This is a genomic window from Polaromonas sp. LjRoot131 (assembly GCF_964252805.1).
Classification (GTDB): Bacteria; Pseudomonadota; Gammaproteobacteria; order Burkholderiales; family Burkholderiaceae_C; genus Polaromonas.
The window spans coordinates 171,003-227,395 of record NZ_CAXUPF020000003.1 but is presented as its reverse complement, the minus strand read 5'-3'; the positions used below and the strand labels follow the sequence as shown (position 1 = coordinate 227,395).

52 protein-coding genes and 1 other RNA gene (2 of these 53 cut by a window edge) are annotated in these 56,393 nt (G+C 65.7%); 16 read left to right on the top strand and 37 right to left on the bottom strand.

Annotated elements, in window-relative coordinates:
• On the bottom strand, positions 1–437 hold the 5' portion of the coding sequence (locus tag ACSQ27_RS15730; protein ID WP_436156442.1) for a hypothetical protein. It extends 175 nt beyond the left edge of the window; 437 of the gene's 612 nt are visible here — the first part of the coding sequence; the start codon lies at positions 435–437; its stop codon lies beyond the left edge, outside the window.
• Between the two features lie 155 nt (positions 438–592).
• On the opposite strand from ACSQ27_RS15730, the gene mpl reads away from it, so the two are divergent.
• The gene (mpl, locus tag ACSQ27_RS15725; RefSeq protein WP_436156441.1) at positions 593–2,020 is read left to right on the top strand and encodes a UDP-N-acetylmuramate:L-alanyl-gamma-D-glutamyl-meso-diaminopimelate ligase; all 1,428 of its coding nucleotides are present in this window, start codon (positions 593–595) and stop codon (positions 2,018–2,020) included.
• Positions 2,021–2,053: 33 nt separating this feature from the next.
• Here mpl and ACSQ27_RS15720 read toward each other — a convergent pair whose 3' ends face one another.
• The 6 genes from ACSQ27_RS15720 to rodA all read right to left on the bottom strand — a co-directional run bounded on the left by ACSQ27_RS15720 (position 2,054) and on the right by rodA (position 7,961).
• The gene (locus tag ACSQ27_RS15720; protein ID WP_436156440.1) at positions 2,054–2,365 is read right to left on the bottom strand and encodes a hypothetical protein; all 312 of its coding nucleotides are present in this window, start codon (positions 2,363–2,365) and stop codon (positions 2,054–2,056) included.
• Between the two features lie 79 nt (positions 2,366–2,444).
• Positions 2,445–3,569 carry a 3-deoxy-7-phosphoheptulonate synthase gene (locus ACSQ27_RS15715; protein WP_436156439.1) on the bottom strand — a complete coding sequence of 375 codons (1,125 nt, stop codon included), beginning with the start codon at positions 3,567–3,569 and terminating at the stop codon, positions 2,445–2,447.
• Positions 3,570–3,832: 263 nt separating this feature from the next.
• Complete coding sequence (gene tldD / locus ACSQ27_RS15710) at positions 3,833–5,356, bottom strand: metalloprotease TldD (RefSeq protein ID WP_436156438.1); 1,524 nt, start codon at positions 5,354–5,356, stop codon at positions 3,833–3,835.
• Between the two features lie 91 nt (positions 5,357–5,447).
• A complete protein-coding gene (locus ACSQ27_RS15705; RefSeq protein WP_436156437.1) occupies positions 5,448–5,780 on the bottom strand; it encodes a YegP family protein in 333 nt (110 codons plus the stop codon).
• A gap of 134 nt (positions 5,781–5,914) precedes the next feature.
• Positions 5,915–6,793: an NAD(P)-dependent oxidoreductase gene (locus ACSQ27_RS15700; RefSeq protein WP_436156436.1), complete on the bottom strand. Its 879-nt coding sequence runs from the start codon at positions 6,791–6,793 to the stop codon at positions 5,915–5,917.
• 13 nt (positions 6,794–6,806) lie between these two features.
• Positions 6,807–7,961: a rod shape-determining protein RodA gene (gene rodA / locus ACSQ27_RS15695; RefSeq protein ID WP_436156435.1), complete on the bottom strand. Its 1,155-nt coding sequence runs from the start codon at positions 7,959–7,961 to the stop codon at positions 6,807–6,809.
• Positions 7,962–8,029: 68 nt separating this feature from the next.
• Here rodA and ACSQ27_RS15690 point away from each other — a divergent pair, with 68 nt between their 5' ends.
• From ACSQ27_RS15690 to ruvC, 8 genes are all read left to right on the top strand, one after another.
• On the top strand, positions 8,030–8,626 hold the full coding sequence (locus ACSQ27_RS15690) for a YqiA/YcfP family alpha/beta fold hydrolase (protein ID WP_436156434.1): 597 nt from the start codon (positions 8,030–8,032) through the stop codon (positions 8,624–8,626).
• Between the two features lie 67 nt (positions 8,627–8,693).
• Positions 8,694–10,754, top strand: a complete 2,061-nt coding sequence (locus tag ACSQ27_RS15685) for a ribonuclease catalytic domain-containing protein (protein WP_436156433.1) — start codon at positions 8,694–8,696, stop codon at positions 10,752–10,754.
• A 38-nt stretch (positions 10,755–10,792) separates the two neighbouring features.
• Positions 10,793–11,641 (top strand): TonB family protein, encoded by an 849-nt coding sequence (locus ACSQ27_RS15680; RefSeq protein ID WP_436156432.1) that lies wholly within the window; start codon positions 10,793–10,795, stop codon positions 11,639–11,641.
• A 7-nt stretch (positions 11,642–11,648) separates the two neighbouring features.
• Positions 11,649–12,488: a shikimate dehydrogenase gene (gene aroE, locus ACSQ27_RS15675; RefSeq protein WP_436156431.1), complete on the top strand. Its 840-nt coding sequence runs from the start codon at positions 11,649–11,651 to the stop codon at positions 12,486–12,488.
• A complete protein-coding gene (mtgA, locus tag ACSQ27_RS15670; protein WP_436156430.1) occupies positions 12,485–13,225 on the top strand; it encodes a monofunctional biosynthetic peptidoglycan transglycosylase in 741 nt (246 codons plus the stop codon). Before aroE ends, mtgA begins: the two co-directional genes overlap by 4 nt.
• Positions 13,226–13,247: 22 nt before the next feature.
• Positions 13,248–13,880, top strand: a complete 633-nt coding sequence (locus tag ACSQ27_RS15665; protein WP_436156429.1) for a lysophospholipid acyltransferase family protein — start codon at positions 13,248–13,250, stop codon at positions 13,878–13,880.
• Positions 13,880–14,860, top strand: a complete 981-nt coding sequence (locus ACSQ27_RS15660; RefSeq protein WP_436156428.1) for a phosphatidate cytidylyltransferase — start codon at positions 13,880–13,882, stop codon at positions 14,858–14,860. The genes ACSQ27_RS15665 and ACSQ27_RS15660 overlap by 1 nt, the downstream gene beginning before the upstream one ends.
• Positions 14,861–14,875: 15 nt before the next feature.
• Positions 14,876–15,424, top strand: a complete 549-nt coding sequence (ruvC, locus tag ACSQ27_RS15655) for a crossover junction endodeoxyribonuclease RuvC (protein ID WP_436156427.1) — start codon at positions 14,876–14,878, stop codon at positions 15,422–15,424.
• On the opposite strand, the gene ACSQ27_RS15650 is transcribed toward ruvC, so the two are convergent.
• From ACSQ27_RS15650 to ACSQ27_RS15550, 21 genes are all read right to left on the bottom strand, one after another.
• A complete protein-coding gene (locus tag ACSQ27_RS15650) occupies positions 15,421–15,597 on the bottom strand; it encodes a hypothetical protein (RefSeq protein ID WP_436156426.1) in 177 nt (58 codons plus the stop codon). The genes ruvC and ACSQ27_RS15650 overlap by 4 nt on opposite strands.
• Before the next feature lie 20 nt (positions 15,598–15,617).
• Entirely contained in the window at positions 15,618–16,541 is a 924-nt protein-coding gene (gene lpxC / locus ACSQ27_RS15645; protein WP_436156425.1) for a UDP-3-O-acyl-N-acetylglucosamine deacetylase, read from the bottom strand.
• A gap of 292 nt (positions 16,542–16,833) precedes the next feature.
• Positions 16,834–18,063 (bottom strand): cell division protein FtsZ, encoded by a 1,230-nt coding sequence (gene ftsZ, locus ACSQ27_RS15640; RefSeq protein ID WP_436156424.1) that lies wholly within the window; start codon positions 18,061–18,063, stop codon positions 16,834–16,836.
• A 149-nt stretch (positions 18,064–18,212) separates the two neighbouring features.
• Positions 18,213–19,442, bottom strand: coding sequence for a cell division protein FtsA (gene ftsA / locus ACSQ27_RS15635; protein ID WP_436156423.1), 1,230 nt, complete (start codon positions 19,440–19,442; stop codon positions 18,213–18,215).
• Positions 19,443–19,446: 4 nt separating this feature from the next.
• Positions 19,447–20,232, bottom strand: coding sequence for a cell division protein FtsQ/DivIB (locus ACSQ27_RS15630; protein WP_436156422.1), 786 nt, complete (start codon positions 20,230–20,232; stop codon positions 19,447–19,449).
• A 19-nt stretch (positions 20,233–20,251) separates the two neighbouring features.
• A complete protein-coding gene (locus tag ACSQ27_RS15625; RefSeq protein WP_436156421.1) occupies positions 20,252–21,229 on the bottom strand; it encodes a D-alanine--D-alanine ligase in 978 nt (325 codons plus the stop codon).
• Positions 21,226–22,659 carry a UDP-N-acetylmuramate--L-alanine ligase gene (gene murC, locus ACSQ27_RS15620; RefSeq protein WP_436156420.1) on the bottom strand — a complete coding sequence of 478 codons (1,434 nt, stop codon included), beginning with the start codon at positions 22,657–22,659 and terminating at the stop codon, positions 21,226–21,228. The genes ACSQ27_RS15625 and murC overlap by 4 nt, the downstream gene beginning before the upstream one ends.
• A complete protein-coding gene (gene murG, locus ACSQ27_RS15615; protein ID WP_436156419.1) occupies positions 22,656–23,738 on the bottom strand; it encodes an undecaprenyldiphospho-muramoylpentapeptide beta-N-acetylglucosaminyltransferase in 1,083 nt (360 codons plus the stop codon). The genes murC and murG overlap by 4 nt, the downstream gene beginning before the upstream one ends.
• On the bottom strand, positions 23,735–24,991 hold the full coding sequence (gene ftsW / locus ACSQ27_RS15610) for a putative lipid II flippase FtsW (RefSeq protein ID WP_436156418.1): 1,257 nt from the start codon (positions 24,989–24,991) through the stop codon (positions 23,735–23,737). Before ftsW ends, murG begins: the two co-directional genes overlap by 4 nt.
• Complete coding sequence (gene murD / locus ACSQ27_RS15605; protein ID WP_436156417.1) at positions 24,988–26,808, bottom strand: UDP-N-acetylmuramoyl-L-alanine--D-glutamate ligase; 1,821 nt, start codon at positions 26,806–26,808, stop codon at positions 24,988–24,990. Before murD ends, ftsW begins: the two co-directional genes overlap by 4 nt.
• A 6-nt stretch (positions 26,809–26,814) precedes the next feature.
• A complete protein-coding gene (gene mraY, locus ACSQ27_RS15600; protein WP_436156416.1) occupies positions 26,815–27,993 on the bottom strand; it encodes a phospho-N-acetylmuramoyl-pentapeptide-transferase in 1,179 nt (392 codons plus the stop codon).
• Complete coding sequence (locus ACSQ27_RS15595) at positions 27,983–29,392, bottom strand: UDP-N-acetylmuramoyl-tripeptide--D-alanyl-D-alanine ligase (protein ID WP_436156415.1); 1,410 nt, start codon at positions 29,390–29,392, stop codon at positions 27,983–27,985. Before ACSQ27_RS15595 ends, mraY begins: the two co-directional genes overlap by 11 nt.
• Entirely contained in the window at positions 29,389–30,882 is a 1,494-nt protein-coding gene (locus ACSQ27_RS15590; RefSeq protein WP_436156414.1) for a UDP-N-acetylmuramoyl-L-alanyl-D-glutamate--2,6-diaminopimelate ligase, read from the bottom strand. Before ACSQ27_RS15590 ends, ACSQ27_RS15595 begins: the two co-directional genes overlap by 4 nt.
• Entirely contained in the window at positions 30,879–32,612 is a 1,734-nt protein-coding gene (locus ACSQ27_RS15585; protein ID WP_436156413.1) for a peptidoglycan D,D-transpeptidase FtsI family protein, read from the bottom strand. The genes ACSQ27_RS15590 and ACSQ27_RS15585 overlap by 4 nt, the downstream gene beginning before the upstream one ends.
• Entirely contained in the window at positions 32,609–32,926 is a 318-nt protein-coding gene (gene ftsL / locus ACSQ27_RS15580) for a cell division protein FtsL (RefSeq protein ID WP_436156412.1), read from the bottom strand. Before ftsL ends, ACSQ27_RS15585 begins: the two co-directional genes overlap by 4 nt.
• 16 nt (positions 32,927–32,942) lie before the next feature.
• Complete coding sequence (gene rsmH / locus ACSQ27_RS15575) at positions 32,943–33,860, bottom strand: 16S rRNA (cytosine(1402)-N(4))-methyltransferase RsmH (protein WP_436156411.1); 918 nt, start codon at positions 33,858–33,860, stop codon at positions 32,943–32,945.
• A 9-nt stretch (positions 33,861–33,869) separates the two neighbouring features.
• Positions 33,870–34,298, bottom strand: a complete 429-nt coding sequence (mraZ, locus tag ACSQ27_RS15570; protein WP_411877957.1) for a division/cell wall cluster transcriptional repressor MraZ — start codon at positions 34,296–34,298, stop codon at positions 33,870–33,872.
• 471 nt (positions 34,299–34,769) lie between these two features.
• Positions 34,770–36,623 carry an STAS domain-containing protein gene (locus ACSQ27_RS15565; protein WP_436156410.1) on the bottom strand — a complete coding sequence of 618 codons (1,854 nt, stop codon included), beginning with the start codon at positions 36,621–36,623 and terminating at the stop codon, positions 34,770–34,772.
• Between the two features lie 39 nt (positions 36,624–36,662).
• Positions 36,663–37,724 (bottom strand): RNA polymerase-binding protein DksA, encoded by a 1,062-nt coding sequence (gene dksA, locus ACSQ27_RS15560; protein WP_436156409.1) that lies wholly within the window; start codon positions 37,722–37,724, stop codon positions 36,663–36,665.
• Positions 37,725–38,068: 344 nt separating this feature from the next.
• A complete protein-coding gene (locus tag ACSQ27_RS15555; protein WP_436156408.1) occupies positions 38,069–39,139 on the bottom strand; it encodes a CobW family GTP-binding protein in 1,071 nt (356 codons plus the stop codon).
• 171 nt (positions 39,140–39,310) lie between these two features.
• Complete coding sequence (locus tag ACSQ27_RS15550) at positions 39,311–40,501, bottom strand: class I SAM-dependent rRNA methyltransferase (protein WP_436156407.1); 1,191 nt, start codon at positions 40,499–40,501, stop codon at positions 39,311–39,313.
• Positions 40,502–40,686: 185 nt separating this feature from the next.
• Between ACSQ27_RS15550 and ACSQ27_RS15545 the strand changes: the two genes are divergently transcribed.
• Positions 40,687–42,465: a sensor domain-containing diguanylate cyclase gene (locus tag ACSQ27_RS15545; protein ID WP_436156406.1), complete on the top strand. Its 1,779-nt coding sequence runs from the start codon at positions 40,687–40,689 to the stop codon at positions 42,463–42,465.
• Positions 42,466–42,483: 18 nt separating this feature from the next.
• Here the strand turns inward: ACSQ27_RS15545 and ACSQ27_RS15540 are convergent, their stop codons facing one another.
• The 3 genes from ACSQ27_RS15540 to dapF all read right to left on the bottom strand — a co-directional run bounded on the left by ACSQ27_RS15540 (position 42,484) and on the right by dapF (position 45,215).
• Positions 42,484–43,551 (bottom strand): tyrosine recombinase XerC, encoded by a 1,068-nt coding sequence (locus tag ACSQ27_RS15540; RefSeq protein WP_436156405.1) that lies wholly within the window; start codon positions 43,549–43,551, stop codon positions 42,484–42,486.
• Positions 43,552–43,562: 11 nt separating this feature from the next.
• Positions 43,563–44,258 carry a DUF484 family protein gene (locus ACSQ27_RS15535; RefSeq protein ID WP_436156404.1) on the bottom strand — a complete coding sequence of 232 codons (696 nt, stop codon included), beginning with the start codon at positions 44,256–44,258 and terminating at the stop codon, positions 43,563–43,565.
• Positions 44,259–44,336: 78 nt separating this feature from the next.
• Positions 44,337–45,215: a diaminopimelate epimerase gene (gene dapF / locus ACSQ27_RS15530; RefSeq protein ID WP_436156403.1), complete on the bottom strand. Its 879-nt coding sequence runs from the start codon at positions 45,213–45,215 to the stop codon at positions 44,337–44,339.
• A gap of 730 nt (positions 45,216–45,945) precedes the next feature.
• On the opposite strand from dapF, the gene ACSQ27_RS15525 reads away from it, so the two are divergent.
• The 3 genes from ACSQ27_RS15525 (at position 45,946) to ACSQ27_RS15515 (ending at position 49,265) form a co-directional block, all read left to right on the top strand.
• A complete protein-coding gene (locus ACSQ27_RS15525; RefSeq protein WP_436156402.1) occupies positions 45,946–47,595 on the top strand; it encodes an MBL fold metallo-hydrolase in 1,650 nt (549 codons plus the stop codon).
• Positions 47,596–47,826: 231 nt separating this feature from the next.
• Complete coding sequence (locus tag ACSQ27_RS15520) at positions 47,827–48,684, top strand: basic amino acid ABC transporter substrate-binding protein (RefSeq protein WP_436156401.1); 858 nt, start codon at positions 47,827–47,829, stop codon at positions 48,682–48,684.
• Between the two features lie 50 nt (positions 48,685–48,734).
• Complete coding sequence (locus ACSQ27_RS15515) at positions 48,735–49,265, top strand: DUF2127 domain-containing protein (RefSeq protein WP_436156400.1); 531 nt, start codon at positions 48,735–48,737, stop codon at positions 49,263–49,265.
• Here ACSQ27_RS15515 and rnpB read toward each other — a convergent pair.
• Positions 49,260–49,600, bottom strand: an RNA gene (rnpB, locus tag ACSQ27_RS15510) — RNase P RNA component class A. The two genes, ACSQ27_RS15515 and rnpB, sit on opposite strands and share 6 nt — an antisense overlap.
• Before the next feature lie 65 nt (positions 49,601–49,665).
• On the opposite strand from rnpB, the gene ACSQ27_RS15505 reads away from it, so the two are divergent.
• The 3 genes from ACSQ27_RS15505 to ACSQ27_RS15495 are packed head-to-tail and all read left to right on the top strand — an operon-like array spanning position 49,666 to position 52,718.
• On the top strand, positions 49,666–51,336 hold the full coding sequence (locus tag ACSQ27_RS15505) for an NAD(P)/FAD-dependent oxidoreductase (protein WP_436156399.1): 1,671 nt from the start codon (positions 49,666–49,668) through the stop codon (positions 51,334–51,336).
• On the top strand, positions 51,333–51,977 hold the full coding sequence (locus ACSQ27_RS15500) for a flavin reductase family protein (RefSeq protein WP_436156398.1): 645 nt from the start codon (positions 51,333–51,335) through the stop codon (positions 51,975–51,977). The genes ACSQ27_RS15505 and ACSQ27_RS15500 overlap by 4 nt, the downstream gene beginning before the upstream one ends.
• Positions 51,978–52,019: 42 nt before the next feature.
• Complete coding sequence (locus ACSQ27_RS15495; protein ID WP_436156397.1) at positions 52,020–52,718, top strand: ProQ/FINO family protein; 699 nt, start codon at positions 52,020–52,022, stop codon at positions 52,716–52,718.
• Between the two features lie 7 nt (positions 52,719–52,725).
• On the opposite strand, the gene lepB is transcribed toward ACSQ27_RS15495, so the two are convergent.
• From lepB to pyrC, 5 genes are all read right to left on the bottom strand, one after another.
• The gene (gene lepB, locus ACSQ27_RS15490) at positions 52,726–53,394 is read right to left on the bottom strand and encodes a signal peptidase I (protein WP_436156396.1); all 669 of its coding nucleotides are present in this window, start codon (positions 53,392–53,394) and stop codon (positions 52,726–52,728) included.
• Between the two features lie 60 nt (positions 53,395–53,454).
• Positions 53,455–54,330, bottom strand: a complete 876-nt coding sequence (gene htpX / locus ACSQ27_RS15485; protein WP_436156395.1) for a protease HtpX — start codon at positions 54,328–54,330, stop codon at positions 53,455–53,457.
• Positions 54,331–54,427: 97 nt separating this feature from the next.
• Complete coding sequence (locus tag ACSQ27_RS15480; protein WP_436156394.1) at positions 54,428–55,183, bottom strand: DUF3025 domain-containing protein; 756 nt, start codon at positions 55,181–55,183, stop codon at positions 54,428–54,430.
• A gap of 5 nt (positions 55,184–55,188) precedes the next feature.
• The gene (locus tag ACSQ27_RS15475) at positions 55,189–55,971 is read right to left on the bottom strand and encodes an NYN domain-containing protein (RefSeq protein WP_436156393.1); all 783 of its coding nucleotides are present in this window, start codon (positions 55,969–55,971) and stop codon (positions 55,189–55,191) included.
• Positions 55,971–56,393, bottom strand: the end of a protein-coding gene (pyrC, locus tag ACSQ27_RS15470; RefSeq protein WP_436156392.1) for a dihydroorotase. It continues 645 nt past the right edge of the window; 423 of the gene's 1,068 nt are visible here — the last part of the coding sequence; its start codon lies off the right edge, out of view; the stop codon is at positions 55,971–55,973. Before pyrC ends, ACSQ27_RS15475 begins: the two co-directional genes overlap by 1 nt.

The window sequence follows — 56,393 nt, the reverse complement described above, 5'->3', positions numbered from 1 at the left end:
CTGAGCGCTTCCACGCTATCGCCGGTGAAGCCTGTCACGGTGCGCGGTTCGTAGTCCACATTGTGCTCAATCAGCGCGATTTCAGCCGATTTGGGGTCATCGCAGAAAAGCTGGATGTAGATGTCGGACAGCCGTGTCGCCGTACCGTGCCAGACCGCGCCGCCCAGATAGGGCCGGAACTGCGCCAGGCGCTCCATCCAGACCAGGGCCAGCTCACGCAAGGCGGCCAGCTCGGCCGGCTGGGTGTCGGCGCAGAAAAGCGCGATGTATTCGCGCACCGCGTCTTCGAGCTCGTCGTTGCCGGGCAGTTCGGTGCGGGCCGGCAGCGCCATCTGTTTGACGGCGCGGCGCTTGGCGGGGCCGTATTCCAGGCCTTCTTCGACCACCAGCGCGGCGGCCGTGGCGGCGATTTCGGATTTAAGGGTGTGTGGGATCACGGTCGGCAGGCCCAGGAGGCCAGAAGAGATACGAAGACGGCAAAGCAATTGTGCCCCGGTTAGGGGCCTGCCTGGCCCTAAAGTTCAGCGCCCGCCGCGGCCCGCTGTCCCGGCGGCACCCGGCCGGCAAAAAGCCCTGCCTAGAATACAGGCCCATGCACATACATATATTGGGAATTTGCGGCACCTTCATGGGCGGCCTGGCCGCCCTGGCGCGGGAGGCGGGGCACAAAGTCACGGGTTGCGACACCGGCGTCTACCCGCCCATGAGCGACCAGCTGCGCGGCCTGGGGATTGAGCTGATCGAGGGCTACGGCGCCGACCAGATGGCTTTCGAGCCCGACGTCTTCGTGGTCGGCAACGTGATCTCGCGCGCCCGACTGGCCGACGGAACGCCCAAATACCCGCTGATGGAAGCCATCTTGAACAGCGGCAAGCCCTACACCAGCGGCCCGCAGTGGCTGTCGGGCCACGTGCTTCACCACCCTACCCACCACGCAACCGGCCCGCGCCACGTGCTGGCCGTGGCCGGCACGCACGGCAAGACCACCACCACGGCCATGCTGGCCTGGATCCTCGAGCATGCCGGGCTGAAGCCGGGCTTCCTGGTCGGCGGCGTGCCGCTCAATTTCGGCGTCTCGGCCCGCCTCGGCGAGGGCAACACCTTTGTGATCGAGGCCGACGAATACGACACCGCGTTTTTCGACAAACGCAGCAAGTTCGTGCACTACCGGCCGCGCACCGCCGTGCTGAACAACCTCGAGTTCGACCACGCCGACATCTTTGACGACCTGGCGGCCATAGAGCGGCAGTTCCACCACCTGGTGCGCACCGTGCCCTCGCAGGGCCGCGTGGTCGTGAATGCCGCCGAAGCCAGCCTGCAGCGCGTGCTGGCCCAGGGTTGCTGGAGTGAGCAGCTACTCTTTGGCAACGGCCTGCTGAACAAAGCCGGCTTCACGGCCCATGGCGAGCCGCATGATTTCCACGTGCTCAAGGCCGGCGAGGCCGTGGCCCATGTGAAGTGGGGCATCAGCGGTGTGCACAACCAGCTCAATGCCCTGGCCGCCATCGCGGCGGCCGAGCACGTGGGCGTGGCGCCCGAAGCCGCGGCACTGGCGCTGGCGGAATTCCAGAACGTCAAGCGCCGCATGGAAGTGCGCGGCGTGATTCCGCGCAAAGGCGGCGACATCACCGTCTATGACGACTTCGCCCACCACCCCACCGCCATCCACACCACGGTGGACGGCCTGCGCCGCCAGCTGCAAAGCGCCGGCCGGGGCAGCGAACGCATACTCGCCATCTTCGAGCCGCGCAGCAACACCATGAAGCTGGGCGCCATGACGGCCCAGCTGCCCTGGAGCCTGGAGCAGGCCGACCTGGCCTTCTGCCACGCCGGCGGGCTGGACTGGGACGCGCGCGCCGCGCTGGCGCCCATGGGCGAACGCGCCCAGGTCGCCGGCACCATTGACCAGCTGCTGGACCAGGTCAAAGCCGCGGCCCGGCCCGGCGACCATTTGCTGTGCATGAGCAATGGGGGTTTTGGCGGGATTCACGCCAAATTGCTGGAAGCGCTCAAGGCCTGAGCTTTTGCCTGGAGTTCCTGGGGGCTCTACTAATTAGTAAGTGATGCTGAGCGTTGCCACGTCGATGTGCACGACGGGCTTGGCCAGCGCCGCACTGGTCGCGCGGGCAAACTCCTGCGCCCATTTGGCTTCGGCGAACTTCGCCGGCCCGGCGGCCTGGGCCACCACCACGACCTTGTCGGCGGTCAGCAGCTTGCCGGTGGGTCGCAGCGGCTCACAGCCCATCTGCGTGAACTGGTCGTCCAGCCACCATCGTGCCACGTCGTGCGGCATGGGCTGCACTTCGTTGAGGTCCAGCCGCACGGGCGGGCTGTCCTTGAAGCTCACACTGACTTCGCTGCGCATGATGATGTGCTCCTGATCGGGTGCCCATGGTCGGTGACTTGCGGGTGTGGCGGCTATTCGCACAAACCCGCAAGCGGCCTTACTTCGCCGCGCGGCGCTTGAGCACCGAGGCCGAGAGGATTTCCAGCACGTCCAGCGAATCATTCCAGCCCAGGCAGGCGTCGGTGATGCTTTTGCCGTATTCCAGCGCTTTCGCATCGTCCTTGCCCGGGGTGAATTTCTGCGCGCCGGCGTTCAGGTGGCTTTCCACCATCAGGCCGAACACGTGGCGCGAGCCGCCGGCCACCTGGCCCGCGATGTCGCGCGCCACCTCGACCTGCTTTTCGTGCTGCTTGGAGCTGTTGGCGTGGCTGCAGTCCACCATCAGCGTGGCCGGCAGCTTGGAGGCTTCCAGCTCCTTGCAGGCCGCCGCGACGCTGGCCGCGTCGTAATTGGGCGTCTTGCCGCCGCGCAGGATCACGTGGCAGTCCTTGTTGCCGTTGGTCTGCACGATGGCGACCTGGCCGTTTTTGTGCACCGACAGGAAGTGGTGGCCGCGCGCCGCCGCCTGGATGGCGTCGGTGGCGATGCGGATGTTGCCGTCCGTGCCGTTCTTGAAGCCTATGGGCGCCGACAGGCCCGAGGCCAGTTCGCGGTGCACCTGGCTTTCAGTGGTGCGCGCGCCGATGGCGCCCCAGGAGATCAGGTCGCCGATGTACTGCGGCGAGATCACGTCCAGGAACTCGCTGCCGGCCGGCAGGCCCAGGCGGTTGATGTCGATCAGCAGCTGGCGCGCGATGCGCAGGCCTTCGTCGATGCGGAAGGTCTCATCGAGGTAGGGGTCGTTGATCAGCCCCTTCCAGCCGACCGTGGTGCGCGGCTTTTCGAAGTAAACGCGCATCACGATTTCCAGCGTGCCTTCGTACTTCTTGCGCTGCTCGACCAGCTTGCGGGCGTAGTCCAGCGCCGCCATGGGATCGTGGATGGAACAGGGGCCGACGACAACCAGCAGGCGGTCGTCCTTGCCCTGGATGATGTTGTGGATGCTTTTGCGGGTCTTGCTGATCAGCGTCTCGACGGCGGTGCCGCGGATGGGGAAGAAGCGGATGAGATGCTCGGGAGGGGGTAGCACGGTGATGTCCTTGATGCGTTCGTCGTCGGTCTGGCTGGTTTTTTCGACGGTCGCATACCAGTTGTCGCTGGCGGAGGTGGCTTTGGCATTCATCGCAGTCTTCCTTTTCTAGGGTGTCAGTCAGGCAATTCAGGTTTCAGTACAAACATTCGGCAAACAAAACGGGCAAAAAAAAACCGCCGGGGAGCCGGCGGTTTTTTGGAGATTCGGTGCGTTTTATCGGGTCACGCCATGATCTCTCTACCGCCGAAAGCGCTCGAGAACCAAAAGTAACCAAAATAAAACTTGGCGGAATTCATAAGCTGGAATGTAGCACAGGTCTCAAAAAGCCCGAAAAAAGCCCGAACCGGCCCGTTTCAGGCCGTTCCGCCGACGGTCAGTCCGTCAATGCGCAGGGTCGGCTGGCCGACGCCTACCGGCACGCTCTGGCCTTCCTTGCCGCAGGTGCCCACGCCGCTGTCGAGCGCCATGTCGTTGCCCATCATGGTGACGCGGGTCAGCGCGTCGGGGCCGTTGCCGACAATCGTCGCGCCCTTGACCGGGTAGAGGATTTTGCCGTTTTCAACCCAGAAGGCTTCGCTGGCCGAAAACACGAACTTGCCCGAAGTGATGTCGACCTGGCCGCCGCCGAAGTTGGTGGCGTACAGGCCTTTCTTGATGCTGGCCACGATTTCCTCGGGCTGCTTGTCGCCGCCCAGCATGTAGGTGTTGGTCATGCGCGGCATGGGCACGTGGGCGTAGCTCTCGCGCCGGCCGTTGCCGGTGGGCTTGACCTTCATCAGGCGGGCATTCAGCGAATCCTGGATATAGCCCTTCAAAATGCCGTCTTCGATCAGCACGTTGCGCTGGCTGGCGTTGCCTTCGTCGTCGACGTTGAGCGAGCCGCGGCGGTCGGCGATGGTGCCGTCGTCCAGCACCGTGACGCCCTTGGCCGCCACGCGCTGGCCGATCTTGCCGGAAAACGCGCTGGAACCCTTGCGGTTGAAGTCGCCCTCCAGGCCATGGCCTATGGCTTCGTGCAGCAGGATGCCGGGCCAGCCCGAGCCCAGCACCACCGTCATCTCGCCGGCCGGCGCGGGACGCGCGTCGAGGTTGGTCAGGGCGGCCTTCACCGCGTCGTTCACGTATTCGGCGATCTGCGCGTCGTCGAAATAGGCCAGGCCGAAACGGCCGCCGCCGCCGCCCGAGCCGACTTCGCGCCGGCCCTTCTGTTCGGCGATCACCGTGACGCTCAGGCGCACCAGCGGGCGCACGTCGGCAGCCAGCGTGCCGTCGGCGCGCGCGACCATCACCACGTCGTATTCGCTGGCCAGGCCGGCCATGACCTGCACGATGCGCGGGTCCTTGGCTTTGGCGAGTTTTTCCACTTTTTCGAGCAGCTGGACCTTGGCGGTGCTGTCCAGCGTGGCGATGGGGTCCAGCCCCTGGTACAGCGAGCGGCTGCCCGCGATGCGGCCAGCCGGCGTCTTGACGCGGGCGCTCTTGCCGCCGGCGGAAATGCTGCGCACCGTGCGCGCCGCGTCGAGCAGCGAGGCCTCGGAAATGTCGTCGGAATAGGCAAAAGCGGTTTTTTCGCCGCTGACGGCGCGCACGCCCACGCCCTGGTCGATGCTGAAGGAGCCGGTCTTCACGATGCCCTCTTCGAGGCTCCAACCCTCGCTGCGGGTGTACTGGAAATAGAGGTCGGCGTCGTCGGCACCGTGCGAGGTGATTTCACCGAGTGCGCGGCTCAAATGCGCCTGCGTGAGGCCGAAAGGCGCCAGCAGCAGTTTTTGCGCGATCTCCAGGCGCCCCGAGGTCGACTCCACCGTCGGCCGGGCTGAGGATGAAGCCGTGGACTTGTTGGGGGCGGAGGCGGTGGTGGAGCGAAGTGAGGTCATAGGGCCATTGTAGGCAGTCTGCCCCCGTGACGCCCATGTCCGGCAGCGCCCCCGGCACGGCCTGTGGGCTTTGCCGGCCGGCCAGGACAACTCAGGCCGTGTCGACGGTGGCGGCGCCCGGGGCATTGGCCTTGCAGGATGCGATGCCGTTGTCGCGCGCCGAGGCGCTGGAATACATCTCGCTGACTCCTATCACCTGCCCGTTGCCGGCCTTGAGGGTGAAATAGGGGGAGCCGTCCTTACCCTCCAGACGGTCATAGCGGCTGTCGTCTGGCGCATTCTTTTTCACCGATTCAATGCCGTTCACCGCGCTGGCCTTGGTTTCGTACATCTCGCTGGCCAGTATCTTCTGCCCGTTACCCGCCAGCAGGGAGAAAAAATACTTGTCGTTCTTGGACTTCTTGAGCTCAAACTTTCCAGCCATGGCGGTACTCCTTCGAAATGGACATTGTTGTTGCCGGGAACGGCAACCAAAGTTGTACCGCGCCGAGCGGCGGAGCGTGGGGGAAAACCGTAACAAATATCGCAAACGCCCGGAATGCAGGCGAATCGGGTAACTCAGGACTTACCGCCCAGGTGCTTGAACAGCGCCGCATCGTCCTCGCCGGCCAGGCCGGCCTGATGGGCTTCGACGAAAACCCGGCTGGCGCGCTCGCCCAGCGGGCCTTCAAACCCGGCCGTGCGCGCCGCCGCCACGGCCAGCCGCGTGTCTTTTTCAAGCAGCGTCACATGGGCGCGCGGCGCGTAATCGCCGGCAATCGCCCGGCGCATGCGGTCCGAACCTATCCAGCTCTGCCCGCTGGACTGTTCGATCACGTCCAGGGTCTTGCCCAGATCCAGCCCCAGGCGCCCGGCCAGCGCCAGCGCCTCGGCCGCGCCCACGAGGTTGATGCCCGCCAGCAGGTTGTTGACCAGCTTGGTGCGGGCGCCGTCGCCGGGCTTTTCGCTGATGTGGAAGACCTTGGCCGACAAGTCCCGCAGCAAGCCGGCGTGCCGTTCATACACGGCCTGCTCGCAAGCCAGCATCAGGCTCATCGAGCCGTCGCGCGCCCGGGCCGGCCCGCCCGACATGGGCGCATCCAGCGTGTGCACGCCGCGCTCGGCCAGTCGGGCGGCGAAGGATTCGACGTCCTGCGGCGCGATGGTCGGGCACAGCATCACGGCATGGCCGGGCCGCAGCATGCGGGCCAGGCCTTGCTCGCCAAACAGCACTTCCTCGGTTTGCGCCGCATCGACCACGCAGACGATAAAAGCCTGGGATTCCGCCGCAGCATCGGCGGGACGGGCCATGGCCGTGGCACTCAGCTGCGCCAGGGCCGCGACCTTGGCCGCATCGATGTCGCAGACTTGAACATTCCAGCCTTTGCCGAGCAGGTTGGCCGCCATGCCGCCGCCCATATTGCCCACCCCGATCACGGTCACGATGCGGGTGTTCACGGCAGCCGGGCTTTCAGGTCTGCACCAGACGCTTGGCCTTGGCGATCGACATCAGCATGCCTATGGCCAGGCCCAAGGTGACCATGGCGGTGCCGCCGTAGCTGATGAAGGGCAGCGGCACGCCCACCACCGGCAGGATGCCGCTGACCATGCCCATGTTGACGAAGGCATAGGTGAAGAAAATCATGGTCAGCGCCCCCGCCAGCAGGCGCGCGAACAGGGTGGAGGCCTCCAGCGCGATGGCCAGCCCGCGCAGGATCAGGAAGATGAAGCCGGCGATCAGCAGCAGGTTGCCCAGCAGTCCGAACTCTTCGGAATAGGCGGCGAAGATGAAGTCGGTGGTGCGCTCGGGAATGAACTCCAGGTGCGTCTGCGTGCCGGCCATGAAGCCTTTGCCGGTGATGCCGCCCGAGCCGATGGCGATCATGCCCTGGATGATGTGAAAGCCCTTGCCCAGCGGGTCGCGCGACGGGTCCAGCAAGGTGCAGATGCGCTGCTGCTGGTAGTCGTGCAGGATGGGCCAGCGCACGCCGTCGGCGCAGATCTGCGGCTCGAACCACACCACCAGGAACACGCCGACCAGGCCCAGCAGCACCGGCGGCAGGATCAGCTTCCAGCTCAGGCCCGCGAAAAAGATCACCGCCAGGCCGGCGGCCAGCACCAGCAGCGAGGTGCCCAGGTCGGGCTGTTTCATGATCAGGCCCACCGGCATGGCCAGCAGCAACACGGCGGCCACGAAGTCCAGCGGGCGCAGCTGGCCCTCTCGCTTCTGGAACCACCAGGCCAACATCAGCGGCATGGCGATCTTGAGGATCTCGCTGGGCTGGATCACCACGCCCACGTTGAGCCAGCGTTTGGCGCCCTTTTTGGTCACGCCGAAAATCGCGACGGCCACCAGCAGGCTCACGCCCACAATGTACAGCGGCACGGCAAAGGCCATCAGGCGCTGCGGCGGCACCTGCGCCACCACAAACATGATGGCCCCGGCGATCAGCATGTTGCGGCCGTGGTCCACAAAGCGGCTGCCGTGGTCGTAGCCCGAGGAATACATGATCAGCAGGCCCGCGCAGGCCAGCAGGAAGACGGCAAATGCCAGCAGGCCGTCAAAACCCTGCAACAGGGGCAAAGTTCGCTGGTAAAGAGAGGGTTTGTCGAAAACGGCGGCCATGGCGGGATTATCCGCCAGGGCCCGCGGGCCGGGTCCAAAGACCGTGGACTCCCGTCTACCATGGCGGCATGCGCACCACCCACCTGCTCTACCTGCACGGCTTTCGTTCCTCGCCGCAGTCCATGAAAGCCCAGAAGATGGCGGCCCTCGTGCGGCAGCGCCACCCGGCCGTGCACTGGTGGTGCCCGCAATTGCCGCCCTCGCCCGAGGCCGCGTTGCGCGGGGTAATGAATGAAATCGCCGGCTGGCCGCTGCAAGCCGGCTACCAGAGCCTGGCCGTGGTCGGATCCTCGCTGGGCGGCTTTTATGCCACTGCCGTGGCCGAACGCACCGGCTGCAAAGCCGTGCTGCTCAACCCCGCCGTGGAACCGGCGCGCGACCTGGCCCGCTACATCGGCGAGCAGACCGCCTGGCACAACCCGGACGAGCATTTCTTCTTCGAGCCGCGTTTTGTCGACGAACTCAAGGCCCAGCACGCCGGGCCGCTCAAGGCACCTGAAAACTACCTGGCCTTCATCGCCAAGGGCGACGAGGTGCTGGACTGGCGCGAAATGGCGGGACGCTATGCGGGCGCGCACCTGCGCATCCTCGAAGGCGGCGACCATGCGCTGAGCGACTTTGATACGCACGTGCCGGAAATCCTCGATTTCCTGGCGCTGGCCTGAAAACGTCCCCCAACAGGGCCTGATTACACTAGCCCCACGTCATCAAAGACACCAAAGGGATCCTGTTTTGTTTGTATTGTTTGAAGAAGCCGGCAAGTTTCTGGCCGGCCGCATTTTGTCCGAGAGCGATGCCTCGCTGCAGGTGGAGCTCGACTCGGGCAAGCGCGTCAAGGTCAAGGGCGTCAACGCCCTGCTGAAATTCGAGAAGCCCGCGCCCGCCGAGCTGATGGCCGCCGGGCAAAAACTCAGCACCGACATCGAGCTCGACCTGGCCTGGGAATTCGCCGGCGAAGGCGAATTTGGCTTTGCCGACCTGGCCCGCGACTATTTCAGCGCCGACGGCAAACCCGCCACGCTGGAACAACAGGCCGCCGCGCTGTTCCGCCTCTACGACGCGCCGCACTACTTCCGCCGCGCCGGCAAGGGCCGCTTCAAGAAGGCGCCCGCCGAGATCCTGCAGCAGGCGCTGGCCGCCATCGAGAAGAAAAAGCAGGTGGCGGCGCAGATCACCACCTGGGCCGAGGAACTGGGCCGCGGCGAATGCCCGGCGCCGGTGCGCGAACAGCTCTACAAGATATTGTTCAAGCCCGACAAGAACAGCCCCGAATACAAGGCCGTGGTCGAGGCCTCGCGCGCCACGCACACCGCGCCGCTGGATTTGCTGCAGAAGGCCGGCGCCATCGCCTCACCCTACCAGTTCCACTGGAAGCGCTTCCTGTTCGAGAACTTCCCCAAGGGCACGGGCTTCCCGGCGCTGCAGGCACCCGAGGTCAAGGACGAGCTGCCGCTGGCCGACGTGAAGGCGTTTTCCATCGACGACTCGGCCACCACCGAAATCGACGACGCGCTGTCGGTGCAGGGCCTGGGCAGCGGCACCGTCACGCTGGGCATCCACATCGCCGCGCCCGGCCTTGCCGTGCTGCCGGGCAGCCCGATTGACGCCGTGGGCCGCGCACGGCTGTCCACCGTCTACATGCCGGGCTACAAGCTGACCATGCTGCCCGACGAGATCGTCAAAAGCTACACGCTGCAAGAAGGCCGCAATTGCCCGTCCCTGTCGCTGTACCTCACGATTGACGAGGCCACGCTGGAAATCAAGGAAAGCGTCACCCGTCTCGAGCAGGTGCCCATCGTGAGCAACCTGCGCCACGACGTGCTGGACAGCACTTTCACCGAGGCTTTTTTTGAAGCCGCGCAAAGCAGCCCACCCACCGGCGTAGCGTGGGGCGTGGAACTGAGCTTTCTGCACCGGCTGGCCAGGCACCTGAAGGCGCAGCGCGAAATCGCGCGCGGCAAGCCCGAGAACTTCAACCGGCCCGACTACAACTTCCGCCTCGACAACCCCACGGGCGGCGAACCCCGGGGCGACGAGGCCGTCAGCATCAGCACGCGCCAGCGCGGCGCGCCGCTGGACCTGATCGTGGCCGAAGCGATGATTTTGGCCAACAGCACCTGGGGCCAGTGGCTGGCCGAGCACGGCGTGCCCGGCATCTACCGCAGCCAGGCCAGCCTGGCGCCCGGCGTGAAGGTGCGCATGGGCACCAAGGCCTTGCCGCACGCGGGTCTGGGCGTCAAAAGTTATGCCTGGAGCACCTCGCCGCTGCGCCGCTACACCGACCTGGTCAACCAGTGGCAGATCATCGCCTGCGCGCGCCACGGCCGCACGGCCGCGCTGGCCGCGCCCTTCAAGCCCAAGGATGCCGAGCTGTTTTCCATCATCTCGGGTTTTGATGCCGCCTACAGCGCCTACAACGGCTTCCAGGCCGGCATAGAGCGTTACTGGACCCTCAAATACCTGCAGCAAAACGGCATCACCGAACTGACGGCCACCGCCTTCAAGGACAACCTGGTGCGCGCCGACGAGCTGCCGCTGGTGCTGCCGGCGGTGGGCGCGCAGGGCCTGCCGCGCGGCGCGAAAGTGCGCGTGCGGCTGGGCGAGATCGACGAAATCACGCTCGACGTGTCGGGCACGGTGACCGAACGGCTGGACGCGGAACTTGACGAGTCGCCCGACCCGCTCAGCGAGGACGACGGCGAGGCCGAGATGGCCGCCGGCCCGATCTCGATCGCGGTCGATGTCAACGAACCACAAACCGATGCCGCCGCAGCGGCTCCGGTGGCCGGTTGATGCCGGATTTCGTGCATAAACACCGATAATCACGTTCTGTGAAGACCCCCAGCACACTGCAAATCGCCCTCGGCGTGTCCATCGCCGTCCACGCGGTATTGCTGACGGCGCGTTTTGTCGACCCCGAGCGCTTCAACCGTGTGTTCCAGGACACCCCGCTCGAGGTGATCCTGGTCAACGCCAAGTCCAATGAGAAGCCCGACTTCGCCAAGGCGATCGCACAGGCCTCGCTGGCCGGTGGCGGCGAGGCCGAAAAAGGCCGGGCCACTTCTCCCCTGCCGCCTTCGGCCCTGATGGAACTCGGCGACGCGACGGAAGACGCGCAGCGCAAGGTCGAATCGCTGCAGGAGCAGCAGACCCAGCTGCTGGCGCAGATCAAAAAACAGCTGGCCTCCATGCCGCCGCCCGACCTGACCCAGCCCGCCAACAGCCCGGCCCAGGCCGAGCGCGAGGAAAAGCGCAAGCAACTGGTCAAGATCCTGGCCGAGATCGAGCGCCGCATCAACGAAGAAAACGCCCGGCCCAAAAAACGCTACATCAGCCCGGCCACGCGCGAAGAGGTCTACGCCGTCTACTACGACGAACTGCGCCGCAGGATTGAAGACCGGGGCACCGTGAACTTCCCCGAGCAGGCCGGCAAAAAACTCTACGGCGAACTCACCATGATCGTCACCGTGAACTTCGACGGCACCGTGCTGGACACGGAAGTGGTGCAGACCTCGGGCAACCTGACGCTGGACCGGCGTGCCCAGAGCATCGTGCGCGGCACCGGTCCCTTCGGCAAATTCAGCGACGCGATGCGCCGCAAGGCCGACCAGATCGTCGTGGTGTCGCGCTTCAAGTTCACGCGCGACGACACGCTGGAAACCAAGCTCACGAGCCGCTAAGGTCCCCATGGATCAGTATTACGTCCTGGGCAATCCGATCGCGCACAGCAAGTCGCCGCTGATCCATGCGCGCTTTGCTGAACTCACCGGGCAAGTCCTGCGCTACGAGCGCCTGCTGGTGCCGCTGGAATCCTTCGCCGCCACGCTGGTCCAGCTGCAGCGCGATGGCGTAAAGGGCTGCAACGTCACCGTTCCTTTCAAGCTCGATGCTTTCGGCGCCGCCACCACGCGCAGCGACCGGGCACAGCTGGCGCAGGCCGCCAACACCCTGGTGCTGCAAGGCGGTGCCGTACATGCCGACAACACCGACGGCGTGGGCCTGGTGAACGACATCCAGAACAACGCCGGCGTCTCGCTGGCCGGGCGCGACGTGCTGCTGATAGGCGCGGGCGGCGCGGGCGCGGGTGCGCTGGCGCCGCTGCTGGCCGCCGGGCCGCGCCGGCTGGTGCTGGTCAATCGCACGCGGGCCAAAGCCGACGCGCTGGTTGCGCAGCACAAGGCGCACGCCTCGCTGCAAAGCCTGCTCCAGAAAACCGAATTGCTGGCCGAAGACCTGCAGGGGCTGCGAGGCGCTTTCGACGTGGTCATCAACGCCAGCGCGAGCAGCCTGGCGGGCAGCGGTGTGCCGGTCGCCGCCAGCGTGCTCAAACCCGGTGCGCTGGCCTGCGACATGATGTACGGCCCGGCCGCGGCCGGCTTCATGGCCTGGGCCCGGGACAAGGGCGCCACGCCGCGCGACGGCCTGGGCATGCTGGTAGAGCAGGCCGCCGAGGCCTTCGAGCTGTGGCGCAAGGTGCGCCCGCCCTCCGCGCAGGTACTGCGGGAAATGCGGGCGCTGCTGGCATGAAAGCGCTGTTCAGGTTGATCGGCCTGGGCCTGCTGGCCGGCCTGGCCTTGCAGCTCTTTTTTGTGGCGCGCATCGCCGTGATGGCCGTGGTGGACCCGGAGTCCACCGCCTTCCAGCGCTCGGAGGCCTACCTGGTCGCGCGCAACACCGGCGCCCTCAAATGGCGCCAGCAATGGGTGCCCTACGACGAGCTGCCCGATACCCTCAAGCGCGCGGTTATCGCCTCCGAGGATGCCAGCTTTGCCGAACACGACGGCGTGGACATGGAGGCCCTCGAAAAAGCCTGGGACAAAAATGCCAAGGCCGAGCAGCGCGCCGCGCAGTCGGCCAGCCGGTTGGCCCCCGCCAAGGCGGCGGTCAGGCCCGTGAAGATCGTGGGCGGCTCCACCATCACGCAGCAGCTGGCCAAAAACCTGTTCCTGTCGGGCGAGCGCACGCTGCTGCGCAAGGGCCAGGAACTGGTGCTGACGCTGCTGCTGGAGGCGCTGCTGAACAAGGAGCGCATCCTGGAGATCTACCTGAACAACGTGGAATGGGGCGAAGGGGTGTTCGGCGCCGAGGCGGCGGCCCAGCATTACTACCGCAAGCCCGCGGCCAGGCTGGGCGCCTACGAGGCCGCGCGCCTGGCCGTGATGCTGCCGCGGCCCAAGTATTTTGAAACCCGGCCCGGCTCAGGCTACCTCGCCTCGCGCGCCGGCACCATCGTCGCCCGCATGGGCGGCGTCGAACTGCCTTGAGGCATACAAAGGCAAGCGGCCCATGAACGACAAACTTTCTCCCGTGCTGGCCAAGCTCATGGGCCTGTTCCTGCTGGGCCTGATCCGCACGCTGACAGGCGCCCAGGCACGCTGGCTGGGCTGCCCGCCCAAGGCCGAGCAGCGGATTTACTTCGCCAACCACCAGAGCCATGCCGACCTGGTGCTGATGTGGGCGGCCCTGCCCGAAGAACTGCGCAGCATCACGCGGCCCATCGCCGCCAAGGATTACTGGACCAAGACGCCGTTCAAGCAATGGATCACCACGGCGGTGTTCAACGCGATTTACGTGGACCGCGCCAAGACCGGCGACCAGGACCCGCTGGAGCCGCTGATCGAGGCGCTGACCAACGGCGACTCCATCATCCTGTTCCCGGAAGGCACGCGCGGCAACCACGAGGAGCCGCAAAAATTCAAGGCCGGCCTCTACAACCTGGCGCTCAAATTCCCCGGCGTGGTGCTGGTGCCCGCCTGGATCAACAACGTGCAGCGCGTCATGCCCAAGGGCGAGGTCGTGCCGGTGCCCATCCTGTGCTCGGTCACCTTCGGCGCGCCCATTGCCCTGGGCGTCGGTGAAGACCGCGGCGAATTCCTGGCCCGCGCGCGCCAGGCCGTGATGGATCTGCGGGAATCCTGATGAACACGTTCTTGCGCAATCTTTCCCCCTCGCACCAGGTCGGCCTGCTGTTCGTGCTGGTCTTCGGCATCCTGGCGGCCATCAGTGTGGCCGCCTTCGTGATGTCGCTCAAGGACACGCACGAGGACGACCTGCACTCCCAGAAGCTCAAGGAATTCAACGGCGTCCTGCGCACCTCCTGGCTGATGTCCACCGTGTTCTGGATAGGCTGGACGCTGGGCGAGACCGTGGCCACCGTGCTGTTCGGGCTGGTCGCCTTTTTTGCGCTGCGCGAGTTCATCACGCTCTCGCCCACGCGCCAGGGCGACCACCGCAGCCTGGTGCTGGCTTTCTTTGTGGTGCTGCCGGTGCAGTTCGCGCTGGTGATCACGCGGCGCTTCGACCTGATCACCGTGTTCATCCCGGTCTACGTGTTCCTGGCAATCCCGGTGGTCAGCGCGCTGGCCGACGACCCGCAGCGTTTCCTGGAGCGCAACGCCAAGCTGCAATGGGGCATCATGGTCTGCGTCTACGGCATCAGCCACGTGCCCGCCCTGATGCTGCTGAAGTTTCCCAACTATGAAGGCAAGAACGCCTTCCTGGTGTTCTTCCTGGTGTTCGTGGTGCAAAGCTGCATGATCGTGGAGTACGTGGTCGGCCGCAGGCTGAAGCGCCCGCCCAGCGCGCCCAACGTCAGCAAAAGCTTCAACTGGACCAGCTGGCTGATCGCCGTCGTGGCGGCCAGCCTGCTGGGCGGCCTGCTGGCGGGCCTCACGCCCTTCAAGCCGGCGCAGGCCGTGGCCATGGCCTTTATCGCCTGCGTCTCCGGCTCGCTGGGCCACCTGGTGATGAAAGCGCTCAAGCGCGACCGCGGCATTCCCAACTGGGGCAAGCGCGGCGTGGGCGTGACCGGCGCCAGCGGCCTGCTCGACCGGGTGGACGCCCTGTGCTTCGGTGCGCCCATCTTCTTCCATTCGGTCCGCTGGTATTTCGGCCTCTGAGGCCAGGCGGCATCGATGCGCATCCTAGGCATAGACCCCGGCCTGCAAACCTCCGGCTTCGGTGTGGTGGACGTGGACGGCCCGCACCTGCGCTACGTGGCCAGCGGCACCATCAAGACCACGCACCTGGAGCGCGCCGACCTGCCGGGCCGGCTCAAGGTGCTGTTCCAGGGCGTGTGCGAGGTGGTGGAGCGCTACCAGCCCGACACGGCTTCGGTCGAAATCATCTTTGTCAACGTCAACCCGCAGGCCACCCTGCTCTTGGGCCAGGCACGCGGAGCCTGCATCACCGCCCTGGTTTCGCGCGAACTGTCGGTGACCGAATACACGGCCCTGCAACTCAAAAAAGCCGTGGCCGGCTACGGCAAGGCCGGCAAGGCCGAGGTGCAGGAGATGGTGATGCGGCTGCTCAAGCTGCCTTCGCTGCCCGGCAAGGACGCGGCCGACGCATTGGGCCTGGCCATCACCCATGCCCATGTGGGCAGCGCCATGGCGCGGCTGGCGCAAGCCAGCGGCACGGGCGCAAAGATGACGGGAAATTACCGGGGCGGGCGCAGCCGTTAGGCAATGCGCTCAAGCACCAGCACCGCGAAGAAACCGAAGGCGGCAATCAGCGTCCACTTGAGGATGGTCAGGCCAAAGCGCTTGAAGCGCGCCTGGCCGGTGCCCGCGTAAAACATGAAGGCCACCACGGCGGCCAGCAAAAACAGCAGGATGAGCCAGCGAAACAGCAGCATGGGGATGCCCTGTGCCGCAGCTACCAGGCGCGCGCCAGCGTGGCAAAGCCCCGGGGCGCTTTTTTCTCGTCCGCAAAGGTGACGACTTCGTAGGCGTCCTTGTGCGCCAGCAGTTCGCGCAGCAACTTGTTGTTCATCGCGTGGCCGGAGCGGAACGCGCTATAGGCGGCCAGCAGCGGCTTGCCCAGAAGGTACAGGTCGCCCATGGCGTCGAGGATCTTGTGCTTCACGAACTCGTCGTTGTAGCGCAGGCCGTCGCTGTTGAGCACCTTGTAGTCGTCCATCACGATGGCGTTGTCCAGCCCGCCGCCCAGCGCCAGGCCGTTGGCGCGCATCATTTCGACGTCCTTGGTGAAGCCGAAGGTGCGAGCCCGCGCGATGTCGCGCGTGTAGCCGCCAGATCCCATGTCGAACTCCACTCGCTGGCCGGTCGAGTCCACCGCAGGGTGGTCGAAATTGATTTCAAAGCTGAGCTTGTAGCCCTCGTAGGGGCTCAGGCGCGCCCACTTGGTGTTCGTACCCTCGCCTTCGCGCACTTCCACTGGCTTGATCACCCGGATAAAGCGCTTGGGCGCCGCCTGCAACTCGATGCCGGCCGACTGCAGCAAAAACACAAACGACGAAGCCGAACCGTCCAGGATGGGCACTTCCTCGGCCGTGATGTCGACGTACAGGTTGTCGATGCCCAGGCCCGCGCAAGCCGACATCAAATGCTCCACCGTGTGCACCTTGGCACTTCCACTGGAGATCGTCGACGCCAGACGTGTGTCCGTCACCGCCTGCGCCGAGATGGCAATGTCCACCGGCTGCGGCAGATCCACCCGGCGAAACACAATCCCCGTGTCCGGCGCCGCGGGGCGCAAGGTCAGTTCCACCCGCTGCCCGCTGTGCAGGCCCACGCCCACGGCTTTGGTCAGGGATTTAAGGGTTCTTTGGGCAAGCATGTGCTCTATTTTAGTTGGCGCAAGGCCATTTCAAGGGTAGGGGATAGCAATGCCGGGCATAGGCAGAGTGAATTAGGGCGCAAACCAGCAACCCCAACGACGCGCGCCAGGTCCACTAGCCAATGGCGATTAATCGAATGCAAGCAGGGGAAGCGAAGCATGCCCCCCAACGGAGATTAATGGGATGGAAAGCGTAGCGAGCGGCCCGAGGTTGCGTCGAGGAGCGGAGCCGTACTCAGGTACGGCGAGCACCACAGACGCAAGATCGGCCCGCGCAGTAGCTTTACACCCATTAATCGGCTTGTTTGCGGAGAAAGGCTGGGATCTCGAAGTCGTCCATACCGCCCGAAGCCAAAGCATCCACCTTGGCCGCAGCCTGCGTCCGGTTGGTCCGCCAAACGCTAGGCACCGCCATGTTCCCGTAATCCGGCTGGGCCGAACCCGTTCCCATCTGCGTCGCACCGCCGGCACCGGCCGTGGTGTTCAGCGTAGGCACGTTGAAAGGCACGTTGTCGGTACCGGTGCGCAGCACCTGCAGCGGCGGCGCATGGCGGCGCACGCCCTGGCGCGACAGGCCGGTCGCGACCACGGTCACGCGGATTTCATCACCCAGTTCGTCGTCATAGGCCGTGCCGTAAATCACGTGCGCATCGGGCGAGGCATAAGCGCGGATGGTGTTCATCGCCAGCTTGGATTCGCTCAGCTTGAGCGAGCCCTTGGCCGCCGAGATCAGCACCAGTACGCCCTTGGCGCCCGACAGGTCAATGCCTTCGAGCAGCGGGCAGGCCACGGCCTGCTCGGCGGCAATGCGGGCGCGGTCCGGGCCGTTGGCCTTGGCCGTGCCCATCATGGCCTTACCAGGTTCGCCCATCACGGTACGCACGTCCTCAAAGTCGACGTTCACATGGCCGGGGACATTGATGATTTCGGCGATGCCGCCGACGGCGTTTTTCAGCACGTCGTTGGCATGCGCGAAAGCCTCGTCCTGCGTCACGTCGTCGCCCAGCACTTCGAGCAGCTTTTCGTTCAGCACCACGATCAGCGAGTCGACGTTGGCTTCAAGCTCGGCCAGGCCCAGGTCGGCGTTGGTCATGCGGCGGCCGCCTTCGAATTCGAAAGGCTTGGTCACCACGCCGACCGTCAGGATGCCCATCTCCTTGGCGATGCGCGCGATCACGGGCGCCGCGCCGGTACCCGTACCGCCGCCCATGCCGGCGGTGATGAACAGCATGTGAGCGCCGTCGATGGCGCTGCGAATGTCGTCCGCCGCCAGCTCGGCCGCGTCACGGCCCTTGTCGGGCTTGCTGCCCGCGCCCAGGCCGCTGCTGCCCAGCTGAATGGTCTTGTGCGCGCTACCGCGGCTGAGCGCCTGCGCATCCGTGTTGGCGCAGATGAACTCGACGCCTTGCACGCCGCATTCGATCATGTGCCCGACGGCATTGCCGCCACCGCCGCCGACACCGATCACCTTGATCTGTGTGCCTTGGTTGAATTCTTCGATTTCAATCATTTCGATGCTCATTGGGAGCCTCCTAATCAATAAACTGCAGTTGCCAATAATCGGAAATTTGTATTTATGGTTGACATGGCTTTCTCACGCAGGGGGATCCGCCCCGCCCGAATGCATGCAACGTGAAGGCCTGCCGATAAAGGTGGAATAGGTTTTCATGGTCAGAAGTTCCCCACAAACCAGTCTTTGACCTTGCCGAATGCGTTGTGCACGCTGCCCGCCTTCTGCGACACCTTGTAGCCCCGCATGCGGGCCAGCCGGGCCTCTTCGAGCAGGCCCATCACGGTGGCGGCCCTTGCCTGGGCCACCATGTCGGACAGCGCGCTGGAGTAGCGCGGTATGCCGCGCCGCACCGGCTTGAGAAAAATGTCCTCGCCGAGCTCCACCATGCCGGGCATGACGGCGCTGCCGCCGGTGATGACGATGCCGGAGGACAGCACCTCTTCATAACCCGACTCGCGTATCACCTGCTGGACCAACGAGAAAATTTCCTCGATGCGCGGCTCGATCACGCCGGCCAGCGCCTGTTTGCTCAGCATGCGCGGGCCACGGTCGCCCAGGCCGGGGACTTCGACTTGCTGGTCCGGGTCGGCCAGCAACTGCTTGGCATAACCGCTTTCGACCTTGATGTCTTCGGCGTCCTTGGTGGGCGTGCGCAGTGCCATGGCGATGTCGCTGGTGATCAGGTCGCCGGCGATCGGGATCACCGCGGTGTGTCGGATGGCGCCGCCGGTGAAGATGGCGACGTCGGTGGTGCCCGCGCCTATGTCGACCAGCGCCACGCCCAGCTCCTGCTCGTCCTGCGTGAGCACCGCCAGGCTGGAGGCCAGCGGGTTGAGCATCAGCTGGTCCACTTCCAGGCCGCAGCGCCGCACGCACTTGATGATGTTCTCGGCCGCGCTCTGCGCGCCGGTCACGATGTGCACCTTGGCTTCCAGGCGTATGCCGCTCATGCCTATGGGCTCGCGCACGTCCTGGCCGTCGATGACGAACTCCTGCGGCTCGACCAGCAGCAGGCGCTGGTCGGTCGAGATGTTGATGGCCTTGGCGGTTTCGATCACGCGCGCCACGTCGGCCTGCGTGACTTCCTTGTCCTTGACCGCCACCATGCCGCTGGAATTGATGCCGCGTATGTGGCTGCCGGTGATGCCGGTGTAGACACGGGCGATCTTGCAGTCGGCCATCAGCTCGGCCTCTTTCAGGGCCTGCTGGATGCTCTGCACCGTGGCGTCGATGTTGACCACCACGCCGCGCTTGAGGCCGTTGCTCGCCGCGATGCCCAGGCCCGCGAGCTTGAGCTCGCCGCCCGGCATGACCTCGGCCACCACGGCCATGACCTTGCTGGTGCCGATGTCCAGCCCAACCACGAGATCCTTGTATTCCTTGGCCATATATTTACCTTTTTTTCTTTCCGTCGTCTTTGTCAGCGGGGTTTCCCGTGGTGACACCCCTGAGCCTGATCGCATAGCCGTTGCCGTAACGCAGGTCGGCGGACTCCAGGTCCCGTCCGTAGCGCGAAGACACCTGCGTCACCGTGGCGAGAAAGCGCCGCGTGCGCGCCTCGATTTCCTGCGGCGAACCATGGCCGAGCTCGATCACCGCACCGTTGTCGAGCTGGGCGCGCCAGCTGCCCTGGCCGCTCAGCTGCAGCTGTTCCAGCGAGGCATCCGTCTCGTCGAACAGGGGCGACAGCACCTGGTAGGCCTGCAGCACCAGCGGCGCCTGGCCTTGCGGGCCGTTCAGCACCGGCAGGACTTCCGCTTCGACCTCGCCCTGGTTGGCTTCGAACACCTCGCCAAAGTTATTGACCAGGCGCGCGTCGCTTTCGGCGCCCCAGAAGGCCACTGGTTTGTGTTCCTGTAGCACCACCTTGAGGCGGTTCGGGAATTCGCGCTGCACCAGCGCCCGCCGCACCCAGGGCACGGACTCGAACACCGCGCGGGTGGCGGCCAGGTCCACCGTGAAAAAATTGCCGGCCAGCCGGGGCGCCACGTTGGCGCGCAGCGTGACCGCGTTGTTGTGCATCAGGTCGCCCTGCACGCGGATCGCGCTCAGGCTGAACAGCGACTGGCGCAGCACCCAGGCGACGCCCAGCGCCACGACCATGGCAGCAAACGCCAGGCCCAGGACCACCGAGAAGGTGTTCATGAGCTTGACGTCTAGCGGCATGGCGGTAGGCATGGGCGTTCTGCGTTTCAAATTACGCCTCCCCCTGTTTCTGGTGGTCCAGCGTGGCGGTCTTGAGCACTTCGACGCACAGGTCTTCGTAGGAGATGCCGGCCGCGCGCGCGGACATGGGCACCAGCGAATGGCCCGTCATGCCGGGCGAGGTGTTGATTTCGAGCAAATAAGGCTTGCGCGTGTTCTTGTCGATCATCACGTCGGCGCGCGCCCAGCCGCGGCAGTTGAGGATGCGAAAGGCATCCAGCACCAGCTGCTGGATGACGGCTTCTTCGCCTTCGGGCAGCCCGCAAGGCACGATGTACTGCGTGGTGTCGGTGAAGTATTTGTTCTGGTAGTCGTAGTTGCCGTCGGGCGCAACGATGCGGATCACCGGCAGTGCATGTGCGCCGGCACCAGTGCCCAGCACCGGGCAGGTCACTTCATCGCCGCTGATGAACTGCTCGCAGAGCACGTCGGCATCCAGCTTTTCAGCCTGCGCCACCGCATCGGCCATGCCCTCGCGGGTCGTGACCTTGGTGAGGCCTATGGAAGAACCCTCGCGCGCCGGCTTGACGATCAGCGGCAGGCCCAGCGCGTCGGGCACGGCGGCGATGTCGGCTGCGCCATAAGCGCCGCGGCGCAGCAAACGGTATTGCGGCGTCGGCAGCCCCTCGGAAATCATCACCCGTTTGGTCATGACCTTGTCGATGGCCATGCTGGAGGCCATGACGCCTGAGCCGGTATAGGGAATGCCCAGAAGCTCCAGCGCGCCCTGCACCGTGCCGTCTTCGCCGAAGCGGCCGTGCAAGGCGATGAAGCAGCGCGCAAAGCCGTCTTTCCTGAGCTGGGAGAGGTCGCGCTCGGCCGGGTCGAAAGCATGGGCATCGACACCGCGCGAACGCAGTGCCTTGAGCACACCGCTTCCCGACATCAGCGAGACTTCGCGCTCGGCCGACATGCCACCCATCAGGACGGCGACCTTGCCGAATTGGGAGGTGTTCTCGTTCTGTTTCATGCCGGGGCTCCTGAGGTCTTGGGGGGTGCGGCCGGATCCAGCATCTCGACCACCCGGGCGGGCACCTGGCCTATGGAGCCGGCGCCCATGCACATCACGACGTCACCGCCCAAGGCGTTGTCCACAATCGCCTGCGGCATGGCCTCGATCTCGTCGACGAAGACGGGTTCGAGCTTGCCGGCCACGCGCAGCGCGCGCGCCAGCGAACGGCCGTCGGCCGCCACGATGGGCGGCTCGCCGGCGGCATAGACCTCGGACAGCAGCACGGCGTCGGCCTGGCCTATGACCTTGACGAAGTCCTCAAAACAGTCGCGTGTGCGCGTGTAGCGGTGCGGCTGGAAGGCCAGCACCAGGCGCCGGCCCGGAAACGCGCCGCGCGCGGCGGCCAGGGTCGCAGCCATTTCGACCGGGTGGTGGCCGTAGTCCTCGATCACGGTGAAATGCCCGCCGCCTTTGGCCGGCATGTCGCCGTAGCTCTGGAAGCGCCGGCCCACGCCGCGAAAATCGGCCAGGGCTTTTTGCACCGCCGCGTCGGGCACGTTGAGTTCGACCGCGATGGCAATCGCCGACAGCGCATTGAGCACGTTGTGCTCGCCGGCCAGGTTGAGCACCACCTCCAGGTCGGGCAGGGTGACGCCGTTGCGCCGCTGCGCCGTGAAATGCATTTGTGCGCCCACCGGCCGCACGTTGACGGCGCGCACCTGCGCGTCCTCGCCGAAACCGTAGCTGGTGATGGGGCAGGAGACCTGCGGCAGGATGTCGCGCACGGCCGGGTCGTCGGTGCACAGGATCGCCGTGCCGTAGAACGGCATGCGGTGCAGGAAGTCGACAAAGGCCTTCTTGAGATTGCCGAAATCATGGCCGTAGGTTTCCATGTGGTCGGCGTCGATGTTGGTGACGACGGCCATCACGGGCAGCAGGTTCAGGAAGGAAGCGTCGGATTCGTCGGCCTCGACCACGATGTAGTCGCCCGAGCCGAGCTTGGCGTTGGCGCCCGCGCTGTTCAGGCGCCCGCCGATCACAAAAGTCGGGTCCAGGCCGCCTTCGGCCAGCACGCTGGCCACCAGGCTGGTGGTGGTGGTCTTGCCGTGCGTTCCCGCGATGGCGATGCCCTGCTTGAGGCGCATCAGTTCGGCCAGCATCAGCGCGCGCGGCACCACGGGAATGCGTTTTTCGCGGGCGGCCAGCACCTCGGGGTTGTCGGCCTGCACCGCGGTGGAGGTCACCACCGCGTCGACCTTGGCGAGGTTGCCCGCCGCATGGCCGACAAAGGTCTTGATGCCGAGTTTTGCCAGGCGCTGCAGCGTGGGGCTGTCCGACAGGTCGGAACCCGAGATGGCGTAGCCGAGGTTGTGCAGCACCTCGGCGATGCCGGACATCCCGGAGCCGCCCAGGCCGATGAAATGGATGTTTTTTATAGCGTGTTTCATGTCGCCAGCTCCTCGCAGGCGGCCACCACGCGTGCGGTGGCTTCGGTTTTTTGTAGGGTCTTGGCCTGGAGGGCGCGCTCCAGCAGGGTGTAGCGCGTGGTGGTTTTCAGAATATTGGCCAGTTTTTCCGCTGTGAGATCGCGCTGCTGGATCAGCCAGCCGCCGCCCTGGTCCACCAGGAATTTCGCGTTACTGGTCTGGTGGTCGTCGACGGCGGCCGGGAAAGGCACGAACAGCGCCGCGGCGCCGACGGCCGCGATCTCGGTCACGGTGCTGGCGCCGGCGCGGCAGATGATGAGGTCGGCGTCGGCAAAGGCCTGGGCGGTGTCTTCAATAAACGGCGTGAGTTCGGCCTGCACGCCGGCGACCGCGTAGTTGGCGCGCAGCGCGTCGATCTGCTGGGCACCGCTCTGGTGCCGGACCTGCGGGCGTTCGCCGGCGGGAATCAGCGCCAGCGCCTTGGGCACGATGTCATTGAGCGCGCGCGCGCCCAGGCTGCCGCCCACCACCAGCAGCTTGAGCGGCCCGCCCCGGTCGGCAAAACGCTCGACCGGGCCGGGCTGGCGCGTGAAGGCCGGGCGCAGCGGGTTGCCTATCCACTCACCTTTACGGAACACGTCCGGGAAAGCGGTGAAGACACGGTCGGCCACACCGGCCAGCACCTTGTTGACCATGCCCGCGATCGAATTCTGCTCATGCAGCACCAGCGGCTTGCCCAGCAGCACACTCATCATGCCGGCCGGAAAGCTGATGTAGCCGCCCAGGCCGACCACCACGTCGGGCTTGACGCGGCGCACCACCTGGATGCTTTGCCAGAAGGCCTTGAGCAGGCGCAGCGGCAGGAACACCAGCGTGGCCGGGCCCTTGCCGCGCACGCCGGAAAAATCGATGTGCTCGAAGGCGAAACCACGCGGCGGTACCAACTGGCTTTCCATGCTGGGACGGCTCGCCGTACCCAGGCCGCCCAGCCAGTGCACACGCCAGCCGCGCTCACGCAGGGCCTCAGCCACGGCCAAGCCGGGGAAGATATGGCCGCCGGTTCCACCGGCCATGACCAGGGCGCAGTGCTGCTTGCTCATGCGCGCCCTCCCCTCATCAGCAGCCGATTCTCGTAGTCGATTCGCAGCACCACCGCCAACGAAATCAAATTCATCAAGATCGCCGAACCGCCATAACTCATCAGCGGCAAGGTCAGCCCCTTGGTCGGCAAAGCGCCCAGGTTCACGCCGATGTTGATGAAGGTCTGGAAACCTATCCAGATGCCCACGCCCTGCGCGACCAGGCCGGCGAAGAGGCGGTCCAGCGCAATCGACTGGCGGCCTATGTGCATGATGCGGCGCGTCATCCACATGAAGAGGCCGATCACGGTCAGCACGCCCAGCAGGCCGAACTCCTCGCCGATCACGGCCATCAGGAAGTCGGTGTGCGCCTCGGGCAGCCAGTGCAGTTTTTCAATGCTGCCGCCCAGGCCGACGCCGAAGATCTCGCCGCGGCCGAAGGCGATCAGCGAGTGCGAAAGCTGGTAGCCCTTGCCCATGGAATATTTGTCGCTCCAGGGATCCAGGTAAGCGAAGATCCGCTCGCGCCGCCATTCGCTGAGCATCACCATCAGGCTGAAAGCGACCACCACCACGGCCGCGATGACGAAGAACATGCGCGCATTGACGCCGCCCAGGAAAAGTATGCCCATGGCGATGACCGAGATCACCATGAAAGCGCCCATGTCGGGCTCGGCCAGCAGCAGCAGGCCGACGATGGCGATGGCGATCGCCATGGGCATCACGGCGCGGAAGAAACGTTCCTTCACCTCCATCTTGCGCACCATGTAGTCGGCCGCGTACAGCAACACCGCGAACTTTGCGAGTTCCGAGGGCTGGAAGTTCATGATGCCGATGGATATCCAGCGGCGGGCGCCGTTGACGCCCTTGCCGATAAAGGGCACCAGCACCAGGATCAGCAGCAACAGGGAAATGACGAAGAGCCAGGGCGCGAGCTTTTCCCAGGTCGCGAGCGGCACCTGGAAGGCCAGGACGGCGACGATGAAGGCGACTACCAGCGACACTATGTGGCGCGTCACGAAATGGGTGTGGGCATACCGCGCGAACTTGGGGTTGTCGGGCATGGCCACGGAGGCCGAATACACCATGACCAGGCCCCACATCAGCAAGGCCACGGTGACCCAGAGCAGCGCCTGGTCGAACCCGGCCATGCGCACGGGCGGTGCCGCCAGCGTGCGCGACAGGCTCTGCCCGCCCAGGCGGACGGGCAGCACATCGGCCGCGGCCTTGCCGAAGCCGGAGAACCAGCCTGAAAGACGCGCGGCAACCGTCACAGCACCTCTCCCTGGTCGCGGGCCAAGGCCTGCACCGCTTCGCAAAAGACGCGGGCGCGATGTTCATAGTTGTCGAACATGTCGAAGCTGGCGCAGGCCGGCGACATCAGCACGGCGTCGCCGGTCTGGGCCTGCTGCGCCGCCAGGGTGACGGCCTCTTCCATGGAGGCAGCGTCCAACGTCGGGATGTTGCGCGGCAGGACCTCTTTGATGAGGGGCGCGTCGCGGCCAATCAGCACCACGGCCCGCACATGGCGCAACACGGGATCGGCCAGTGGCGAGAAATCCTGCCCTTTTCCTTCGCCGCCCAGGATCAGCACCAGCTTGCGCTCCAGGCCCAGGCCCGTGAGCGCCGCCACGGTGGCCCCCACGTTGGTGCCCTTGCTGTCGTCAAAGTACTCGACGTCCTTGACGACGGCCACCGACTCCACGCGGTGCGGCTCGCCGCGGTATTCGCGCAGGCCGTGCAGCATGGGTGCCAGGGTGCAGCCCGCGGCCACGGCCAGGCCCAGCGCCGCCAGGGCATTGGTGGCGTTATGGCGCCCGCGTATGCGCAGGGCTTCGATGGGCATCAGGCGCTGCACATGCAGCTCCACCTCTTCGTCCTTGCGGCGCTTGATGGTTTCGTCGGCCTCGGCCGCGCGCACCAGCCAGGTCATGCCATTGACGGTTTCAATGCCGTAATCGCCGGGGCGTTGCGGCTCACCGGCGCCGAAGGTGGCGTGCGGGCGCAGTTGCGGCGCCTTCAGCCGCACCTTGACGGGCGGCGGCAGCATGGCCATCACACGCGCGTCGTCGCGGTTGAGCAGCATGAAGGTGCCGGCGCCGAAGACTTTGGCTTTCGCCGCGGTGTAGGCCTCCATGTCGCCGTGCCAGTCGAGGTGGTCCTGCGTGATGTTGAGCACCACGGCGGCCGTGGGCTCGAAGCCCTGCACGTCGGCCAACTGGAAGCTGGACAGTTCCAGCACCCAGACCTGCGGCAGGGTTTGTGCATCCATATGGTCCGACAGCGTGTCGAGCAGCGTCGGGCCAATGTTTCCGGCCACGGCCACGGTTTTCCCGGCACGCTGCACCAGCTGGCCCAACAACGAGGTCACCGTGGTCTTGCCGTTGGTGCCGGTGATGGCCAGCACGGCGGGACGGTAGCCCGGCTCGGGTTCGGCCTGGGCCAGTGCCAGCAAGGCGGGCAGTGCCGATTCTTCACCGGCTTCGTCGGTCACAGGCACGGCATCCGGGATGACCGCTGCGCTTGCTTCGTGAATATCGCCGGAGGCATCGGCCGCCAGGGCGGGCTCGCCTTCCGGTGCATCAGACACAGCAGGAGCATCAGATCCATCAAGGGCCGCATCGCTTTCGTCAAGCGCGTCGACCGCCTCAGGCATATCGGACACATCGGGCAAAGCTGCCTCGCTCGGCACCTCGGGGGACTCAGGCGCTTCGACAGCTGCCTCGGCCGTTTCGGCAACCGGCGGCTCGCGCAAATCCGCTAAGGCCCGCGCAAACAGGTCGAGCTCACCGCCCACAGGCAGGCCCATGGCGCGCGCGGCATCGGCAACGGGGGCGATGGTGGCCGGCGCCAGGCCGGGCGAGCGGTAGACGGCGCGCACGGCCGTGCCCTGCACCAGCTCAGGCTTGAAAGCGCCGCCGACAAAAGCGACGCCCGGCAGTTCCTCGCGCAACGTGGCGAGCAGGGGCGGCGCTTCGCGTGTGTCGGCGACCGTCACATGCGCTCCGTGGCGCGCGCACCAGCGCGCCATGGCCAGGCCGGACGCACCCAGGCCCAGGATCAACACGGTTTGGTCTTGTAGATGCCGCATGCCTGTTTACCTGAGCTTCAAGGTGGAGAGGCCGATGAGGCACAGCAGCATGGTGATGATCCAGAAACGGACGACCACCTGCGTTTCTTTCCAGCCGCTTTTCTCGAAGTGATGGTGCAGCGGCGCCATCTTGAGGATGCGGCGGCCTTCGCCGTAGCGTTTCTTGGTGTACTTGAACCAGGTCACCTGCATCATCACGGACAGCGCCTCCACCACGAAGATGCCGCCCATGATGGCCAGCACGATTTCCTGGCGCACGATGACGGCGATGGTGCCCAGCGCGGCGCCCAGCGCCAGCGCGCCCACGTCGCCCATGAAAACCTGGGCCGGGTGCGTGTTGAACCACAGAAAGGCCAGGCCGGCGCCGGCCATGGCCGAGCAGAAGATCAGCAGTTCGCCCGAGCCGGGGATGTGCGGGAAGAACAGGTATTTGGAATAGACCGAGCTGCCGGTGACATAGGCGAAGACACCGAGCGCCGAGCCCACCATGACCACCGGCATGATGGCCAGGCCGTCGAGTCCGTCGGTCAGGTTGACGGCATTGCTGGAGCCTACGATCACGAGGTAGGTCAGGATCACAAAACCAAAAACGCCCAGCGGGTAGCTGATTTCCTTGACGAAGGGCACCAGCAGGCCGGCCTTGGGCGGCAGGTTCACGTCAAAGCCCGACTGCACCCAGCTGAAGAACAGCTCCAGCACGCGCAGGTTGGAACTCTCGGAGATGCTGAACACCAGATACAGCGCCGCGAGCAGGCCGATGAGGGACTGCCAGAGGTATTTCTCGCGGGAGCGCATGCCCTCCGGGTCCTTGAGCACCACCTTGCGCCAGTCGTCGGCCCAGCCGATGGCGCCGAAGCCCAGCGTGACGATGAGGACAATCCAGACAAAGCGGTTGGACAGGTCGAACCACAGCAGCGTGGAGATGCCGATGGCCAGCAAAATCAGCACGCCGCCCATGGTGGGCGTGCCGCTCTTGCTCAAGTGCGTCTGCATCGCGTATTGGCGGATGGGCTGGCCGATCTTCAGCGAGATCAGCCGCCGGATCACAAAAGGCCCGGCCAGCAGGCCGATCAGCAGCGCCGTGAGCGCGGCCATGACGGCGCGGAAGGTCAGGTACTGGAACACCCTGAAGAACCCGAACTCGGGGGAAATCGACTGGAGCCATTGGGCCAGGCTAAGCAGCATGGGGCTCTTCCTTATGGTTTTGGTTGTGTTGAGCGTGATCTTGCGCATGGGCCGTGATGGCCTGGACCACACGTTCCATCTTCATGAAGCGGGAACCCTTGACCAGCACGCTGCCGGTGTGGGGCAGCTCGGCCAGCACGGCGGCGGCGAGCGCTTCCATGCCGCCGAACACCTGCGCGCCACCGAAACCGGCTGCGGCCTGCTTTGACTGCTCACCCAGGGTGAACAGTTTTTCAATGCCCAGGGCACGCGCATGGCGCCCGGCTTCGTCGTGGAACTGTGGCCCCTGGTCGCCGACCTCGCCCATGTCGCCCATCACCATCAGGCGCGGGCCGGGCAGTTCGGCGAGGACCTCCAGCGCGGCGCGCATGGAATCGGGATTGGCGTTGTAGCTGTCGTCGACCAGGGTCAGCACCCGGCCCGGCAAGGCCACGGCGATGGCTCGGGAACGGCCCTTGACCGGCACAAAAGCCGAGAGGCCCGCAGAGATAGCGGCCAGGGGCACGCCCGCCGCCAGCGCGCAGGCCGCGGCGGCCAAAGCGTTCTTGACGTTGTGCCGGCCGGCGATGTGCAGAGAGAAATCGGTGTCGCCCGCCGGTGTGGATGCGGCTACCTTCCAGCAGCCGCCCTCCCATTGCGCGGTGCCGGTGAGGTCGGCGGCGCCCGAGAGCGCGAAGGTCAGCACTTTGCGCTTTCCGACCAGCTCGCGCCACAGCGGGGTGTAGTCGTCATCCGCCGGAAAAACCGCCGTGCCGGCGGCATCCAGCGACGCGAACACCGAGCCGTTCTCGCGCGCCACCGCTTCCACCGTGGCCATGAATTCGAGGTGCTCGCGCTGCGCATTGTTGACCAATGCGACGATGGGTTTGGTGAGTTCGGCCAGGTAGGCGATCTCGCCGGGGTGGTTCATGCCGAGTTCGACCACGCCTGCTTCGTGCGCGGCCGACAGGCGCAGCAGCGTGAGCGGCACGCCGATGTCGTTGTTGAGGTTGCCTTCGGTGGCAAAGGCCTTGTCGGCCTTCCAGGCGCGCAGTATCGAGGCGATCATCTGCGTGACGGTGGTTTTGCCGTTGCTGCCCGTGACCGCCACCAGCGGCAAGCGGAACTGCGAACGCCAGCCGGCCGCCAGCCGCCCCAGCGCCAGGCGCGTGTCGGCCACTTCCAGCCCCGGCAGGCCGGCTTGCGCCAGTCCGTGGTGGGCAATCGCCGCGACTGCGCCTTGCGCCTTCGCTTGCGCGAGGAAGTCGTGGGCATCGAAACGCTCGCCCTTGAGCGCCACGAACAGGTCACCGGCCTGCAGGCTGCGCGTGTCGGTGTTGACGCGCAAGGCCTGCACGCCGGCATCGCCCACGAGCCGGGCGCCGGGCAGCCAATCGAGGGCTTGTTGCAGGCGCATCATGATTGCGCTCCTTGCCCGAGTGCAGCCAGCGCATCGAGGGCCGCCTGCGCATGCTCGCGGTCGGAGAAAGGGAGCTTCACACCGCCCACTTCCTGAAAACTTTCGTGGCCCTTGCCGGCCAGCAGCACCACGTCTTCGGGGGCGGCCAGGCTCAGGGCGTGCGTGATGGCGGCGGCACGGTCGGCCTGCACATGCACGGCATCGCGGTGGCTCAGGCCCAACAGCACCTGGCAGATGATGGCCAGCGGGTTCTCGCTGCGCGGGTTGTCGCTGGTGACTACTACCTGGTCGGCGTTCTTTTCAGCCACCGCCGCCATCAGAGGGCGCTTGGTCGCGTCGCGGTCGCCGCCGCAGCCGAACACGCACCACAGCTGGCCGCCGCGGTGCGCCGCCGCGGGCCGCAGCGCGAGCAGCACTTTCTCGAGCGCGTCGGGCGTATGGGCGTAATCGATGACCACCAACGGCCGGCCCGGCACAGCCAGGGTCTCGGTGCGGCCGGGCACGGGCAGCAGGCCGGTGCAGACCTTCACCGCGTCAGCCAGCGGCACGCCCATGGCGCGCAGGGCCCCCAGCACACCGAGCAGGTTGGACACGTTGTACTGGCCTACCAGGTGCGCGGCCAGCGTATGGCTTTCGGCGCCCTCGGCCACTTCAAAACTCAAGGCATCGGTGCCGTGCTCGATCTTGCGGGCCTGCAGGCGTGCCGGCTCCACGCAAGACACGCTCCAGAGGTCCAGGCCGCTGCCGGCCAGCGACTCATGGAGCTCGGCGCCCTTGGCGTCGTCAATGTTGATGACCGCCGCCTTCAAGCCCGGCCAGCCGAACAGCGCGGCCTTGGCCTCCCAGTAGGCCTGCATCGACGCGTGGTAGTCGAGGTGGTCCTGGGTGAAATTGGTGAAGATGGCGACCTCGATGGCGGTCGCGTCCAGGCGGTGCTCGACCACGCCGATCGAGGAGGCCTCCAGCGCGCAGGCGGCAAAGCCTTCATCGGCGAAGCGCCGCAGTTCCTGCTGCAGCAGCACCGGGTCGGGCGTGGTCAGGCCGTTGGAGACCATGGCGCCGGGCTCGCCTATGCCCAGTGTGCCGATGAGGCCGCACTTGCGCCCCAGCCGGCCCAGCGCCTGTGCCAGCCACCAGGCGGTCGAGGTCTTGCCGTTGGTGCCGGTGACGGCGGAAATCCGCAGCTGCCGGCTCGGCTCCTTGAAATAAACCGCGGCGATGGGGCCGGTCGCGGCCTTGAGGCCGGCGTATTCGGCGACCTTGCCGTCCTCAAAACCGTAGGCGGCCGCGCCTTCCTGTTCGACCAGGCAGGCCGTGGCGCCCGCATCCAGGGCGCCGCCCACAAACTTGCGCCCGTCGGTGGCGGCGCCGGGCCAGGCGATAAAACCGTCGCCCGGGACCAGCTTGCGGCTGTCCGTGCGCAGGCTGCCGCTCACGCGTTCGCGCAACCAGCCGGCGGCCTGCTCAGGGGTGTGGAGCTGCGTGCTCAAAACGACTCCTCCACGGCCTGGGTGGTGATTTGCGGCTTGACGCTCATGTCGGGCTGCACGCCCATCATGCGCAGCGTCTGCTGCACCACTTCGCTGAAAACAGGCGCGGCGGCCACGCCGCCGAAGTAGTTGCCGTCGCTGGGCTCGTCGATCATCACGCCGACGATGATGCGTGGCGCCTCAATGGGCGCCATGCCGGTGAACCAGGCGCGGTATTTGTTGGTGGCATAACCTTTTCCGACCTGCTTGTGCGCCGTGCCCGATTTGCCGCCCACGGAATAGCCGACTGTCTGCGCCAGCGGACCCGTGCCGCCGGGAGCGGCGGCCATCTGCAGCATGCGGCGGACGGCGTGCGCGTTCTCCGCGGAAAACACCTTGACGCCCACGGCGGGCTCGCTGCTCTTGAGCATGGTGACGGGAATGATCTGGCCGTCGTGCGCGAAGGCCGTGTAGGAGTGCGCCATCTGGAACAGCGAGGCCGACAAGCCGTAGCCATAGGCCATGGTCGCCTGCTCGACGGGGCGCCAGGTTTTCCAGGGCCGCACACGCCCGGTGACGGCGCCGGGGAACTGTATTTGCGGTTTCTGCCCGTAGCCCAGTGCCATGTAGGTGTCCCACATTTCCTGTGCGCTCATCTTTTGCGCGATTTTCAGTGCGCCGACGTTGCTGGACTTCTGGATGACGCCTTCCACCGTCAGCGTGCCGTAGTTGTGGGTGTCGCTGATGGTGAAGCCGCCGATGCTGTAGCGGCCGGGCCCGGTTTCAATGATGGTCTGCGGCTTGATGCGCCCGGCCTCGAGCGCCATGGCCACCGTGATCGGCTTCATCGTGGAGCCGGGCTCGAAGGTGTCGGTGAGGGCCCGGTTGCGCAACTGCTCGCCGGTCAGGTTTTTCCGCCGGTCGGGCACGTAGCTCGGATAGTTCGCCAGCGCCAGCACCTCGCCGGTGGTGGAATCCAGCACCACGACGCTGCCGGCCTTGGCCTTGCGCGCGATGACCGCGTCGCGCAGCTTCTGGTAGGCGAAGAACTGAACCTTGCTGTCTATGCTCAGCTGGATGTCCTTGCCTTCGACGGGCGGCATCTGCTCGCCGACGTCCTCGACGACACGGCCCAGGCGGTCCTTGATCACGCGGCGCGAACCGGCCTTGCCCGCCAGGTCCTTGTTGAAAGCCAGCTCAATCCCCTCCTGGCCGCGATCCTCGACGTTGGTGAAACCCACCACGTGGGCCACGGTTTCGCCTTCGGGGTACTGGCGCTTGTATTCCTTGCGCTGGTAAATGCCCTTGATGCCTATCGCGTGGATTTTTTTGGCCACCGGCTCGTCGACCTGGCGCTTGAGCCAGACAAAGGTTTTGTCCTCGTCACCCAGCTTCTTGTTGAGCTCGGCGAGCGGCATTTCCAGCAGCAGGGCCAGTTCGGCCAGTTGCGGCTTGCTGGCTTGGACGTCTTCGGGAATGGCCCAGATGCTGGATGCCGGCACGCTGGACGCGAGGATCAGGCCGTTGCGGTCCAGGATGCGGCCGCGGTTGGCGGGCAGCTCCAGCGTGCGGGCAAAGCGCACCTCGCCCTGGCGCTGAAAAAATTCATTGCCGAAAATCTGGATGTAAGCCGCCCGGCCGGCCAGCCCGGCAAAGGCCAGCGCGATGCCGGCCACGATGAACTTGCTGCGCCAGACGGGTGTCTTGCTGGCCAGCAAGGGGCTGGATGAATAAAGAACGCTGCGGCTCATGGCCTGGCGCCCTCAGCCTCGGAAGCCGTAGAAGCCGGTGCGGCCGGGGCATCCTTGTGGGTCACGTACTGCGTGATGGCGGGCGTCACCGTGCGCATCTGCAGCTTTTCCTTGGCCAGTTTCTCGACCTTCAGGGGCGTGGCCTGCGCGCGCTTTTCCACCTGCAGGCGCTCGTTGTCCATTTCGATCTTGCGCGCCTCGGCCGTCGCTTTTTCAAGTTCGACATAGAGGCGGCGCGATTCGTACTGGGTGCGCACGAGGTAAAGCGCGCTGGCCAGCACAGCGAGCAGCAGCACGAGGTTCAAGCGAGCCATGACTGTGCTCCGACCGTCATGCGGCCACCTCTGTGCGTTCGGCGACGCGCATCACGGCGCTGCGCGAGCGTGGATTGCCGTCGACCTCTTCTTCGCTGGGTTTGGTGCGGCCCAGCGCCTTGAGTTGCATGGCCTTGGGTTCGGCGAAAGGCGCGCGGCGGTCGAACACCTCGCGCGAATGCGCGGCGATGAACTGTTTGACGATGCGGTCTTCGAGCGAATGAAAACTGATCACCACCAGACGGCCTCCCGGTTGGAGAACTTTCAGTGACGCGGCTAGCGCCTGTTGCAGCTCTTCAAGCTCGGCGTTGATGAAAATCCGAAGAGCCTGAAATGTGCGCGTTGCAGGGTCCTTGCCCGGCTCGCGGGTTTTGACCGCGCCAGCCACGACTTCGGCCAACTCAGCGGTGGTTCGAAGAGGGCCCCGTTCCTGTCGGCGACGATCAATCGCCTTTGCAATCTGTTGAGCAAACCGTTCTTCGCCATATTCACGAATCACCTCCGCCATGGTTTCTATGGATGCTTCCGCCAGCCACTCGGCCACGCTCTGGCCACGCGTGGTGTCCATGCGCATGTCGAGCGGCCCCTCCTGCCGAAACGAAAAACCGCGCACCGGGTTGTCGATCTGCGGTGAGCTCACGCCCAGGTCCATCAACACGCCGGCCGCGCTGGCGGCGGGCAGCTGGCCCAGGTGCATAAAACCCTCGTGGCGGATGGAAAAGCGCGCGTCTGTGATGGTCTGCGCCTCGGCGATGGCGTCGAGGTCCTTGTCGAAGGCGGTGAGCCGCCCCTGGGGCGAGAGCCGTGACAGCAACAGCCGTGAGTGCCCGCCGCGCCCGAAGGTCGCGTCGACGTAGTGGCCGTCCGGGTTGACAAGAAGCGCCTCTATGGCTTCGTTCAACAGGACGGTGCGGTGTATCCATGTGCCGTTCACCGTCTTCTTTCAGAACGAAAAGTCTCTGAAGACATCGGGCATCTCGCCCTTCATCTGTTCGGCTTCCTGTGCCGCGTAGGTGGCGGCATCCCAGAGTTCGAAGTAGCTGCCCATGCCGAGCAGCACCGTGTCTTTGCTGATGCCCGCCGCCGCGCGCAGTTCGGGCGACACCAGCACGCGGCCGGTGGCGTCCATGTCGACATCCATGGCGTTGCCGAGAAAGATGCGTTTCCACCACTGTGCCTGCATCGGCAGCGAGGCGATGCGGTCGCGGAATTTTTCCCACTCGTTGCGAGGGAAAATCATCAGGCAGCCGTGCGGGTGCTTGGTGATGGTGAGCTGGCCGGAAGCGGTGGCGCTCAGCACGTCACGATGCCGGGTCGGCACGGAGAGCCGACCTTTGGTATCGAGAGCTAACGATGAGGCACCTTGAAACACTGCTACAAACCTTTAGAGAACACTTTTCACCACTAAATTGCACTTCCTCCCACTTTAGCAGGAAACCATTTGCAAACAAGGGATTTGAAACAAATTTTTTCAATGAAATCAAGGACTTAGAAGCGTCTATGGATGCAAAGGGAAAATCAAAAAGCGTTCTAAATTAAGTACTTAGACGACGCAATGAAAGTATTGCTTTAAGGCAACAGTGTCGCGTAGGCGGAGTCAGCGTGAAAAAGCGGGACTATTTCCCTCTCCCACGTTTGCGTTGCGAGCGATGGCCACGGGTTCGCTATAAAAACCATAGCGACCAGGCCAGTTTGCACAGGGCACAACAGCACGCCCGCGTCAAATGGCGTGCGCGGGCGGCGGGCCATGGGCGGCGCGGCGCCCGGTGGCGGATGAAACGCGGGAGGTAAAACCGATTGAAAACGGCCCCTCTGCACAGGGCCGAAGAAGGCGCGGACTGCCTCAGTCGACGCGGACCATGACCCTGGCGTGCTCGGTGATGCCGATCACATTGAAGAAGGCGGCCACGAGGCGGTTAACGTCGGAAAACTGCACGGCGCGGTTCTCGGCTTCGCGGGCCGATACCCAGTTGAGCAGGGTCCCGGCGGCGGAAAAATCCACGCGGATCAGCTTGGAGCAGGCGATCAGCATCATGTCGGCGCCCATCAGTTTGGCTTCGAGCTTGTCGAGCACCGCGATCGCATCGCCCTGCACCTGGCCGGACAGTTCCACCGACAACAGGTTGCTCATCTGCGAGCTCGGCGCGTCCATCTGGGTGTCGCCTTCGATGGCGCTGAGGCTGGAAGACACCGAGTCGCGGTAGACGTCGCCGATGATGGCCTCGCCGCTCACAACGCCGCCCTGGGCGTCTATGGGCTTGTATTCGCAGCGCGCGCTGTCCCAGGCCGGCGGGGAGACTTCATAGGTGACGCAGAAGTCGAGCGCCGCGAGTTCAAAATCGTCAGGGCGGTGCGTGACGCGCAGCGCCTCCATGCGCAAAAGCCACCAGTTCTGGGCCGTGTCGCGGCTACCCGAGGGCGTGGCATCCTGCAGCACCTTCTGCAGCTGCGCATCGCCCATGAAGCGCAGTTGCACGGGCTGGGCCGCCCAGCCGCTGAACACCTTGTACAGCGGTTCTACCGCGGCGGCTTCAATGGTCTTGAGGTTTTTCCAGTCCAGCCGCCACGGCATCGGGGCCTTGGCCATGGCCGCCTTGAGCGCGGCCACCGTCTGTATGCCCAGCACCGAGGGGCATATCCAGTCGGCCGCGGGCCCGTTGGCGGCCTTGCCGCCCGCCGGTTCGCTGAGTTTTTTCACCATGTCGGGCATGGAGAACCACTGTGGCGCCGAGCGGTCGAAGCGCTCGACGAACTGGATGGCGGCGGTTTCAAATTTGTCCTGCTGGGCGGTGGCGCGGTACAGGTCGAACAGCGTCAGCCAGGTATCCGCATGGCCGGCGCGCGCGCCGTTCGGGGCCAGGATTTCCAGCAGGCCGGCTTCGGCCCCGGCGTCGTCGCCGTTGGCAAAACGGATGGCCGCCTCTTCGAGTTCGGCGTCGTGCTCGACCCCTTCGTCCACATCGACGGCGCTGAATTTGGAGTGCGAGAAACCGGAACTGCCGCCTTCGTCGGCGCGGCCGATGCCCGCCAGGCCGCCGGGCAGGCCCACCGGCGCCGGCGCCGGCGCCGGCGCCGGAGCAGGTGGCCTGGCTGGCGGCATGCCGCCGGCGCGCGCTTCCGCGAGGGCGATGGACAGGGAGTCGGGTGCGGTGGGCGAGGCGTCCAGCGGCGAGGCTTCGGTAGTCGGCTCGGGTTTTTTATGGCTCAGGCCGGCCGGGGCCGTGGCCCTGTAGGCCGTCGGCAAGGCATTGTCCAGCAAGGGTGCCTGCACCGAGGGGTTCCTGGCGCCCGTGGGCGAGGCATGCGGTGGCGTGCTGTCGGGGATGCCGCCATTCTTGGTCTTCCACCACTGCATGGACATCTGCGCTTCGATCTCGTCGATCTTCTTGAGCGTGGTGGCCCTGTCGTCGGGCTTGGACGGCATGCTGCTCTGGAAGAACGAGGGCCGGCCGCCCGGATCCTGGCCGACGCCGACCATGGCTTCGCGCTTGCGCATCTTGCGCAGCATGTCGAATTCGCGCTTGCGCACGAAGTCGTTCTGCCGCTTGCGCTCTATCATTTCCTTGAGCAACTGCTTGCTCATGGCTTCGTCCCGGTCCGTGGCGGCCGCGTCCAGGTCGGCCCAGTTCGTGGCCGGATTCCGGACGAACTTCACCATCTTGGACAGCAGGCCTGAAGCGGTATCTTCTTTGGACATGGAAGGACGACTAAAAATACGTCAATCGGCAGCCTGGCGTCAATCGCCAAACATCTTTTGCTTGAGTTCCCGGCGCTGCTGGGCTTCCAGGGACAGGTTGGCCGTGGGGCGGGCGATCAGCCGGCCCACGCCGATGGGCTCGCCGGTTTCGTCGCAGTAGCCGTAGTCGCCGGAGTCGATGCGGGCGATCGATTGCTCGATTTTCTTGAGCAGCTTGCGCTCGCGGTCGCGGGTGCGCAATTCAAGGGCGTGCTCTTCTTCGATGGTGGCGCGGTCCGCCGGGTCGGGCACCACGACGGTGTCCTCGCGCAGGTGCTCGGTGGTCTCGCCGGCGCTGTTGTGGATGTCCTGCTTGAGCACCGACAGCTTGTGGCGAAAGAATGCCAGCTGCTTTTCATTCATGTACTCGGAGTCGGGCATGGCCTTGACTTCGTCGTCCGTCAGCTGCTCGGCGGATTTGGTCTTCCAGTTGTTGGCAAGCTTGGGGTCTTTTTTGGCCGCCGCCTGGGGTGGCGGCGCGATCACGCGTTCGGTCATTGTGGAGTAACTGGCTTTGGCTGCGTCGGGCGCATGGGTTGGCACCATGGGTGCGGGAGGGGGTGATTGGGTGGCGACCCGCGCGGAACTGCGCCGTCCGGGTTTCAGGGGAGGCGGGGCCGCGAGCCCGGCTCTCACGGGAGCCGCGGCCGCAGCCGGGGCCGGCGCGACGGCGGCCACAGGCGGTACCGGCTTGGCGACGGGTTTTGCGGCGGCTTTGGCTGCAGGAGGCTTGACGACCGGTTTCGCGGCGGGTTTTGGTGGAGATTTGAGCACGGGCTTGGTGGGTTTGGCGACGGCCTTGGCCTTGGAAGGCACAGGCTTGGCAGCGGTTTTCTTGACGGCTGCGGCAGGTTTTTTCGGGGGTGCCGCCTTGGGCACCGGCTTTACAACCTTTTTCGCGGCGGGTTTGGGCGCCGGTTTGGCTTTGGCCACGGGCTTGGCAACTTTTTTCACGGCTTTGGCGGCTGCCTTGGGCGCCGTTTTGGCCTTCACGGCTGTCTTGGCGGCCGGTTTGGCTGCAGCCTTGGCGGGCGTTTTGGTCTTCTTCGCTGGGGCTTTCACAATGTGTCTCCTCTGGAAAGCAGCCTTGGAACGGCCCTGGGGGCCCCGCGGCGGCTTCCTGGCCAGACTACCGCAGTGCGGCAGTCCAACCCTAGCTGTTGCCAGATTTCCTGGTTTGTCCGCCGCCTGCCAGTCCTGAAAACCGCTAAAACGCGGTCCTCAACCCGCTTTTTAGCCGGTTTTGTGCCTGGCTGGCGTCCCGATTCGGTTTTCCGGGTATTTTGGTCGGCGCGCGATTGTAGCGGCTCGCCAGCGCCCTGTGACACCCAAAAAACAAATCGTTGGAGAATCGAGACAAACATGAAGCCCTCCGCCTTTTATAGGCTACAGGCGGACAGCCTACCTCAAACCAGGCACTGCTCCAGGCCCTGCAGAAAAATATCTTTGGGCAGGTCGATGCCGATGAACACCATCTTGCTGTTTTTCTTCTCGCCCTCGGCCCAGGCGGGCCCCAGGTCGCTGCCCATGAGCTGGTGCACGCCCTGGAAAATCACCTTCCGGTCGGTGCCGTCCATGTTCAGCACGCCCTTGTAGCGCAGCATGCGCGGGCCGTAGATGTTGACCACTGCGCCCAGAAAGTCCTCGAGCTTGGCCGGGCTGAAGGCCTTGTCGGAACGGAAGACGAAGCTCTTGACGTCGTCGTCATGGTGGTGATGGTGGCCGTGGCCTTCATGCCCGTCCTTGGCGTCGTGTGCGTGCGAAGGATGGTCGCAATGTTCGCCGTGTTCATGGTCGTGGTCATGGCCGGCGTGGTCGTCTTCCTTGAGGAAATCGGGGTCGATGTCCAGCTTGGCGTTGAGGTTGAAGCCGCGCAGGTCGAACACGTCCTTGATCGCCACCTCGCCGAAATGCACGGCTTTCTGCGGGGCGCGCGGGTTCATGTGCTTGAGCCGGTGCATCAGCGCATCGACCTCGTCCTTGGCGACCAGATCCGACTTGCTGATGAAGATCTGGTCGGCGAACCCGACCTGGCGGCGCGCCTCCTGGCGGTCGTTGAGCTGGCCGGCGGCGTGCTTCGCGTCCACCAGGGTCAGGATGGAGTCCAGCAGGTACTGCTCGGCGATTTCCTCGTCCATGAAAAAGGTCTGCGCCACCGGGCCGGGATCGGCCAGGCCGGTGGTTTCGATCACCACGCGGTCGAAGTCGAGCAGGCCCTTGCGTTTCTTGGCGGCCAGCAGCTGCAGCGTTTCGCGCAGGTCTTCGCGGATCGAGCAGCAGATGCAGCCGTTGTTCATCTGGATGATGTTTTCCGTGGTGTCGTTGACCAGGATGTCGTTGTCGATGTTTTCCTCGCCGAATTCATTCTCGATGACGGCGATCTTCTGGCCGTGCGCCTCGGTCAGCACGCGCTTGAGCAGCGTGGTCTTGCCGGAGCCCAGAAAGCCGGTGAGGATGGTGACGGGAATCAAGCTCATGGTGTCTACCTAAAAACGGGGGGGGTTGCGGGAATGCGGGCGGGCCGCGAGAACCCAAGCTGGGGAGTTTAGCGGCGGGTTCAAGCCCCAAGCGGGGCCCAGGCGAATACCACCTCGGCCAACAGTTACTTTACAGAGGCTGTCAAGCCCCCGGCTATGCGCTATCAGCTCTTAGCCGCCCACCCGCTTCACCAGCACCAGCCCCTTGAGGTATTCACCCTCCGGGAAGGCCACCGTCATCGGATGGTCGGGCGCGCCGCCCATGCGCTCGGAGATAAAAGCGTCCACGCCGGCGTCCGTGCCGGCCGAGGCCACGATCTTGTGGAACAGGTCGGCACTGATGCCGCCCGAACACGAATAGGTGAACAGCACACCGCCGGGCGACAGGATGGACAGCGCCAGGCGGTTAATGTCCTTGTAGGCCCGCGCGGCGCGTTCGGCGTGCGTCACAGTGGGCGCGAATTTGGGCGGGTCCAGCACGATGGCGTCGAAGGTCCGGCCCTCCTTCTGGTACTGGCGCAGCGAAGCATTCACGTCGGCATCCAGCAAGGTCGTGCGGCCGGCATCAAAGCCGTTGAGCGCCACGTTGGCCCGCGCCCGTTCAATCGCCGGGGCCGACGAGTCGATGGACGTGACATGCCCGGCGCCGCCGGCCAGCGCGGCCACGGTGAAGCCGCCGGTGTAGCAGTAGCAGTTGAGCACCTGGCCGAACTTCAGGCGGCGGGTGTAGGCGGCAAACTTCTGCCGGCTGTCGCGCTGGTCCAGGTAAAACCCGGTCTTGTGGCCTTCGGCGATGTCCAGGCTGAGTTTCCAGTCGTGTTCGGTGATGGTGATGCCGGTCTCGCCGGAGCCCTTGAGCCATCCGGTCACTTCAGGCAGGCCTTCAAGCGCGCGCGAACTCGCATCGGAGCGTTCATAGATACGGGTCAACCCGGTCTGGGCCAGCAAGGCCTCGACGATCACGCTTTTCCACTTCTCCGCGCCGCAGCTGGAAAACTGCGCGACGAGGGTATCGCCGTAGCGGTCCACCACCAGGCCCGGCAGCCCGTCGGATTCGCCGTGGACCAGGCGCCGGCCGTCGCTCTGGATGTCAAAGCGTTCCCGGGCCTTCAGGGCCTGGGCGATGCGCCCCTCAAAAAAAGCCGCGTCTATGCGCTGGGCCTCGTCAAAACTCCAGACCCGCGCCCGGATTTTGGAAGCCGGACTGAAGGCCGCCCAGCCCAAAAACTGGCCGGCATGGCTTTCCACCCGCACGGTTTCGCCGGCATCGCCGCCGCCCTTGGCGATGGCGCCGTCAAAAATCCAGGGGTGGCGCCGCAGCAGGGAGCGCTCCTTGCCATCCCGCAATCGAATTATTTTCATGGCGCTATTGTCGCGGCAGGGCGCGCGGGCCCCCTGCCCCATCTCCCGTGAGCCCCAAAACAACGCCACCCATGTCCCCAAAAGTCGGGACTGTAATTTTCGCGAAAGTTTGCGACAATCGTAGGTTAATGATTTTTAAGTACTTTTTCGCCAAGTCGAAAGAACGCGGGCCATTTGCAGGCAATGTGACGCGTACTTCCACGGCTGTGCGGACCTTGCTGCTGGGCCTGGCGATGAGCCTGCTGATGGGCTCACTGCTGGCGCTGACCAGCCTGGATGCCCGCTCGCGAACGGTGCTGGACCTCGACGCCCAGGTACAGCCGGTGGCGCTGCAGGACTGGGGCGACTACTGGATAGACACCACCGGCAAGTTCACGCCCGAGCAGGTCGCCGCCTCACCCGACATTCCCTGGAAGCCCACGCATGCCGACGCGATCTACCCGGTCACCAGTGGTTATTCGATGTGGGTGCGCTTCAAGGTGCCGCCCGCGCCCGACAACGAACGCTGGTACCTCGAGGTGCCCTACCCATCCATAGACCGGGCGTCGCTGTACACGCTGGACGGCGCCGGCCAGTGGAGCGAGCAGCGGGCCGGCGACCTGGTGGCGGTCAACACCTGGCCGGTGCCGCACCGCCACCCGCTGCTGCCCATCGCGCTGTCGGCCGAGGTCCCTTCCAGCTACCTGCTGCGCCTGGAAAACGGCCACGCCTTCAGCGCGCCGCTGCAGTTCATCAGCGAGGGGCGGCTCAGCTACTCCGAGCAGCGCGTCTCGCTGATCCTGGGCATTTTCTTCGGCCTGACCGGCCTGGCTGCGCTGATCTCGGCGCTGGGCGCTGTGTCGCTGCGCGACTCCGCCTATGGCTTTTACGCCCTGTGCGTGACCTTGCTGGGGCTGACCCAGGCCACCGTGACCGGCATCGCCGGCCTGCACCTGTGGCCCGCCTGGCCCGGCTGGAGCGACGTCGCGACCTCGGTGCTGCCCATGCTGACGGCCGCGGCCACGCTGCTCTTCATTTCCGCGGCCGTGTCTCTGCCTGAACGCTCCATGCGCCTGCACTGGCTGATGGTCGGCCAGGCCGTGCTGGGCGCGTTGACGGCCGTGCTGCTGGCATTCGTGCCTGCCGCCTCGCGCATGGATGTGTTCATCCCCATCATGCTGCTGCTGCAGTTCAGCGGCATGCTGGTCATGGGCTGGGCCTGGCGGCGCGGCGACCGTTTCGCGCCCTGGCTGATGCTGGCCTACGTGCCTGTGCTGGTCGCCGCCGGCTGGACCCTGGCGCGCAACGCCGAGCTGGTGCCCATCGGCTTCCTGACGCAACACGGCATGCAGCTGGGCGTGGCGCTGCACCTGCCCATCGTCATGCTGGTGCTGATGCTGCGCAGCCAGCAGCGCCGCGAAAACATACGCCGCATCCAGGGCCTGGACCGGGTGGACCCGGCCACCGGCCTGATCAACGGCCATGTGTTCGCCGAACGCCTGATCCGCATGATCGCGCGCTCGGAACGGCTGCGCCACCAGAGCGCGGTGATGATCATCGACCTGGTCAACACCGAGCAGATCCAGCGCGACTTCGGGCGCAAGGCGGCCGACGAGCTGCCGCTGCGCGTGGCCGAGCGCCTGTTGTCCACCGCGCGCGAAATCGACAGCGCGGCGCGGCTGTCGGAGCGGCGCTTCGGCATGCTGGTGGAGGGCCCGTTCAACGCGGAAGACGCCGGCACGCTGGGGCCGCGCATCGTGGCGCGTTGCCTCATGCCCTACAAGGGCCTGCATGTGGACTGCGTGGCACAGGTGCACGTGGCCTACGCGCTGGTGCCCCAGCAGGGCTCCAATGCGCAGGGCCTGCTGACGCAACTCGAAGAGCGCCTGGCCGCCGCGTCCACCGACAGCAAGCGCGCGGTGTTCATGCTCGGGGAGCCGCAGCCCCTGCGGCAACCCCGTCGCGACCGGCCCAAGGCCGCTTGAGACGGCCTCGGCGCCGGCTCAGGCCTTGCCGGTTTTGACCGCTTTCGGGACGGCGGCGGCGGGTTCGGCCGCCAACGGCACAAGCGGCGGCGCCACACCCATGCCGGCTTTTGCCACCGCCCGCGGATGCGCCGCGTCGTAAACCTTGGCCAGGTGCTGGAAGTCCAGCCGCGTATAGACCTGCGTGGTCGTGATGTTGGCGTGGCCCAGCAGTTCCTGCACGGCGCGCAGGTCGCCGCTGGACTGCAGCACGTGGCTGGCGAAGGAATGGCGCAGCATGTGCGGGTGCACCGGCGTGGCCAGCCCCGCCTTCAAGGAGCGCTGCTTCAGGCGCACGCGTATGTGCTGCGGTGTCAGACGCGTGCCGCGCTCACTGATAAACAGGGCGGGGTCCTCGCGCGCCCAGGCACCGCGCGCCGCCAGCCACGGCCGCAGCGACTGCAGCGCCGCAGCCCCCACCGGCACGCTGCGCCGCTTGGAGCCTTTGCCCAGCACATGGGCCTCGGCCGCATCGATGTCTATCCAGCCGCGCGCCTGGGCGCTGGCTTGCACGTCCAAGCCCACAAGCTCGCCGATGCGCAGCCCGCAGCCGTACAGCAGCTCGGTGATGCACTGGTCGCGCAGCGCCAGCAAGGGGTCGCCGTCGGTGACGTCGGCCTGGTAGGCGGCCAGCTGCACGGCTTCGTCCACGCTCAAGGCCTTGGGCAGGGGCTTGGCGGCCTTGGGGGCACGCACGTCCTGCACCGGGTTGCCTTTGACCAGGCCCTCGCGGCCCAGCCAGGTGTAAAAACCGCGCCATCCCGAGAGGATGAGCGCGATGCCGCGGCCGCTGCGCCCCGCGCCGTGCATCTGCGCGACCCAGCGCCGCAGGTGGATGTTTTGAACCTCGGTCAGCTGCACGCCGGCCTGCAGGGCGTTGGCCTCGAGTTTTTGCAGGTCCAGCGCATACAGCTCCACCGTGCGCGCGGCCAGGCGCTTTTCTACACGCACATGCTCGAGGTAGCGCTCGACCAGGGGATGCGAGGGCGGCACAGGTGCGGGCTCGGCGCCGCCGGGTTCAGGCGCGAGAGGGGTCGTCTGCGCCATGGCGGTGCTGTCTACGCGGCAGCCACCTGCTGGGGCCGCAGGCGGGTCAGCGCCGCGCTGGCGAGTTCGCCCAGGCGCTCCAGGAAGTCGGTGCCCATGCCGCTGTGGAAGCGCTCGGGATCGGGTGAGGCCAGCACCAGCAGGCCGGAGGCCTCCGCGCCCGGGGCGGCGCGTAGCGGGATCATTGCCATCGACAGCGCCACGGCGGGTTCAGGCAGCCAGCCGGCGGCCTCAAAGCCCGAATTGACCCCGCAGTAGGGCGCGCCCAGCGAGGAGGCAAAGGCCCTGGCGTCCTCGCTCACGCCGGTGGCGAAGCTTTCATCGGAAAAAATGCCGTTCACGTCCCAGACCTTGATGGCCGCCTGGGGAATCAGGAACTCGGTGGTGATGCCCTCGACCACCGCGCCGGGCAGGTCGCGCGCCTGCGCGGCCTGCAGCAGCTTGCGCGTCCAGCGCTGCATCTTGTCGGCGATGCCCACGTTCTCCTGGCCGTGGCGGATCATGTCGACCATGCGTGTTTCCAGGCCCTTGATCTTTTCGCGCAGCATCAGTGCCTGGCGTTCCTGCAGGCTGACGGCGCGGTTGCCGTGGCCGCTGGACAGCTGCACCGAAGCCAGCAACTCGGCGTGGCGCTCGAAGAAGTCAGGCGTGTTGGCCAGAAAGTTGGCGATGTCGTCTTCGGTGATGGGATGTTCGGTTGGATTCATGCTGGCATTGTCCTCAGTTTTGCGGCCCGCGCAAAGGCCGCTGGTGGTTCGCGTTACATCCGCTTTCGCCGAAAGCGCTCAGATCGTGTCCGGAATTTCGATCTCGGACTCGAACACCGTGGTGGCCGGCCCGGTCATCATGACGGGCGCATCGAGCTGCCCCGACCACTCAATCGTGAGTTGGCCGCCGAGCGTCATCACGTCCACGCGCGTATCGAGCAGGCCCCAGCGTATGCCGGCCACCACCGCCGCGCAGGCCCCCGTGCCGCAGGCCAGGGTCTCACCCACCCCGCGTTCGTAGACACGCAGGCGTATCTTCCCGCGCGAGACCACCTGCATGAAGCCGGCGTTTACACGGCGCGAAAAGCGCGCATGGTTCTCGATCAGCGGGCCGGTCTGCAGCACCGGCGCGGTATCGACGTTATCCACCAATTGCACCGCGTGCGGGTTGCCCATGGACAGCGCACCGATGAAAAGCGGCGCGGCCTGTGCCTGACCCGGCAGTTCCAGCGGCCATTTTTCCCACGAAGCTTCGGCGGTCGCCGTGAGCCCGGAAGCGTCGAAAGGAACACGCACCGGCTCGAACACCGGCGCACCCATGTCGACCGTGACGCGCCCATCGGCCTGCATGCGCGGCTCGATGATGCCGCTCAAGGTCTTGACCCTCACGACATCCTTGCTCGTCAGCCCCTGCTCGCGCACAAAACGCACAAAACAGCGCGCACCGTTGCCGCACTGCTCCACCTCACCGCCGTCGGCGTTGTGGATCACGTATTCGAAGTCAATGCCTTTTCCAGGCGACGGCCGCACCGTGAGGATCTGATCGGCGCCTACGCCGAAGTGGCGGTCGGCGAGGAAACGGTATTGGGCGGTGGTCAGGCCCAAGGGGCCTCGGGTTTCGTCGAGCATGACGAAATCGTTGCCGGCGCCTTGCATTTTGGTGAATCGGATTCGCATTGGGGGATTATCGACGGTCCGGTTGGGGCCGGACCTGGGCCCCGTTCGGGCGGGATTGCCCGATGGGGATGCCCTCTTCTGAGGGTTGCTGGCCGGGGGTAGCCCGGCGGCTACTCACTTTTCTTTTGCTTCGCCAAAAGAAAAGTAAGCAAAAGAAAAGGCGACCCTGGTTGCTGCGTCCCTCCGCTTCGCTGCGGGCAACCTGCGGTGCTCGGTTCAGGCGGGGTCTCGCTCGAACTCGCTACGTTGCACTTCGCTCAGACAATCGCGATCCCTGATCCGCCTGAACCTGCGCTCCTCGGCGCATCCACAAGGGGTGGGAGCGGGGAGAAATACCAAACAGCCGGATACCAATACCGAGTACCTGAAGAAACAAGGACTCGCCACGGCGAGTCCTTGTTTGTTTTGGCTTGTTCTTTGGTATTTGTCTTCTGTCCCCGCTCCCGATTGCCCCGTCCTGGCTGGGCCGAGGAGCGCAGACGTAGGCGGATCAGGGATCGCGCTTGTTTGAGCCGCAGGCGAGTTTGCGCGAGACCCCGCCGTAGTCGAGCACCGCAGGTTGCCCGAAGCGAAGCGCAGGGACCCAGACTGCGGGTCGCCTTTTCTTTGGTGACTTTCTTTTGGCGAAGCAAAAGAAAGTTACTTGCTGCCGGGCAACCCCCGGCCAGCCACCTCAGCAGAGGGCACACCGCAGGAGCAAAAACCAACCCCAGAAGCCATAATCCAAACCATGCCCCGCCCTTCCCAACAACTCCACCCCCACCGCGACCCAGCCCCCCTGCGCCCCGCAGCCACGGTCCTCCTGCTGCGCGACACCCCGCACGGCATCGAAGTCCTGATGACCCGCCGCTCAATGACGGCCAGCTTCGCACCAGGCGCCTACGTCTTCCCCGGCGGCGGCATCGACGCAACGGACGCACAGGCGCACGCCCAGTCCACCCGGCGGTCAACACAAAGCGACCTGCACCTGACCCAGGCCATCGCGGCGATCCGCGAGAGTTTTGAGGAGCTCGGCGTGCTGCTGGCGCGCCATGCGGACGGCAGCCACGTGACGACGGCCGACATCGCCTCGCTGGACCGCAAGGCGCCCTTCGCCGCGCAGTGCCGTGAGCGTGGCCTCACGCTGGCGGGCGACGAGGTGTTTGTGCTGGCGCACTGGGTCACCGACCGCGACCTGCCGCGGCGTTTTGACGTGCCCTTCCTGGTGGCGCGCATGCCCGAGGGCCAGAGCCCGGTGGCAGACGAGGCCGAGCAGTTCGAGCCGGTCTGGGTGCGGCCGGCCGAGGCGCTGGCGCGGCACACGGCGGGCGGCTTCTTCATCATCTTCCCCACGATACGCACGCTGGAAAAACTGCAGCACTATCCCGACGTCGATGCGGTGCTCGCCGCCTGCGCGTCCGAAGTCCCGCTCTGGACCTCCTGCCCGCGCGCCGGGCTGCTGGGCGGCAAGGAAGCGCGCTACATGGAGCATGAAGCCCCTTACGGCGAACTCGCGCTGACCTGCCCCGATGGGCAGATCGTGCACACGCTGGACTGGCAAAGCGCCCAGCCGGTGGCGCTGCTGCGCAACGTGCAGCGCCTGACCGCCCCCAACCCGGGTGTGATGACCGGGCCGGGTACCAACAGCTACCTCGTCGGCGACCCGGGCAGCGGTTATATCGCGATCGACCCCGGCCCGGCCGACCAGGAACACCTGCAGCGCCTCTGGCAGGCGGCCGGCGGCGACATCCGCCTGATTGTCTGCACACATTCGCATCCTGACCATTCCCCCGGCGCGAAGCCGCTGCAGGCGCTGTGCCGCACGGCCCCGCCCATCCTGGGGCTGCCTTCCGCACCCACGGCGCGCAGCGCCAGCGCCTTCACGCCGGACCGCCCAGTCAAAAACCATGAACTGCTGACGCTCACCGGAAAAGGGCCGGACGGCGACGTCACCCACACCCTGAAGGTGCTTCACACACCCGGCCATGCGGCCAACCATGTCTGCCTGGTGCTGGTGGAAGACGGCCTGCTGTTCAGCGGCGACCACATCCTCAACGGCAGCACCACCGTCATCGACCCGCCGGACGGCGACATGAATGCCTACCTCGAATCGCTGGATGCGCTCAGCGCGGCCTGCGGCGAGCACCACATTGAATTCATCGCCCCGGCGCACGGCTATGTAATCGGCGAGGCCAAAACCGCGATTGCCCAGCTCAAGGCGCACCGCCTCAAGCGCGAGGCCAAAATCCTCCGCGTGATGCAGGCCCGGCCGGACGGCACCATGGACGACTGGGTCGCGGCCGCATACGACGATGTCGATCCGCGGATCTGGCCGGTGGCCAAACGCTCGCTGCTCGCGCACGTGGAGCGCATCGAATCGCTGGGATTTTCCAATTTGTAGGCCGCCCGGCGCCCCTACCAGCCCTGCCACCCGCACTGAGGGATTCCGAGGCTGACGGACAGCCCCTGGCTAAGGTATCCTGCATTCCGCGCCATCAGGCACATCAATTGCTTGGCCTGTGGCGGCTGCGGTTTATACTTTTTTTCTCATACCTGCCGGGAACCGGGCCACCAGCCCGCCTTTCCGCGGGATTCTGAACTCACTTATTCAACATTCAGCGAGGTTTTTTTCATGTCTTCCATCACGACCCGACATTTCCTTCAAAGCGCCGGCATTCTGCTGGCCGGCCTGGTTCTGGCAGCCTGCGGCAAGCAGGAGCCGCCGGCACCGGCCGCCGGTGCTTCCGCCCCCGCCGCATCAGCCCCGGCGCCGGCCGCCAAGGTCTATGTGGTGGGCACAGACGCCGCTTACGTGCCTTTTGAGTCGCAGAACGACAAGGGCGAAATCGTCGGCTTCGACATCGAGGTCGTGCAGGCCGTGGCGAAAAAAGCCGGCATTGAAGTGAAATTCATCAACACGCCATGGGAAGGCATCTTCAACTCGCTCAACCAGGGCGACCGCGACCTGCTGGTATCCGCCATCACCATCACCGCCGAGCGCAAGCAGACCATGGATTTCTCGACCCCCTACTTCGACGCGCAGCAGCTGATCGCCGTGAAGAAGGATTCGAAGATCGCCAAGTTCAACGACCTGAAAAAACTCAAGGTCGGCGTGCAGAACGGCACCACGGGCGATGAAGTCATCACCAAGCTGCAGGGCAAGGACAGCCCCAACATCAAGCGCTTTGAAGCAACGCCGCTGGCGCTGAAAGAACTGGAAGCCGGCGGCGTGGACGCCGTGGTGGCAGACAACGGCGTGGTGGAACACTACGTCAACAACAACAGCGGCACCCAGTTCAAGACCATCACCGACGCCAGCTTTTCCCCCGAGCAGTACGGCCTGGCCGTGAAGAAGGGCAACACCGAACTGCTGGAAAAACTCAACAAGGGCCTGGCCGACATCAAGACCGACGGCACCTACGACAAGATCTACGCCAAGTACTTCGGCGGTGCAGGCGCCAAGGCACCCGCGGCCGCAGCGTCGAAATAAAGCCGACCGTCCCAGAGGCGCCGCCGGTTTTATCCCTGCGCGGCGCCTGCATGACTCCCGAGAACACGACCCCGCAGGCCGGCGCCACACCCGCCGGCCGCAGGCGCGCCTTGCGCGCCATTGCCATCTTCGAAGCGGCCAAGGGCCTGGCCGCGCTGGCGGCCGGCATAGGCCTGCTGGAGCTGCTGCACCACGACATCCACCGGCTGGCCCTTGCGCTGCTGTGGCGCTTTCACCTCGATCCGGCACTGCCCTACCCCACACTCCTGCTGCACTATGCCGACCTGCTGGGCGCCATAGACCTGCGCACGCTCGCGCCGGTGGCGCTGGCCTATATCGCCGTGCGTTTCCTGGAAGCCTGGGGATTGTGGAAGGAAAAAACCTGGGCCGAATGGCTGGGCGCGCTGTCGGGGGCCTTGTACATCCCGCTGGAGCTGGCCCACCTGGCGCACCGGCCCGGTGCCATCAATGCCGGCGTGCTGCTGGCCAACGTGGTGATTGTTGGCTTCCTGGCGTTCCAGCTCTGGATACACCGAGGCCATGGAAGACAAGTTGCCGCCCAGGCCGAAAATAAAGTGTGAAGCCCGCCGATAAGCCGGATTCTGTGCACCGGGCCCCCTTGGAGAAAGCCCGGCGTGACCGCCATTAATCTGGGCCGGGGGTCGCCCCCACGGCTCAATGCTACCTACCCGCCAGCTCTGCGGAACCACATCAACGCTGGCCTACTTGGTATTGCTGCGCGTAGAGATTGCCCGTTTCACCCGGCCCGGGGTTACCCCAAGGCCGACTCGTCTCTGTTGCTCTGATCCTCACCTCACGGTGGAGAGGTGTTACCTCCTACGCTGTCCTGTGCAGTCCGGACGTTCCTCCAGTGCCTGGTTTCCCAGATTGCACCAGCGGCGGTCTGGCAGGCTTCACGGGGCCCATTATCCGCCAAGCCTTTAAAATGCGGGTTGCTTGATCAACACGAGCCCCTTTCCCATGATTCGCCTGACCGAACTCAAACTTCCGCTGGACCACGCGGATGACGCCCTGCCCGCCCTGGCGGCCCAGACCCTGGGCATCGCCGCGGCCGAGTTGCAGAACGTCCACATCCACAAACGCAGCTTTGACGCGCGCAAGGCCGACCTGCTCAAGGTCTACATCGTCGACGTCACGCTGGCCGATTCCTCCCGCGAAAGTCCGCTGCTCGCCCAATTCGCCGGCAACCCGCACATCCTGCCCACGCCCGACATGGCTTACCGCAACGTGGGCCAGGCGCCCGCCGGCCTGCCGCTGCGCCCTGTGGTCGTCGGCTTCGGTCCGTGCGGCATGTTCGCGGCCCTGCTGCTGGCGCAAATGGGCTTCAGACCCATCGTGCTGGAGCGCGGCAAGACGGTGCGCCAGCGCACCCGCGACACCTGGGGCTTGTGGCGCAAGAACGTGCTGAACCCCGAGTCCAACGTGCAGTTCGGCGAAGGCGGCGCCGGCACTTTTTCCGACGGCAAGCTCTACAGCCAGATCAAGGATCCGCGCCACCTCGGCCGCAAGGTGATGAACGAATTCGTCAAAGCCGGCGCGCCCGCCGACATCCTGTTCGAGGCGCATCCGCACATAGGCACCTTCAAGCTGGTGAAGGTGGTCGAGAACATGCGCGCGCAAATCGTCGCGCTGGGCGGCGAGATCCGTTTCGAGCAGCGCGTGACCGACGTGCTGATCGAGGACGGCCCCGAGGGCAAGCAGCTGCGCGGCCTCACCGTGCTGGACCAGGCCACGGGCCAAAGCCAGGAGATGCGCGCCGACCAGGTGGTGATGGCGCTGGGCCACAGTTCACGCGACACCTTCGCCATGCTGTATGCGCGCGGTGTGTACATCGAGGCCAAGCCTTTTTCGATCGGCTTTCGGGTCGAGCACCCGCAGGGCATCATCGACCGCGCGCGCTGGGGCCGCCATGCCGGCCACCCCTCGCTGGGTGCGGCCGAATACAAGCTGGTGCACCACGCCAGCAACGGCCGATCGGTCTACAGCTTCTGCATGTGCCCGGGCGGCACGGTGGTCGCCGCCACCTCGGAGCCCGGCCGCGTGGTGACCAACGGCATGAGCCAGTACTCGCGCAACGAGCGCAATGCCAACGCCGGCATCGTGGTGGGCATAGACCCGCGCGATTACCCGGGCTTTGAAGCCGGCGACGCGCTGGCCGGCATCGCGCTGCAACGCCAGCTCGAATCGCAGGCCTTTGTGCTGGGCGGCGGCAACTACAACGCCCCGGGGCAGCTGGTCGGCGATTTCCTGGCGGGACGCCCTTCGACCGCGCTGGGCAGCATCACCCCGTCCTACAAACCGGGCGTGACCCTGGGCGACCTGTCGCCGGCACTGCCCGCCTATGCGATCGCGGCCATGCGCGAAGCCTTTCCGGTGTTCGGCAAGAAGATCAAGGGCTTTGACACCCACGACGCGGTGCTGACCGGTGTGGAAACACGGACCTCCTCACCGATCCGCATCAGCCGCGGCGAGGACCTGCAAAGTGTCAACGTGCGCGGCCTCTATCCGGCCGGCGAAGGCGCCAGCTACGCGGGCGGCATCCTGTCGGCCGGGGTGGACGGCATCAAGGTCGCCGAGGCGCTGGCGCGCAGCGTGCTGCAGGATGCCGAACGGCAGCGGGTGGCCGCATGACGCTACAAGGAAAACCGATGGCCGAGGAAGGCTTTCACTATTACGAGCCGGCGAAAGGCCACGGCCTGCCGCACGATCCCTTCAACGCCATGGTGGGGCCTCGGCCCATAGGCTGGATTTCTTCGCAGGACGCGAAAGGGCAACTCAACCTGGCGCCCTACAGTTTTTTCAACGCCTTCAACTACACGCCGCCCATCATCGGCTTTGCCAGCATTGGCGCCAAGGACAGCCTGCGCAACATCCGCGAAACCGGTGAGTTCGGCTGGAACCTGGCGACCCGGCCGCTGGCCGAGGCCATGAACCGCTCCTGCGCGATGGTGCCGCCCGAAGTCAATGAGTTCGAGCTGGCCGGCCTTACGCCGGCGGCTTCGCAACGCATTGCCGCGCCGCGCGTGCTGGAAAGCCCGGTGTCCTTCGAGTGCCGGCTGACGCAGATCCTGCAGTTGCAAGGCGCGGATGGTGTACCGGTGCCCACCTGGCTGGTGCTGGGCGAGGTTGTCGGCGTGTACATTGCAAGGCATCTGCTCAAGGACGGCATTTACGACACGGCGGCCGCCGAACCGATTCTTCGCGGCGGCGGGCCGGCCGACTATTTCGCCGTCACCCCCGACAACCTCTTTCGCATGTTCCGGCCGCGCTAAGCGGCCAGGGCACTCCGGCAATCCACTTTTTCATCCCATCACATGACCGACACCACCACACCCCCTCCGCGCGCCAAGCGCCCCCGCCCACCGCAGCGTTCCCGGCCCGCCGGCCCGCCGCAGCCACAACAGCAGCGCACGCGCGAAGTCCATCCGGTGCTGGAAAAGCTGTTCGAGCTCTATCCCCGGATGTTCGGCGCGCAGTTCCTGCCGCTCAAGCTGGGCGCCTTCCAGGACCTGCTGGCCGAGAACCCCGAAGCCTTCAAGCGCGACGAGCTCAAGGTCGCACTGGGCCTGCATGCGCGGTCCACCCGCTACCTCGAATGCGTGGCGGCCGGCCATCCGCGCCACAACCTGCAGGGCGAGCCGGTGGAGCCCGTGGCGCCCGAGCATGTGCACCACGCCATCATGGAAGTCTTCCGGCGCCGCCAGGCGCGCTCCAAGGAGGACTTGCGCCCCAGGGTGGTGGCTCGCCTGGTCGCGGCCATCGAGGCCTCGGGCCTGAGCCGCGAGGACTACGCCGAGCGCACCCGCACGCAGGACGAGGCCGCCAACGCGCTGCTCGACGAGGCTTTTGCCGAAATCGCGGTGCAGACCGCCAAACGTGAAGCGCTGATGCGGGCTTTTGAGGCCAGCGGCAAGACGGTGGAACAGTTCGCCGAGATGTACGGCATGGCCCCGGCGGACGTCGCCCAGGCGGTGGAACGCACGCGGCAGGCCGGCGCGGCCCAGCCCCAATAAGGCAGCGTCAGTAGAGCGAGCGCCCGAAGCGCTCGAAGCGGGGCTGCCATTTTTCGAGGATGTCGGCCGACACCAGGATGCGTTCGGCCCGGCCTATCAGCAACTGGCGCGGCACCAGGCCGATGTAGCGCGAATCGGCGCTGTTGTCACGGTTGTCGCCCAGCATCATGAACTGGTCGGGGGGAATCGTGATCGGGCCCCAGGTGTCCCTGGCCGCCACGCCGGCCAGCCACTGGATTTCATGCTGTTCCTGGGCGGTGCTTTCTTTCACGTGCGTGGCCACCAGCACGCCCACCGGGCCGGCCGGCTCCAGCGCCGTGTCCAGCGCCTCATAGCGCGCCGCCTGCCCGTTGATGATGAGCGCCTTGGCGCGCATTTCCACAACGTCGCCCGGCAGCGCCACCAGCCGCTTGATCAGGCGCACACCGTCCAGCGGCGAGGAAAAGGTGACGACATCGCCGCGCTGCGGGTCGGCCGTGCGCGCCAGCACCACGTCGGTCAGCGGGACCTTGACGTTGTAGGCCAGCCGGTTGACAAAAACCACGTCGCCTTCGAGCAGGTTTGGCCGCATGGAACCCGAGGGAATCGGGTTCCAGTCCGCGATCGCGGTACGGAACAATCCGAACAACAACAGAAATACCAGAAAACCGCGGTTCTGTTTCATCCAGCTTTTCATGCTCGTGCTCCCTGAAAATTCCAAAAAAAAAGGCGCCCCGTGCGGGACGCCTTTTGATCTTCAAGCCTGGCTGTTTTGCAATGCCGCAATCCGCTCTTCAATCGGCGGGTGCGTGGCAAACAGCTTGCCTATGCTGCCGGTGATGCCCATGGCTTCCACGGCCTTGGGCAGCTCGCCCGGTTGCATGCCGCCCAGGCGGGCCAAGGCGTTCATCATGGGCTGGCGCCGGCCCATCAGCTGCGCGGCACCGGCGTCGGCGCGGAACTCGCGCTGGCGCGAGAACCAAGCCACGACGATGGCGGCGGCGAAACCGAGCACGATGTCCAGCACGATGGTGCTGACGTAGTAACCGATGCCGGGGCCGGAGTTGTTGTCGCTGCCGCGGCGCAGGAAGCTGTCGACGGCGTAGCCGATCACACGCGAGAGGAAGACCACAAAGGTGTTCATCACGCCCTGGATCAGGGTCATGGTGACCATGTCGCCGTTGGCGACGTGGGCGATCTCATGGCCCAGCACGGCCTCGATTTCTTCCTTGGTCATGCCTTGCAGCAAGCCGGTGGACACGGCCACCAGCGAGGAGTTCTTGAACGCGCCGGTGGCGAAGGCATTGGGCGCGCCCTCAAAGATGCCGACTTCAGGCATGCCGATCTGGGCCTTCTCGGCCAGCTTGCGCACGGTCTCGACAATCCAGGCCTCGTCGGCGTTCTGGGCTTCATTGATGACGCGCACGCCGGCGCTCCATTTGGCGACCGGCTTGCTGATCAGCAGCGAGATGATGGCGCCGCCGAAGCCGATCACGAGCGCAAACCCGAGCAGCATGCCGAGGTTCAGCCCGTTCGGCGTGAGGTAGCGGTTAACGCCCAGCAGGCTGGCGACGATGCCCAGCACCGCCACGACGGCGATATTGGTCAGGACAAACAGGAAAATGCGTTTCATGGGTTCTCCGTGGGGTCGGTAAAAAAGCCCGCCTTGCGCAGGATATGAGGGCCTGCGGGCCCGCTTCAAGCGGTGCCCGCGCCTAAGTGGCTGATTTTTATCTGTTATTTATGACAACCGGCCGGAATACAAGGGAGTCATCATAAAAGGAAAAGTTCTCGTTCTCGGGCCACCAGCCGGGAACGCCCAGCACCGGCAGGGGCGCAAAAGGCTTGGCGGCGAGCCTGGCAGCGCTAAGGTCGGCCGCGATCCAGGCGTCCAGTTCCGCGATGGAACCCATGGGCGGCTGCGCCAGGTAGACATGGGCCGTGATGGCTTTGCGCGGGCTCAGCAGCTTTTCGAGCAGGGCGTGGCCGAACAGCACGAGCCGGGCCTCCCGCCACAGCGGCCTGTGGGTGATGAAGAGGCTGTTCCAGTCGCGGGCGAGCAGCGCGTCCCACAGCGCTTGCGGCGCCGACAGAAAAGCCGCGTTTTCGTCAAACACCGTGAGGGCATCACGCACCGGGCCGCGCACCGGGGCCACGCCCGCGGCGGCGATCTCGGCGGCCTGCATCTGGTTGAGCTTGCGTTTGGTCTCCGGGAAACGCATCCAGCACAGGCCGTTGAAAAAATCATGCGCGCCCTCGCGGGTCGGGCACAGGCGGGTCCTGGCGATAAAGCTCTCATAGGCCTCGCCCGAGGGCAGCGTGCATTGCGGCGCGAAACACACCGGCGCGGGCTGCACCGCGTTGAGCGCCTGGTGCAGCGCAACGCCCGCCTGGACCGCGCAGGCCGCGCGCTGGCCGGGTTCACGCCAGGCCTGCAGCCAGGGCCGTTCCCAGTCGATGGGGGGCAGCGGTGCCGGGTTTCCCATGGCGCTCAGGCCTTGGCCGGTTTGGGCTGCTTTCTGTCGCGCACCATGACGGTGGACTTGCCTTCGTCGGCGATCTCAAAAAGCTGGGTGGCCACCAGCAGCTTGGTCAGTGTGGCATAACCGTAGTTGCGGTGGTCGAAGGAAGCCTGGTTGGCGATCTGCGTGCCGACCGCGCCCACGCGCGCCCAGCCCTCGTCGTCGGCCGCGGCCTGTACGGCGTTGCGCAGCAGCATGACGAGCTTGGCGTCCTGGCGCAGTTGCGCGGGCGTGGCCCGCAGCGGCGTGGCGGACACGGCCTCGCCGTCGTCCTTGCTGTCGCCGTGGGGAGTACCGGCGGCGTCGGCGACCGCGATGGGACGCAGCTTGTCGAGGAACAGGAAGCGCGAGCAGGCGTTGACGAAGGGCTCGGGCGTTTTCTGCGCGCCGAAACCGTAGACCGCCGCGCCCTTGGCGCGCAGGTGCATGACCAGCGGCGTGAAATCGGCGTCCGACGAGACGATGCCAAAGGCGTCGGGCCTGTCGGTGTAAAGCAGTTCCAGCGCGTCTATCACCATGGCCATGTCGCTGGCGTTCTTGCCCTTGGTGTAATCGAACTGCTGCATGGGGCGTATGGCGTGCTCGTGCAGCACCTCTTCCCAGCCCTTGAGCTCGTTTTTCTTCCAGTTGCCGTAGGCGCGCCGGATGTTGGTCTCACCGAAAGTCGACAGCTCGTTGAGGATGAGGTCGATCTTGGACGCCGGCGAATTATCGGCGTCTATGAGCAGGGCAACACGCGGCTTATGGTCCATCAGGTGCTTTCTGAAGTTTGGAGCTTCCAGGGCAGGCTCTCACCCGAGCGCAGCGGCTTGAGTTCGGCTTCGCCGAAGGCGTAGCTTTCGGGCGGGTGCCAGCTTTCTTTCTTGAGGGTGATGCTGCCGGTATTGCGCGGCAGGCCGTAGAAGTCGGCGCCGTTGAAGCTGGCAAAGGCTTCCAGCTTGTCCAGCGCGCCGGCCGCGTCAAAGGCCTCGGCATAAAGCTCCATCGCCGCATGGGCGGTGTAGCAGCCCGCGCAGCCGGTGGCGTGTTCCTTCAGGTGGGCCGGGTGCGGCGCGCTGTCGGTGCCGAGGAAAAACCGCGCGTTGCCGCTGGTGGCGGCTTCGACCAGCGCCAGGCGGTGGGTTTCGCGCTTGAGCACCGGCAGGCAGTAGTAGTGGGGACGGATGCCGCCGGT

Bases quoted from the DNA above. Each gene is read 5' to 3' on its own strand.
- mpl (WP_436156441.1), top strand. From the start codon at position 593: ATGCACATACATATATTGGGAATTTGCGGCACCTTCATGGGCGGCCTG.
- ACSQ27_RS15720 (WP_436156440.1), bottom strand. From the start codon at position 2,365: ATGCGCAGCGAAGTCAGTGTGAGCTTCAAGGACAGCCCGCCCGTGCGG.
- ACSQ27_RS15715 (WP_436156439.1), bottom strand. From the start codon at position 3,569: ATGAATGCCAAAGCCACCTCCGCCAGCGACAACTGGTATGCGACCGTC.
- tldD (WP_436156438.1), bottom strand. From the start codon at position 5,356: ATGACCTCACTTCGCTCCACCACCGCCTCCGCCCCCAACAAGTCCACG.
- ACSQ27_RS15705 (WP_436156437.1), bottom strand. From the start codon at position 5,780: ATGGCTGGAAAGTTTGAGCTCAAGAAGTCCAAGAACGACAAGTATTTT.
- rodA (WP_436156435.1), bottom strand. From the start codon at position 7,961: ATGGCCGCCGTTTTCGACAAACCCTCTCTTTACCAGCGAACTTTGCCC.
- ACSQ27_RS15690 (WP_436156434.1), top strand. From the start codon at position 8,030: ATGCGCACCACCCACCTGCTCTACCTGCACGGCTTTCGTTCCTCGCCG.
- aroE (WP_436156431.1), top strand. From the start codon at position 11,649: ATGGATCAGTATTACGTCCTGGGCAATCCGATCGCGCACAGCAAGTCG.
- mtgA (WP_436156430.1), top strand. From the start codon at position 12,485: ATGAAAGCGCTGTTCAGGTTGATCGGCCTGGGCCTGCTGGCCGGCCTG.
- ACSQ27_RS15665 (WP_436156429.1), top strand. From the start codon at position 13,248: ATGAACGACAAACTTTCTCCCGTGCTGGCCAAGCTCATGGGCCTGTTC.
- ACSQ27_RS15660 (WP_436156428.1), top strand. From the start codon at position 13,880: ATGAACACGTTCTTGCGCAATCTTTCCCCCTCGCACCAGGTCGGCCTG.
- ruvC (WP_436156427.1), top strand. From the start codon at position 14,876: ATGCGCATCCTAGGCATAGACCCCGGCCTGCAAACCTCCGGCTTCGGT.
- ACSQ27_RS15650 (WP_436156426.1), bottom strand. From the start codon at position 15,597: ATGCTGCTGTTTCGCTGGCTCATCCTGCTGTTTTTGCTGGCCGCCGTG.
- lpxC (WP_436156425.1), bottom strand. From the start codon at position 16,541: ATGCTTGCCCAAAGAACCCTTAAATCCCTGACCAAAGCCGTGGGCGTG.
- ftsZ (WP_436156424.1), bottom strand. From the start codon at position 18,063: ATGAGCATCGAAATGATTGAAATCGAAGAATTCAACCAAGGCACACAG.
- ftsA (WP_436156423.1), bottom strand. From the start codon at position 19,442: ATGGCCAAGGAATACAAGGATCTCGTGGTTGGGCTGGACATCGGCACC.
- ACSQ27_RS15630 (WP_436156422.1), bottom strand. From the start codon at position 20,232: ATGCCTACCGCCATGCCGCTAGACGTCAAGCTCATGAACACCTTCTCG.
- ACSQ27_RS15625 (WP_436156421.1), bottom strand. From the start codon at position 21,229: ATGAAACAGAACGAGAACACCTCCCAATTCGGCAAGGTCGCCGTCCTG.
- murC (WP_436156420.1), bottom strand. From the start codon at position 22,659: ATGAAACACGCTATAAAAAACATCCATTTCATCGGCCTGGGCGGCTCC.
- murG (WP_436156419.1), bottom strand. From the start codon at position 23,738: ATGAGCAAGCAGCACTGCGCCCTGGTCATGGCCGGTGGAACCGGCGGC.
- murD (WP_436156417.1), bottom strand. From the start codon at position 26,808: ATGCGGCATCTACAAGACCAAACCGTGTTGATCCTGGGCCTGGGTGCG.
- mraY (WP_436156416.1), bottom strand. From the start codon at position 27,993: ATGCTGCTTAGCCTGGCCCAATGGCTCCAGTCGATTTCCCCCGAGTTC.
- ACSQ27_RS15595 (WP_436156415.1), bottom strand. From the start codon at position 29,392: ATGATGCGCCTGCAACAAGCCCTCGATTGGCTGCCCGGCGCCCGGCTC.
- ACSQ27_RS15585 (WP_436156413.1), bottom strand. From the start codon at position 32,612: ATGAGCCGCAGCGTTCTTTATTCATCCAGCCCCTTGCTGGCCAGCAAG.
- ftsL (WP_436156412.1), bottom strand. From the start codon at position 32,926: ATGGCTCGCTTGAACCTCGTGCTGCTGCTCGCTGTGCTGGCCAGCGCG.
- ACSQ27_RS15565 (WP_436156410.1), bottom strand. From the start codon at position 36,623: ATGTCCAAAGAAGATACCGCTTCAGGCCTGCTGTCCAAGATGGTGAAG.
- ACSQ27_RS15555 (WP_436156408.1), bottom strand. From the start codon at position 39,139: ATGAGCTTGATTCCCGTCACCATCCTCACCGGCTTTCTGGGCTCCGGC.
- ACSQ27_RS15550 (WP_436156407.1), bottom strand. From the start codon at position 40,501: ATGAAAATAATTCGATTGCGGGATGGCAAGGAGCGCTCCCTGCTGCGG.
- ACSQ27_RS15540 (WP_436156405.1), bottom strand. From the start codon at position 43,551: ATGGCGCAGACGACCCCTCTCGCGCCTGAACCCGGCGGCGCCGAGCCC.
- ACSQ27_RS15535 (WP_436156404.1), bottom strand. From the start codon at position 44,258: ATGAATCCAACCGAACATCCCATCACCGAAGACGACATCGCCAACTTT.
- dapF (WP_436156403.1), bottom strand. From the start codon at position 45,215: ATGCGAATCCGATTCACCAAAATGCAAGGCGCCGGCAACGATTTCGTC.
- ACSQ27_RS15525 (WP_436156402.1), top strand. From the start codon at position 45,946: ATGCCCCGCCCTTCCCAACAACTCCACCCCCACCGCGACCCAGCCCCC.
- ACSQ27_RS15520 (WP_436156401.1), top strand. From the start codon at position 47,827: ATGTCTTCCATCACGACCCGACATTTCCTTCAAAGCGCCGGCATTCTG.
- ACSQ27_RS15515 (WP_436156400.1), top strand. From the start codon at position 48,735: ATGACTCCCGAGAACACGACCCCGCAGGCCGGCGCCACACCCGCCGGC.
- ACSQ27_RS15505 (WP_436156399.1), top strand. From the start codon at position 49,666: ATGATTCGCCTGACCGAACTCAAACTTCCGCTGGACCACGCGGATGAC.
- ACSQ27_RS15500 (WP_436156398.1), top strand. From the start codon at position 51,333: ATGACGCTACAAGGAAAACCGATGGCCGAGGAAGGCTTTCACTATTAC.
- ACSQ27_RS15495 (WP_436156397.1), top strand. From the start codon at position 52,020: ATGACCGACACCACCACACCCCCTCCGCGCGCCAAGCGCCCCCGCCCA.
- lepB (WP_436156396.1), bottom strand. From the start codon at position 53,394: ATGAAAAGCTGGATGAAACAGAACCGCGGTTTTCTGGTATTTCTGTTG.
- htpX (WP_436156395.1), bottom strand. From the start codon at position 54,330: ATGAAACGCATTTTCCTGTTTGTCCTGACCAATATCGCCGTCGTGGCG.
- ACSQ27_RS15480 (WP_436156394.1), bottom strand. From the start codon at position 55,183: ATGGGAAACCCGGCACCGCTGCCCCCCATCGACTGGGAACGGCCCTGG.
- ACSQ27_RS15475 (WP_436156393.1), bottom strand. From the start codon at position 55,971: ATGGACCATAAGCCGCGTGTTGCCCTGCTCATAGACGCCGATAATTCG.